Raw genomic sequence first — 55,727 nt, 5'->3', positions numbered from 1 at the left:
CCGTCACCGTCATGTGCACATGCTCGGACCTTGAGTGGGCTTCAGGTCAAGGCCGTGGGCAAGAGGCGGTTGGTAGCCGGCCAGGGGAGATGCGAGGCTCGCCGCGTGACTTCTCCCCTTGCGCGTCGCGTCTACGAAACGTGCCACCTGACCGGGTCGTTCCGCCTGCGCTCCGGTCAGACCAGCGACGAGTACTTGGGTCTGCTGCACCGATAGGTGACAGTTTCAGTCACGCAGCCTGACTGGCCGGTGGGGTCATGATGGTCTCGTACTCGATAGGGGTCAACCGGGTCAGGGATCGTTGGCGTCGACGGCGGTGGTAGGTCCGCTCGATCCAGGTCACGATCGCGGTCCTGAGCTGTTGCCGGGTCGTCCAGGTTCGGCGGTCGAGGACGTTGTTTTGTAGCAGGCCGAAGAACGATTCCATGGCGGCGTTGTCGCCGGCGGCGCCGACTCTGCCCATCGACCCGGTCACGTGGTGCTGGTTGAGGGCGTGGACGAATGTCCGGCTTCGGAATTGCGACCCGCGGTCGGTGTGCAGCACGCAGCCGGCCACGTCACCACGGCGGGCTACGGCGTTGTGCAGGGCGTTGACGGCCAGCCTCGACTTCATCCGTGAGTCGATGGAGTAGCCGACGATCCGGTTGGACCACACGTCCTTGATCGCGCACAGGTAGAGCTTGCCTTCGGCGGTGCGGTGTTCAGTGATGTCGGCCAACCACAACCGATTCGGGCCGTCGGCGGTGAAGTCGCGGCGCACCAGATCGTCGTGCACTGGCGGACCGACCTTGCCGCCCTTGCCCCGACGCTTGCGCTTGCTGAACGCGCTGAACCAGCCCATGCCAGAGCAGATTCTCCAGGCGGTGCGCTCGACCATCGGCTGGCCGGCAGCGCGGGCCTCATCGGCCAGGAACCGGTAGCCGAACTCCGGGTCATCGCGATGGGCGTCGAACAACGCGTCCGCCCGATACGCCGCAGCCAGTTCAGCGTCGGCGACCGGCTGGGCGAGCCACCGGTAGTAGGGCTGACGAGCGATGTTCAATACCCGGCACGTCACCGCCACGGGGATCCCGTCGGCGGCCAGCTCGCTCACGAGCGGGTAGAGCTTTTTCCCGGCAGGTTCGCCTGCGACAAGTACGCCGCGGCCCGGCGCAGGACCTCGTTCTCCTGCTCCAGCAGCTTGATCCGCTTACGGGCCTCCCGCAACTCGGCTGACTCGCTGCCACTGACACCCGGTCTGGTCCCGGCGTCTACGTCGGCCTGGCGCAGCCACTTGAACAACGTCATCGGATGAACTCCGAAGTCCTTCGCGATCTGCTCGATCGTCACGCCCGGATCACGGTCACGGGCCACCCGCACGACGTCATCGCGGAACTCTCGGGGGTAGGGCTTGGGCACAGCGACATCCTTCCAGCCCGCCACCAGGGCAAGCCATCTCAGATGTCACCTATCGGTGCAGCAGACCCCTTCGACAAGTACCTGTTCGAGGCGCAGCCCGGTCTGCTGCGCGAGGTGGCCGAGGCGATGGTCGCCCTGCTGCCCGAGTGTGACGCGCTTGCGGGGATGGAGATGGGTGGCATACGTCGCGACCTGGAATCCTCCCTGCTGGCCTGACAGCCGCACGATCGGTGATGATCAGATGATGTCCGTTCCCGCCCGCCAGATCCGCGCCCGCTACTCGGCCGACACCATCACCGTGTACCAGGCGTATCCCCCACAGATAGCGCTGCCGGCGGTGGCGGCCGGCCGTTTCGTGGCCCCCTTCAAGCGGGACCGGATGACGTGGATCAAGCCCTCGTTCCTGTGGATGATGTATCGCTGCGGCTGGGCCACCAAGCCAGGGCAAGAGCGCGTGCTGTCCATCGACATCACGCGGGAGGGATTCGAGTGGGCCCTGGCACGAGCCAGCCTGAGTCACTACGACAAAGACCTGCACGGGGACAGGGCAACCTGGTCGCGGCAACTGAAGACCAGCCCCGTACGAGTGCAGTGGGATCCGGAACGGTCACTGCAACTGACGGCGTTGCCGTACCGGTCATTGCAGGTTGGGTTGTCCCGCGAGGCCGTCGACCGGTACGTCGACGACTGGGTTGTTGCCATCACCGACATCACCCCCAGGGTGCACCAGATCCGGAACCTCCTGCGCGGCGGCGACGAACAGGCGGCGACAGCTCAACTGCCTGTCGAGCAGGTCTACCCGCTGCCGGATCAGATCGCTGCCGGTCTCGACGCCAGCCCTGACACCACCCGAAAAGTGCCCGAGCAGCACGCACAGTGATGGCGTTTACCTACCCGCCGAGGTCTAGGCCGGCGTGTGGACGGTGAGGTGGGCGGACAGGGCGTCGAGGAAGTCAGGAGCGTCGAATATCGCGCCGGCGGAGGCGACGCCGGTGGTCCGGGTGCGACCGGTGAGAATGCGGTCGACCGCCTCCACGGCGAGTGGTGCACTGACTGCGTAGATGTCCTGACCGGTGGCGCTCAGGCGGCGTTGCGTGCCGCCGGAGCGGACGAGGACGTCAACGATGAAGGTCTGCGCGGAGCGTCCGCGGTCGTCGACGGCGCTCGGGGCCGTGGGATCCCCAGACAGCAGGTCCGAGGCTGCTTCGGTGGTCATATAGGTGCGCACCTGCGGGATGGCCAGATGGCTGGGGATGGTGACGACGTCGGCCATAGTGAACTCGCTGATGACGCTTCGGGTGCCGAGCGGCACCGGGAAGGGCCAGTCCACTGTCGGCGGCGTCTCGTCGTGGTACTGCAGCTGAGCGTTGGCGTAGCGGACGCAGCGGCCGCCGCGTCGCTGTGACGAGACCGCGCCGGAGTCCAGCGTGCCGCCGGTGGGGTGCCAGCTGCTCAGGCCATAGGCGATGTGCGCTTCGTCCGCCGACGTCCAGTCGCCCATCGCGGTGGTGACCAGCAGGTCGCCGAGGCCGCCGAAGAAGGCCATCGCCGGCAGTACCGCGATGCGCGCGGCGTGGGCGCGCTGCGCGAAGTCCGTGAACGTGTCGACGTTCGCTTCGATCTCGGCTGCCACGTCGACGTAGGGGATGCCGGCGCGCAGTGCCGCCTCGATGACGGGGCCCGCAGTGGTGGCGAACGGCCCGGCTGTGTTGATCACCGCGTCTACGCCGTCCAGCGCTCGATCGAGCAGAGTCGGGCTGTCGACCGTCGCGTACCGCTGTGGTGAGCCCGGGAAGGCTTGCGCAAGGGCTTGCAGTTTGTCCTGGTCCCGGCCGAGCAGTAGCGGGGTGTAGCCGCGTTCGCGCAGCTCGGCGGCTACGAAACGGCCAGTGTGTCCGTACGCGCCGTAGACCGCGATGTTTCGACCCGTTGCCATAGCGTGCCCCTGTGTTCGAAGTGGTCTGCTGCTGAAGATCGTTCCTCGGCTGATTGAAGCCGGCCAGTGTCTGGAACGACATGACCCGTACAATTCCGGACGTGACTTCCTCCCCGCGTTCTGTCGCGCTTGCCGCCACCGAGGGGATGCTGCAATTCGAGCTGGCGCTGGCCTACGAGATCTTCGGTACGCGGCCGGACGCAGTGCCCGGACCCTGGTACGACGTCCGGGTGTGCGGCACACACAGCGTCCGGCTCGGCCGGTTCCTGCTGGAGCCGGACTGCGGGCTGGACCGTCTGGCAGACGCCGACACCGTGATCGTCCCGGGCCTGGCGGACATCAACCAGGACCCGCCGGCCGAGCTGGTCGAGGCGGTACGCGCGGCCCACAAGGTCGGCGCGCGGGTGGTCTCCCTGTGCACTGGCGTGTTCGTGCTCGCCGCCGCCGGTCTGCTTGATGGGCTGCGCGCGACCACCCACTGGGCGCACACCGACACTCTCGCCGCGCGGTATCCCCTGGTGACGGTCGACCCGGATGTGCTCTACGTCGACAATGGCAGTGTGCTCACCTCGGCGGGCAAGGCCGCGGCGATGGACCTGTGCCTGCATCTGGTCCGACGCGACTACGGCGCAGCGGTCGCCAATATCGCAGCCCGCCGCCTGGTCGTGCCGCCGCATCGAGCAGGCGGCCAGGCCCAGTTCGTCACGACCCCCGTGCCGGCCCAGGACGAGCACGCCCTGGCCGACCTGCTCCCCTGGGTGATGCGGCGACTGGATCAGCCACTCACTGTGGAGGATCTGGCCCGCCAGTCGAACATGAGCTCGCGCCATCTGACCCGGCACTTCCGGTCGGTCACCGGCACCACCCCGCTGCAGTGGCTGCTGACGCAACGGATCCGCCGAGCACAGGAACTGCTGGAGAGCACAAACGACAGCGTCGATGCCATCGCCTCAGCGGCCGGCATGGGCACCGCGACCACCTTGCGCCGCCACTTTCACCGCACCGTCGGCGTGCCACCGGACACCTACCGCCAGACATTCCGGGCGTAAGGCAGTAGTTTCGACGGCCCGGAACTCACCGACGGCCACGGCTGATGACCGGCCCGGGCGACCGGCGATAAATAGCACCGGTCGCTCTTGATGCCCCTGAGGTCAGTAGTGCGCAAGGACCTGCGCAACGGGGTGACCGAGTACTGCGGACACCTCGGCGAGTTCCTGTGCATCAAGCTCGTACTTGGCGCGCGTCGGGTTCATGGCGCTCACTTCGAAGCGGGCGAAGCCGACTGGCCAGTCATAGTGAAGAGTGTTCAGCGGAACCGTCGCCTCGCAGCAGGGAACCGTCACGTCCAGCTCATCGAAGCTCTCGCCGTTCTCCTCGATCAGGTCGAAGAGCCACTCCAGGTCGATGTCGCTGGCACAGCGCGGACATGTGACACGGTTGGTGTTCTCGCCCGCGTCGATGAGTGTGACGTGGTCGTAGAACTCATATTCGACATGCTCGACGTCATCGCCCGGCCCCGAGAAAAGTCCTGTGACGTAGGCCGTAGCTGCGGCGGCAGCCTCGGGAGTCGGCTGCCAGTGCAGGTCGGTCGGAATCAGGCGGATGTATCCGTCGCTCACGGCGCTCATGATGCCTGATGGCGCCTCCGGCGAGGTAGGCAGTGATCCCGGACAGGTTCGTGCGATGGGCGGAATGTTTGCGCGTACCGGACGGGATGCGAGGCTGAGCTCGTGCTTCCCGACTCGTACGCCCGCCATTCCCTGAGCCGGCGCGACGCCCGCCGGTGACGCCCGTATGAGCCTGATGTCGGCGTTCGCGCCGATCTGGATCCTCACCGCTGTCGGCTACGCGGCCTGCCGTTGGGGCCTGCTGGGCGAGGCGGCGGCCTCGGTGCTCGGCCGGTTCGTGTTCCACCTCGCGATGCCGGCAGCCCTGTTCCTGGCCCTGTCCCGAATGCCGCTTTCCGGGTTCGCCAGCCGATCGCTGCTCGCCTTCGGGTTGAGCACTGCCGCGGTCGTCGGGTTCGGGTGGGTCGGCGCGAGTTGGCTGTTCGGTCGCAGGACCGGCGAACAGCCGATCTGGGGCATGGCCGCCGGGTACGTGAACTCGGCGAACCTCGGCATCCCGATCGCAACGCAGGTTCTCGGCACCGTGTCGTTCCTGGCGGAGGTGGTGCTGCTGCAGGTGCTTGTGGTGACGCCCGTGATCCTGGTCGCCCTGGACCGGCACACCGATCCGGCCGGGCGGGTTCGGGTCCGCCGTATCGCCTCCCTGCCGGTACGCAACCCGGTGATCCTGGCGTCGCTGCTCGGTGTCGCGTGCTCGGCTGCCGGCCTGCATCTGCCGTCGGCGGCCGCCGCGCCGCTCACCCTGCTGTCGGGCGCCGCGGCTCCGGCCGCCCTGGTCGCGCTCGGCGCGTCGCTGCACCCCACGGCGCCGTCGCGGGCCGAACCGGCAGAGCTGGCCGAGCCGCCCGAGTTGGCCGAACTGGCCGTGATCACCGCGCTGAAGCTCGTCGCACAGCCGGTCATCGCGTACGCGGCCGGGCTTGCCCTGCACCTGTCCGCGCCGCAGTTGCTCGCCGTGGTGGTGTGCGCGGGCCTGCCGACAGCGCAGAACACGTTCATCTACGCCCAGGAGTACGGCGTCGGCGAGGCGGTGGCCAACCGGGCGGTGGTGGTGACCACGACGCTGTCGCTGGTCACCCTGGCCGCCGCAGCGGCGTTGCTCGGGTAGTGACCCGCCCACCAGTCATCGTGGGTCATGCCGACCGTGGTGCTGGCGAGCTGAGACGTAATCAGGATCGATGGACGGCGTCACGGGCTTCTCGCGTCGATGCCGGATAATGCGAATGTGCGACGGGCGTGGGTGAGACCTCTGCTTGTGGCTGTGCTGGTTCTTACGTCCACAATCTCCGGACTTGCGTTACTGCACTGGCTTCGATGGATGCCGGCGACCGAACTCGATCGCATCGACAAGATCTCCAGCGGTTTGGGTCCGCCGATTGCCTTTGCCAGCCTGATCGTGGCGATCGGATCGTGGTGGGCGCAGCGCGCCCACTCACCGTCGTGGACGGTCAGCGAGCAGGAAAAGGCCGTCCACGACCATCTCGCCCGTCGGATGTCTCGGCGCCTGACCGAGGAGGCGAACCGCCGCGAGTTGGAGCCGCCCTACCTGCAACCGATCCGGTGGGCTGGCAAAACCAGATCGGGCAGCGTCCACGATCTCGCCGAGTTCTTCTCGGGCCTCTCCGTGCGTCAGTTGGTCATCCTTGGCGCGGCGGGCAGCGGTAAGAGCTCCATGGCGCTGCGGCTGGCGATCGACCTGCTGGAGGGCGACGCCGACCTGATACCGATGATCTTCCCGGTCTCGTCCTGGGACCGTACGCAGAGCTTGGACGCCTGGCTGGCCGCGGCACTGCTCCGCGATCATCCCGAGCTGGGCGACGCCCGACGCTTCGGCAAGGGGGCCGTCGCATGCGTGGTCGTACACGACTGCTCTCACCTGGTCTGCCACCAACCCTTCGGGAAAGTAGGTCAGCGGCAGGAGTCGTTCAGGCCAGCCTACGCCCCATGGGTAGCACGGCGGGACAAGCTGCTGGTCGGCTCGGGCGGAGGCGAGCAGGCAGGCTCACCGCCGGAGGCCACTTGAGGCGACGGCCGGAAAGGCCCGTCGCACGTCAGCCAGGAACTCGGCCCGCCGGGCGGCGTAGGCGCTGACTGCCGCCCAGAGCGCCTCCAGCGCGGCCTGCAGCGGATCCGACTCGCCAGCGGCCGCAAGCGCCGGCAGTGCCATCGCGACCGGGTCCACCGGGGCGTCGAGAGCTGTGAGGAACGGGTCAGCTGTGCTCCGACCCGCCGGGCGCGCCGATTGCAGAACGAGCCTGACGGACGACGTGCCCTGAATGCGTGTCCGCAGTGCCGCCGGGTCAGCGAATTCGGCGGGTAGCGGCATGCCCCGATCCAGCGCCGTCCACGCCGGCCTCAGCCAGTCGAGGTCCGCGATGCCGGCGACGGTGAAAGCCTGCCGCGCCGCCCAGATCGCGATCCGCCGCTGCGTGACGGCGTCGACGCCAGCCACCCCGTCGACAAGGTCCCGGTCCAGCAGGACGATGCCGAAGATGTTGCCGTGAACCTGCCGGAGCCGTTCACTCGGCGGACGCCCGCCCCAGCGCCGCAGCTCATGCCGCATGCGGTACTCCTGGTCGCGGCGTTCCCGCTCCAACCGCTTGTGCTTCTCAGCCTCGACCTGCTCCCACAGGGTCGGCGGGGACGGCAGCGAGCACGCCCAGGCGTGCCAGTAGGCGGCGGCGCCGCTGGTCTGGCGGAGGATCGCGTCGGCGCGCGTCACGCCGTCACTCGGGCCGCCGCCCGTTGTGCCCTCCGGCCACAAGCACAGCAGGTAGCGGTCCGGCCGTCGATCCAGGTAGGCGTGGCCGTCCTCGTCACGCTCGTCCGGGTCGAGCCCGCCGAACGGGTCGCGCCCCTGGTCCATGCCCATGGCGCAGTACCGCACGCGGTAGACCGGCTGCCAGGTGGCGTCCTGCCCGTCGGAGGTCAACGGCAGCCGGGCAAGAGAGCCTTCACCCCACGGGACCAGGTCGGCCACCGCAGCCTTCGGCAGAAACGACGCCTCCACGACGTCCTCCCACTCCTGCGCTGCCGCCGGCGGCTCGACGTCGTGCAACTCGACAGTGAACCGGACCCGCCCGGAGTGCGTACCGGTCATCAGGAACAGCGCGCCCGGTTGGCCGGCCCCGCAGAGGCCGTTCGCCTGCCCGGCGAACGCCTCGTGCATGTCCGGCAGTTCACGACTCGTCACGTAGATCTGCCCGTAGGCGACCGGGGCCTTGCCGTCGAAGAGAACGCGCATCGACTCATCGTGTCATCGACGAGCGGTCGCCCGCTGCCTCCACAATGCGGCTGATCACCGACTGGTTCGCCCGGACGTATCCGCAGGTCCCGGTGGTCCGGTGGCCGTCCATACGCAGGAGGTACGCTCGTTCGCTGCTGATCCCGAAAGACATGAGAGATGCAGACGTGAACGAGATTGCTGATCGGGTGGCGGCGGCGCAGTTCGACGCCCTCGAAGTCCTCTGCGCGGCCACCCCGAAGGGCTGGTACGCCGAGCGGGGAACAGCGCGCGCCGCCCTCACGTACGCCGATGTCGCGACGCTGAACATGGTCTCCGACACGACTCTGGCGCCGGATCTCCTGTCGCTCGACGAACTGGCGACGGAGGTCAGCGGCCGGGTCCCGCTCTGGTCGATCGTCATTCGAGGTGTGGCGGGTGACGAAATAGCCGATCTGGCGGCCCGGCACGGCCTGGTGGAGCGCAGTGACCTGCCGATGCTTGCCTGCGCCGCGGCCGATGTCGTGTTCACTGCCGACGAGGCGCAGCGGAAGCTGGTACGCCGTGTCGGTGCGGCCGAGAGCGACCTCTACGCGGCGACGCTCGCCGAGGGATTCGAGGCCCCCGTGGACGCCTTCGGCACGCTGATGGGCGGTGGTGTGCTCGACGACGACGCCATAGCGGGCTATCTGGCGGAGGAGCCGGGTCACCCCGCTGGCACCGGTCTCGGAGTGCGGACCGCCGGTGTGGTCGGCGTGTTCAACATCGCCGTCGCTCCGACCGCCCGGGGTCGTGGCCTGGGCCGGGCCATCACCGAGGTAGTGGTGCGCGACGGCTTCGCAGCCGGCGCGGACGCCGCTTACCTGCAATCCAGCGAGATGGGCCGGCCCCTGTACGAGTCGATGGGCTTCCGTCTCGTGGAGACCTGGACGGTGTTCCAGTAACAGCGACCGAACCAACGGGGAGAACCGATGGACTTCAGCGCTGACGTGCGTTCGGCCTTCCGGCGCGGTGAGACCGACGCCGTGGTGCGGATGAGCGAGGCCGAGATCGAGCGGGCGCAGGCGGCCGGCGACCCGGCGGGCGAGGTGGAGGCGCGGTACAGCCTGGCCCGGGTCGCCATCCGTGGCGGCGACCTGCCGGGCGGGGAGGCTCGTGCCCGCGAGGCTCTTGAGGTCGCGCTGCGCTCGGGCGAGCGGAGCCTGGAGGAGCGGCCGAGGCACGTCCTGGTTGGCGTGGCGCGGATGTCCGGTGACCTGGCCCGTGCCCGGGACCTGTATCGGGAGAGCATCGCCCTCAACGAGGCGCTCGACCAGCCGATGACTGTCAACTCCGAGTATCACAACCTGGCGTTCTGCGAGCTGGGCATGGGCAACCTCGACGTGGCGAGGCAACTGTTCGCCGAGGGCCGGGAGCGGGTGTTCCGGAACGACTGGGCCGACTTCGTGCCGTACGTCTGCGTGGCGGATGCCGTGCTCGCCTCGGTCGAAGGTGACCATTCGCGTGCGGCGCGGATGGTAGGTGTCACGGACGCCGCGTTCGCATCACTCGGCCAGGTGCCGGATCCGGACGACGCGGCCGACCTCGCCAAGACCCGTGCCGCCGCGATCGAGGCGCTGGGCCCAGCGGCCTTCGGCGAGGAGTACGCACGGGGTCAGGCCATCGACCCGCGTGCCGCCTTCACCGAAGACCGACGCTGACGCGGGCGCCCTCGAAGCGGCCTGACGGCGAGGCTGCGACGATCACTGCATGACAACCGCCGAGGCGTACGCCAGATTCGCCACCCGGGAGGTACGCGGGGTCTCGCCCGCGTACGAGCGGCTGTCCCTGGCGGTGTCCCGCGACCACGAGCTGCTGACGCTGCTCGACGGGCTGCCCCCGGCCAAGCGGCAACCGAACCTGCTGTTCGGTGTCGTCCGGTGGCTCGGCGGCCCGGTCGAGGACCCGGCGGCGTTTCACGACTACGCGGTGGCGAACTGGCCGGTCATCGAGGCGCAGATGCGCGTCCGGGCCACCCAGACGAACGAGGCCGGCCGGTGCGCTGTGCTGCTCCCGGTGCTCGCCGCGCTGCCGCAGCCGCTCGCCCTGTTGGAGGTCGGCGCGTCCGCAGGGCTCTGCCTCTATCCCGACCGGTACGCCTACCGCTACCGCGAGCATCGGGTCGGCTCCGGCGAGCCCGTCCTGGACTGCGCGGCCAGCGGATTGGTGCCGCCGGCGCGCGTACCCCAGGTGGTGTGGCGGGCTGGCCTGGACCTCAACCCCCTCGACGTGACCGACCCCGACGACGTGTCCTGGTTGGACGCGCTGATCTGGCCGGAGCACGCGCACCGGCGGGCCCGGCTTCGGGCTGCGGCGGCGGTCGCCGCTGCCGATCCGCCGCTGCTGGTCCGTGGCGATCTGGTGGACGACCTGCCGGCGCTGGCCGCGCGGGCGCCGGCCGGCGCGACGCTGGTGGTCTTCCACAACTCGGTGCTCTACCAGGTGCCCGTGCCGCGCCGGAAGGCGTTCGTCCGGCTGGTCCGTGACCTGCCCGGTCACTGGGTCGCCAACGAGGCGCCGGAGGTGCTGCCGTACGACGGGCTGCCGACACCGTCGGGGGAGGGGCTGCACAACGTCCTCGCGTTGGACGGCACGCCGCTGGCCTGGACGCGGGGCCACGGCCAGGCGATGACGTGGTTCGGCTGACACTGCAGACAGACCGGTCAGGGTGACACAGCCGGCACCAGCACCACGCTCCTCGACGCTGCCTAGACTGCTGCGGTGAGCGGAGAGCGACGACCCCTGGCCGACCGGCCGCTCACCGAGCCGCACCCGTCGCGGCTGCCGCCCGGGCATCCCGACCGGGCACGGATCCTCGCCGCGCACGCCGCCGCACTGGCCGCCGGGGAGGCCGGCTACCTCGACCCGGCGAGCGGGCTGTTCGTGCTCAGCGCCGCATTCCTGGCCCGCCGTGGCACCTGCTGTGGACGTGGCTGCCGACACTGCCCGTACGTGGACGATCCACAGTGCGGATAACGGTAAAACGAGGACTTCCGCCGAACCCGGACACCCCGTACGGTGGCCGACGGACACCTGGCGGGCGCCTACCGCCGTCGGTCGGCGAGAGGGTGGAGCGTGCGCGGGCGGATCGTGGTCGCCGGGCTGGCCGGACTGCTGGTGAGCGGCTGTGCCGCCGACGCCGAGCCGTCGGCTGTGCCGCCGCCGGTGCCGATCGCTGTGGACGTGGCGGCGGCCTCCTCGGGCGGCGCCTGCCGGCTGCTGGACTTCGCGCTCATCGAGCAACTGATCAAGGTGCGCTTCGACGTGGCGGCGGCCAGCGAACGAGGTGACACGCACACCTGCGTGATCCGGGCAGGGAACGCGCCGCTGCCGGAGCTGATGCTGAGCGTGTCCGAGACGTCGGTCGACAAGACCACGTTCGGCGCGGACGTGGTGCCCACCAAGGCGACGAAGGTCACCGGGCTGGGTCAGCAGGCGTACCGGCGTACCGTCGCCGCGGCGAGCGGCCACGGCCCGGCAGTCGAGGTCGGTTGGCTGGCCACCGACAGCCGGTTGGCGACTCTGACCTGGACCAGTGCCCGCGGCACCGAGCGCGCGGTGGCCGAGAAACTCGCCGGGGAGTTGATCGCGCTGGCCAAGAAGGTGGACACCCGGGCACTGTGACGCCCAGGCCGGACGGCCAGCGAGCAGCGGCAGGTCAGCCGAGCAGCAGGTCAGCCGGCGGCGACGAAGACCCGCGAGGCGACCTCGCGCGGCAGCCGGACGCGGTCGCCGGACCTGTCGATCGACACTCCGTCACGCTCCTGCGCCACTGTCACTGTGGCGCCCGGGTCGACGCCGGCGGCGTGCAGCTGGCGCAGCACGTCGGCGTCGGTCTGCACGCTCTCGCAGATCCGGCGCACCACCACCGGCCCGGTGAGGCCGGGGAATGCCAGGTTGCGCTCACCTTCGCCGGCCTCGGTGGCCTGCGTCTCGGGCGAGCCCAACGCCTCCAGACCGGGGATCGGGTTGCCGTACGGGGAGCGGGTGGGCCGGTTGAGCAGGTCGTACACCCGCTTCTCGACGGCGTCGCTCATCACGTGCTCCCAGCGGCAGGCCTCCTCGTGGGCCTCCTCGTAGGGCATCCCGATGACGTTCACCAGCAGCAACTCGGCGAGGCGGTGCTTGCGCATCACGGAGACGGCGGTGCCCCGGCCGAGCGCCGTGAGGGTCAGCTGCCGGTCGCCCTCGACGGTGAGCAGGCCGTCGCGCTCCATCCGGGCAACGGTCTGGCTCACGGTGGGGCCGCTCTGCCGTAGCCGCTCGGCGATGCGCGCACGCAGCGGCGGCACCCCCTCCTCCTCCAACTCGAGGATGGTGCGCAGGTACATTTCGGTCGTGTCGACCAGGTCGTGAGACTTCATAGCGGCAGCGGCCCTCCGGTGCACGATGGTACCTCGCTGTTCGGCCGAGTGGCCGTCGCCGAACCGCGCGGGTCCTGACCCGGATGGTGTTTGATGGTCGCCATGTCCGGAATTGAGGAGCCGCTGATCGAAGTCGGTCGGCTCGCCGCCGAGCTCGACGACACCGATCCGCCCACCCTGCTCGACGTCCGCTGGCGGCTCACCGGCCCGCCCGGCCACGACGACTACCTGGCCGGCCATCTGCCCGGCGCGGTCTTCGTCGACCTGGACACCGCGCTCTGCGGGCCGCCCGGCGTCGGAGGCCGGCATCCACTTCCCGACCCGGCCGCGTTGCAGGCGGCGCTGCGGGCCGCCGGCGTCCGCGCCGGTCATCCCGTCGTGGTGTACGACGGTGGCGACGGCCTGGCCGCGGCCCGCGCCTGGTGGACGTTGCGCTGGGCGGGGCACCGCACGGTTCGCGTGTTGCACGGTGGCTACCCGGCCTGGGTCGCCGCCGGCCGGCCCGTCTCCACCTCGACACCCGACCCGAGTCCCGGCGACGTCAAGGTGCGCCCGGGTGACCTGCCGGTGCTCGACGCCGGGCAGGCCGGCGCGTTGGCCGCCGCCGACGACGCTGTGCTCCTCGACGTACGGGCTGCGCCCCGTTACCGGGGCGAGGTCGAACCGATCGACCCGGTAGCGGGCCACGTGCCCGGCGCGGCGAACCTGCCGGCCGGCGAGTACGTCGGCTCGGACGGACGCTTCCTGGCCGCCGAGGTGTTGCGGGAGCGCTTCGCCGCAGCTGGCGTGACCGGCGCGCGGGCCGTCGGGGCCTACTGCGGCTCGGGGGTGACCGCGGCGCAGGCGATCCTGGCGCTGCATCTGGCGGGCCGCACGGATGCGGCACTCTACGTCGGATCGTGGAGCAACTGGGTGGCCGATCCCGCCCGGCCGGTCGCCTCCGGGTCGACATCCGGCCACTGAGCAGCACGTGCGGTGGGGGGCCGCCCGTCCTCGTGCGACCATGGGCTCATGTCCGACGACACGGTGGTGGTGTGGGACGAGTCGCTGCTCGCCTACGACATGGGTGACCATCCGCTCGACCCGGTACGGGTGGAGCTGACGTTCGCGCTCGCCCGCGAGCTGGGCATCCTCGACCGGCCAGGCGTGCGCGTTGTGAAACCGGAGCCCGTCGACGAGGCCCTGCTCGCCCGCGTGCACCACCCGGCCTACCTGGCGGCGGTGCGGGCAGCGCCGCGTGACCCGCTGTTCGCCGGGTACGGGATGGGCACCTCCGACAATCCGGTCTTCGACGGGATGCACGAGTCCAGCGCGCTGATCACCGGTGCCACTGTGACCGCAGCCGAGGCGGTGTGGCGCGGCGACGCGCGGCGGGCGGTGAGCGTGGCAGGTGGCCTGCACCACGCGATGCCCGCCCGGGCCTCCGGCTTCTGTGTCTACAACGACCCGGCCGTGGCCATCACCCGCCTGCTGGAACTGGGTGCCGAGCGCATCGCGTACGTGGATGTGGACGTGCACCACGGCGACGGCGTGCAGCAGATCTTCTGGGACGACCCTCGGGTGCTCACTGTCAGCGTGCACGAGACCCCGCTCGCGCTCTTTCCCGGCACCGGTTTTCCGGACGAGACCGGTGGACCGGGCGCGCAGGGCACCGCCGTCAACATGCCGCTGCCGCCGGGTGTCGACGACTCCGGTTGGCAGCGGGCGTTCCACGCGATCGTGCCGTCGGTGCTGCGTGCGTTCCGGCCGCAGGTGCTGGTCAGCCAGTGCGGTGCCGATGGGCACCGGCTCGACCCGCTCGCCGACCTGAGCCTGACGGTCGACGGTCAGCGTGCCACCTACCTGGCGTTGCGGTCGCTCGCCGACGAGCTGTGCGACGGCCGCTGGGTCGCCACCGGCGGCGGCGGGTACGCGCTTGTCGAAGTGGTGCCCCGGGCGTGGACCCACCTGCTGGCAGTGGCCACCGGCGACCCGATCGACCCGGCGACGCTCACCCCGCCGGCCTGGCGGGAGCTTGCCGCCGCTCGCCGTCCGGGCCGGGAGATTCCGCTGCGGATGACCGACGACGTCGACCCGTCGTACGAGCCGTGGCAGCCGACAGGTGAGCCCAACGCTGTGGACCGGGCGATCGCGGCGACCCGCAGGACGGTGTTCCCGCTGCTGGGGCTTGATCCGCACGATCCGCGGGACTGAGCCGGGCCGGGGGAGGACGGCACCTGTGACTACCGTGGACCAGCCGGTGGACGTGCTGCTCAGCGACGGCAGCGCCGTCCAGTTGCGACCGATCAGTCCGGACGACGCGCCGGGCATCGTGGCGATGCACAGCCGGTTCTCCGAGCGCACCCGCTACCTGCGGTACTTCTCGCCGTACCCGCGCATTCCGGAACGGGATCTGATCCGGTTCGTCACTGTCGACCACCGCGACCGGGAGGCGTTCGTGGTGCTGGCCGGCGAGCAGATCGTCGCCGTCGGCCGTTACGAGCGGCTCGGTCCGCAGAGTCCGGAGGCGGAGGTGGCCTTCGTTGTGGAGGACGCCTACCAGGGCCGGGGCATCGGGTCGGTGCTGATGGAGCACCTGGCCGACGCCGCCCGGCGCAACGGCATCATGAGTTTCGTCGCCGAGGTGCTGCCGACAAACGGGACGATGCTGCGGGTCTTCTCCGACTTCGGCTACCAGGTCCAGCGCGAGTACGCCGACGGCGTGGTGCACCTGAGCTTTCCCATCGCGCCCACCGAGGCCACGCTGGAGGTGCAGTTCGGCAGGGAACACCGTACCGAGGCCCGCTCGATCGCCCGGCTGCTCGCCCCGCGGGGCATCGCCGTCTACGGTGCCAGCGCCACAGGTCAGGGCGTCGGCGCGGCAGTGCTGGGGCACCTGCGCGACGGTGGTTTCACAGGTGCCGTGGTGCCCGTGCATCCGAGCGCGTCGACGGTGGCGGGGCTTCCCGCGTACCCGTCGGCTGTCGACGCCGGGGTCCCTGTGGACCTGGCGGTGGTGGCGGTCCCGCCTGCGGCGGTGACCGCTGTGGTCGCCGACGCGGCCGCCGCCGGGGTGCACGGCCTGGTGGTCATCTCGGCAGGCTTCGCCGAGGCCGGCGCCCAGGGCGCGGCCACCCAGCGGGCGCTGGTCCGCGCGGCGCACGCCGCCGGTATGCGCGTGGTCGGCCCGAACTGTCTCGGCGTGGCCAACACCGATCCGACGGTACGCCTCAACGCCACCCTCGCCCCGGCGCTGCCGCCGGCCGGTCGGGTCGGCATCTTCAGCCAGTCCGGTGCGTTCGGGGTGGCGCTGCTCGCCGAGGCCGACCGGCGCGGCCTGGGGCTGTCCAGCTTCGTCTCGGCCGGCAACCGCGCCGACGTCTCCGGCAACGACCTGCTCCAGTACTGGCAGGACGACCCCGGCACCGACGTGATCATGTTGTATCTGGAGACGTTCGGTAACCCGCGTAAGTTCGCCAGGCTGGCCCGGCGGATCGGCCGTTCCAAGCCGGTCGTCGCGCTCGCGTCACCGGCCCGACCGCCAGGGGTGGGCGACTCGGCCGGGCCGGACGAGGTGGCGGTGGCAGCCCTGTTCGCCCAGTCCGGCGTGATCCGGGTGGACACCGTGCCGGAACTGCTCGACGTGGGGGTGCTGCTTGCCAACCAGCCGCTGCCCGCCGGCGGCCGGGTCGGCGTGGTCGGCAACTCCTCGGCGCTGACCGGCCTGGCCGCGACAGCCTGCGTCGGGCAGGGCCTCACGGTCGTCGACGGCTATCCCCGTGACGTCGGGCCGAGCGCCGGTGCGGCCGAATTCGCCGCCGCCCTCGCGGAGACGGCAAGCGACGACCGGGTGGACGCCCTGGTGGTGGTCTTCGCCCCGCCGCTGCCCGGTCAACTCACCGATGTGGACGCCGACGTCATCGCCGCGCTGCCGGCCGCGCTGGCGTTGGGCAAGCCGACGGTGGCGACGTTCCTGGTGGGCCGGCCGCCGGCCGGGATGCCCGCGTACGGCGGCGTGGAGGAGGCAGTGCGCGCTCTCGCCCGCGTGCACCGGTACGCCGAGTGGCTACGCCGCCCGCCCGGGGTGGCACCCGAGTTGCCAGGGGTCGACAGTGCCGCCGCCCAGGCTGCGCTCCGCGATCCGCCCGACCCGAACGCGCTGCTGGCCGCGTACGGCATCGAACCTGTGGCGTCGGTGTCCGTCGACTCGCTCGACGCGGCGGTGGACGCGGCGGCGGGGTTGGGTTTCCCGGTGGCGCTGAAGGCTGCTGCCCCCGGGCTGCGGCACCGGGTCGACCTCGGCGCGGTCCGGCTCGACCTGCCCGACGAGGCGACGGTCCGCCGGGCGTACGCCGAACTGGCCGCCCGCTTCGGCGCGGAGGTCCTGGTGCAGCCGATGGTCCCGCCGGGTGTGGCCTGCGTGGTGGAGTTGGTGGAGGATCCGGCGTTCGGGCCGGTGGTCGGTTTCGGTCTCGGTGGGGTGGCCACCGAGTTGCTCGGCGACCGGGCCTGGCGGGCGGTGCCGTTGACCGACCGCGACGCCGCCGAGCTCGTCGACGAACCCCGGGCCGCGCCGCTGCTGCGGGGGTACCGGGGTGCGGCGCCTGTCGACAGGGCTGCCCTGGCCGACCTGCTGCTGCGGGTGGGTCAGCTCGCCGACGAGCAGCCCCGGGTGCGATCGCTGACCCTCAACCCGGTGCTCGCCCGCCCGGATGGCATCACGGTCCTGCACGCCCAGGTCCAGGTGGGCGGTCCGGCGGCCCGCCCGGACACCGGCCCGCGCCGCCTGTGAGCAGAGGCCCGAGCGGGCGGCGGTTTCAGGCGCGGCTGGAGATCTGCTGGACGGCCCAGGCGTTGCCGTCGGGGTCGGTGAAGTGGACGAATCCGACGTTGTCCAACGGGTGCGGCACGGGCCGGGGGTTGCGCCCGACCACCTGGATCTCGCTGACCTCCACGCCGCGTTCGACAAGTTGCGCGCGGGCCTTCTCGATGTCGGGCACCACCAGTTGCAGCCCCTTGAGCGAGCCCGGTGGCATCTGCGGGACCGCGCCCTTGCCGATCACCACCGAGCAGCCGGACCCGGGCGGTGTCAGCTGGATGATGCGGACGTCGTCGCCGATCACCGTGTCGTGGTCCACAGCGAAGCCGAGCTGGTCGGCGTAGAACGCCTTCGCCCGGTCCAGATCGGAGACCGGCACGATCACCACTTCCAGCGTCCAGTTCATTGGTGCTCCCCTCGTGTCGTGGTTGTTGTCGAACGCAGCAGTTCGGCGAGCCGCGTGAAGCTCTGCCCGATGCCCCGAGTCATCGGGTAGCGCAGCACGGTGTCCCGCCCCTCTGCGGTGGCGTAGAGCAACGTGGTGGTGACTGTGGTCCGCCCGGCCAGCTCGGTGAACTCGTGGCAGACCAGAGTCTCGCCCGGATAGGACTGGTCGTCGAAGAGTTCGGTGAAGACCAGCCGGTGCGGCGGATCGATCTGCCGGTAGACGCCTGCCTGGGCCATCCGGGTGCCGTCCGGGCCCTGCGACTCGAACCGCCACCGCCCGCCGACGCGCAGGTCGACGTCGCACCCCACGAGCCTCCAGCCCTGCGCCCCGTACCAGCGGACCAGCAGCTCGGGTTGGGTGAATGCGGCGAACACCAGCCGGGCCGGCGCCTCGAACAGGCGACTCATCACGATCTGCCGGTCGCCCGGTGCGCGTACGACGATCGAGTCGTCGGTGCCCGTCACTCGCCCGCCCCGCTCGGCGCCGCGTCCCGCTTGTCGACGGCCTGGAGTTCGTCGAGCAGGCCGTCGAGTCGCTTGTAGCTCTCCGCCCAGTAGTCGCGGTAGCCGGCGAGCCAGGCCGTGGCCTCCCGCAGTGGGCGTGCCTCCAGACGGCACGGCCGGCGCTGGGCGTCCCGCCCCCGGCTGACGAGGCCAGCCCGTTCCAGCACCTTGAGGTGCTTGGAGATGGCGGGCTGGCTCATCTCGAAGGGCGCTGCCAGCTCCGTGACCGTCGCCTCGCCGACCGCGAGCCGGGCGAGTATTGCTCGCCGGGTCGGGTCGGCAAGTGCCGCGAACGTCGCGTCCAACAGCTCCGGGCTCACCATAACCTCCTGGTTGTATAACCAGATGGTTTATCGCGGATCGCCGCCGCCGTCAAGCACCTCGACGGCCGCGTCACCCACCTCGACAGCACGGAAGGCCCCGGCGAACCGCCAGGGCCTTCCGTGTGGACCGTGCGCCTCAGCAGGCGTACGCCTCCAGGCGCTGCGCCCGCTCCGGAGCGCGCAGCTTCAGCAGCGTCACCTTCTCGATCTGCCGAATGCGCTCCCGGGACAGGCCGAACTCGCGACCGACCTCGTCAAGGGTGCGCTGGCGACCGTCGTCCAGACCGAAACGGAGCCGGATCACCGCCTGCTCCCGCTGGGACAGCGTCGACAGCACGATGCTCACCTCGTTGCGCAACTCGCCCTGGGCGGCGGTGTCACCGGGCTCGTTGCGCGGGTCCACCGAGGCCACGAAGTCGCCGAGTGCGCTCTCGCCGTCGTCGCCGACCGCCTGGTCCAGGCTGACCGGCTCCCGGTCGTACGAGATCAGCTCGATGACCTGGACCTCGGGGATCTCCAGCGCGCGGGCTACTTCGGCGACAGTCGGTTCGCGGCCGAGCGTCACGGCGAGTTCGCGGCGGGCCCGCACCATCCGGTTGACCTGCTCGACCATGTGCACCGGGATGCGGATGGTGCGGGCCTGGTCGGCCATGGCGCGGGTGATCGCCTGGCGGATCCACCAGGTGGCGTACGTGGAGAACTTGTAGCCCTTTGTGTAGTCGAACTTCTCCACCGCGCGGATCAGACCGAGGTTGCCCTCCTGGATCAGATCCAGAAAGGCCATCCCACGGCCGGTGTAGCGCTTGGCGATGCTGACCACCAGCCGCAGGTTCGCCTCCAGCAGGTGGTCCTTGGCGGCCCGTCCCTCGGCGACGATCAGCTCCAGGTCGGCCCGCAACTCCGGCGAGACCGGGGTGCAGGTTGCGAGCTTCTCGTCGGCGAACAGGCCGGCTTCGACGCGCCGCGCCAGCTCGACCTCCTGTGCCGCGGTCAGCAACTTCGTGCGGCCGATTCCGTTCAGGTATGCCCGGACCAGGTCCGTGGAGATGCCGCGCTCGTCGGTGGCGTCCAGGTCGGCGAGGATCTCGGTGGGCGCATCGGTGTCGGTGCTGGCTGCCGGGCGCATCCGGTTTTCCGTCATCTGCAGGGCCATCTCTGTCTCTCCCCGTGTCCACATCTGGGCCGTGTCTCCGGCTCAGTGGTGCCGGTGTGAGACACAGCTTGGCGGGAGGGGCGTGAAACGGGAGTGAGGCGATCGGTCACCTGACAGGATCCGACCGGATCATTGTCGTGAATGAAGCCGATTGCCGGGTCAGAGGTCCAGGAGGACGGTGCGCGGGCCGATGTTGACGCTCTCGACGAGCATGTGCGCGCGGAAGCGACCCGTCTCCACCTTCGCGCCGCGCTCGCGCAGGGCCTCGACGACCGCCGTCACCAGCGGCTCGGCGACCTCGGCGGGAGCGGCGGCGGTCCAGGTTGGACGACGACCCTTGCGAGCGTCGCCGTAGAGGGTGAACTGACTGACCACCAGGATCGCCGCGCCGGTGTCGGAGGCGGACCGTTCGTCGTCCAGGATCCGCAGCTCGTGCACCTTGCGGGCCATCGTGCGGGCGGTCTCGGCCGTGTCGGTGTGGGTCACCCCGAGAAGCACCAGCAGGCCGTTGTCGATCGCGCCGACCACCTCGCCGTCCACCGTCACGCTGGCCCGGCCGACGGTCTGCACCACAGCGCGCATCAGCGGGCCACCTGCGTGCCGACTGCCGGTGCCCGCATCACGCCGTCACCGGCTCGATGAAGCCGCGCTCCACGAGATGCGCGACGATCGGGCCGGCAGCCTCGGCCATCTCGTCGGGCTCCACATCGTGCGCAGCCGCGAGCAGGGCGAGCTGGTCGCGCAGCGGCAGCCGGCCGTCGGCGCCACCGACGAGCGCCAGCACCAACGGGTCGATCTCCTCGGTCCAGCGCAGGCCGTGCGGCATCGCGAGGACCTGCCGGTCCACCGCCCAGCCCTCGTCACCCATCGTGGCCTCCTGACGCAGTTGCAGGCCGTCGGCGGCCCGGTAACGCTCGGCGAGCAGCCCCTCGGTGTCGCGTACCCGGAGGAAGTCCTGGCGGTCGAACCAGGCGCCCACCTGGTCGCCCAGCGGCGGCTCGACCCGCTGCCGCAGGTCCTCCACCCGGATGATCGGGTCGTCGTGCCCGCCACGGCGCAGGGACACGATGCCGAAGCCGATCCCCTCGACCTTGTGCGCGTCGAACCAGTCCAGCCAGGCCGCCGTCCGCTGTGGATCGGTGCTCTCGCCGACGTCGGTGAGCCACAGGTCGACGTACGCCATGGGGTCGGCGACCTCGCGCTGGATCACCCAGGCGTCCAGGCCGGTCCCGGCGAACCAGTCGGCGACCCGCTCGTCCCACTCCTCACCGGCGACGTGCACCCAGTTCGCCAGGTACTGCATGGTGCCGCCCTCGGTGAGCAGGTCGGGGGCGGCGGCGGCGAGTTCCGCGCCGATCGCGTCACCCACGCGCCCGGAGTCGCGGTAGACGTGCGTGGTGGTGCCCGGGCCGACAACGAACGGCGGGTTGCTCACCACAAGGTCGAAGCGCCGGCCCGCCACCGGAGCGACAAGGTCGCCGCGCAGCAGTTCCCAGTTCTGGCCGTTGAGGGCGGCGTTGGTGGCGGCGAAGCGCAGCGCCCGCTCGGAGAGGTCGGTGGCGGTCACCGAACGGGCGTGGGTGGACAGGTGCAGGGCCTGCACGCCGGAGCCGGTGCCCAGGTCGAGCGCGGTGTCGACAGGGCGGCGCACCGTGGCGCCGATCAGGGTCTGTGTGGCCCCGCCGATGCCGAGCACGTGCTCGGCATGCAGTGGCTGTCCCGGTCGGGCGCTGCCCGGCACGTCGGCGAGCACCCACCAGTCCTCGCCGTACGGCTCCAGGTCGACACCGGCGCGCAGGCCGTCACCGTGCCGCTCGACAAGCCCACCGGCGAGCGCCTCGGCCACTGTCAACGGCGCCAGCGCCGCGGCCACCGTCGGCTCCGACTCGGTCTGGTCGCAGATGAACACCCGGATCAGGGTGGCGAGCGGATCGCGGTCCTCGGTGGCGCGCAGGGCGGCCCGGTAGTCGTTGCGCGCGACCGAGCCGGTGGCCTGCGCGCCGAGCCGGCCGGCGATGCCGTCGCTGGTGAACCCGGCGCGGGTCAGCGCGCTGCGCAGCGCGTCGACACCGGCAGGGGAGAGCAGCATGTCGTGTTGGTCCACACCCGCCATCCTGCCCCCTGGCTCCGACCCGGCCTGACAGCACCCGTGCTGCAGGCGGAACTAACGGAGAACGATCCGAGTGTCGCACCTGCTGCGCGCATATCGCCGTGCCGTAACGGCCCGGGCGTAAGCGTGAATCAGCCGTCTGAGCTGCAGATCGGCAGCGTGTCGAGCCGCCGGGTGTAGTGGTCCGCCAAAGCGTCGAATCGTGCCCGAGCCTCTTCTGCCACCGTCGTGGTCCACGCCGTACGCAGCCGGGCCACGGTCTGTGCCACCGTGTCGAAGGTCTGCTCCGGGTCCGCTCCAGCCCGCTCTGCCAGACGCCGGAAGTTATCGCCGGTGATGGCGCTTGGGACCGTCTCCGAGTCCAGGCTGAGTGCCAACGGTGCCCAGCGATAGGTGGAGTAAACAGACAGGGAGTGGAAGTCGTAAACAGGGGCGAGGTGAGGAGTCCGTCCGTCCGCATACCTGATGGCCCAATTCTTGAGATGGCCGTCCGTATTGCCGACCACCAGGAGAGCGACGAGGCGAGCTATGAAATCGTGGTACCCGTCGTCCCCGGTCAGCTGCCGGATCGCTGCGGCGAGGCTGTCGTACGAGGCACCCGACTCGCTGTACTTGAACATGGGCTCGACATCCGCGACCTGGGCGAAGTCCTCCACATGGATGCGTTCCCCGGGGGCGCGGTCGAACCGTTGGATCACGTAGACGAAATCGGCCGGGCGGACCAGGCCATCGGGTAAGCCCTTGACCTCATCCGCTCGTAGGAGATGCACCGCGGGCACCGGGAACCCGGCTGCCGCCAGCCAGCTCATCGTCAGATACTCGTTGGTGGGCAGCTCAAGCAAACCCTGGTCGGGCAGCTTCACGATCCACCAACCGCCCTGCCCGCTCACTGGCACGGCAAGTCGGTCCGTCGAGATCGAGTACTTGAGCTGGACACCGGCCAGCGAGTGTCGTAGTGGGTGGTCGATCTGCTCCGCTGCCGCCGGCAGGAAATCGTCCTTCGGCTCACGGTCGGCGTGGACGGTCACGGCCCCCGGCAGGTTGCTGCCCACTCTGAGTAGCAGGGTGAAGTCGCCTATTCTGCCGCCTCCAAGTTCACGGATGATCTGACGACGCAGTGCCCCCTCGGGCAACAGGTTGGCGAACCAGGGCGGCAGGCCGACCCGCGCGCGCCGGACCGATCGGGGATCATCTTCGAAGATCTGGCCGAGAACTCGGTGGTCGGGGGAGGAGAGGTCGTCGTCGTAGATGAACTCGGACCCACCTTGAAGGAACTGGAGCTCGCCGACCCGGTGACCGTGTAGCCGCACCTCGGCTGTCGTTGCGACCATGTCAGGCGGCCGTTCGCAGTATGTCCGCGAGCGATCGCCCGTCCCGCGCCCCCCACTCGGCCATCCGATTGACGTGACCAGTGATGGTCTGGAGGCACACCTGGGCCCGTAGCTCCAGGAAGCCGGACCAGTCGTCGCGCAGTGCGAGAACCCTAGCGTCTTCGGTGATCAAATGGCTGGCCATGACGGTCGATGAGGCGTCCACGAGGGCCGAGCGGGTGAGGCGCTCCCCGGGGGGGAGCACAAAACGGTTAGCGATCGTGGCCAGGGTGATATCGCCGCTCTCCGGCAGTAGCGGCCGCAACGGACTGCCCTGCTCTAGAAGCCGGGTGATGTCGATGATCTCCCCGCTGCCGAGATCGCGGGGCTCGGCAGCGAGCAATCCCAGGGTGTTGAGTTTGGTCATCGCATGGTTGAAATGCACCTTGTCCAGCTCTGCCGAGAAGTCAGGGAAGGAGTGCACCTGCCGCAACACGTTGGCCGCAGCGGCCAGCGCATCCGGCGCGTCCACCGACTCCACCTGATTGCGGATGTCGGCGACGCTGACCCCACGGGCGCGCGTGCCAGCGACAGCGCTGCGCCAAACCCAGCGCCGCAGCAAGGTCGCTGGTCGTCCCACCGGCGTTCCGTGTAGGCGGATGAACCGCACCAGGATCGGTAGTACATGCGAGTAGGGCAAGAGCTTGATGTGGGGAATGCTGCATTCGCCGCGAAGGAACTCGACTGCCTCTCGCAGTCGTGCGGCCACCTCCCTCAGCGTCTCAGCCGGGTCGTCCTCGGGGCCGAACTCCTGGCGGAAGTCCTCTCGGAAAATGTCGCCGCCCCGATACGCGAGGACGCAGCGCAGGGCGAGCCGATCGTCGAGCGTCCCGAATCCGAGCGTGGCCGGGATCTGACCGAGGCTGTGCAGGGTGCTCAGCTCATCGTTGACGGCACCCGCGTGCAACGCCTGAAAGACTTCGGACTTGGTGAGCCGTTTCCCGGTGGTGTTCATTCGGGTGAAGATCTCGAGCAGAGCGTTCTCATCGGCCGAGTGAACGATGTACGTCGGTATCTGGTACTCACGTATCGCCTTTGCGGCCTGGTCGGCGAGGGCGAGTTGCTCCTCCGAGAGCCAGTCGGAGTTGTCGCGCATCCATCGTAGTAGGACTGCGGTGTCCAACAGAGAGCTGACCGGCACCCAGGAACGCGGCGGTCGTTGACGGTTGCCGATTGTGTGAAACTCGCCGGTGTCCAGGTCCAGATGAACCCGGAAGCGCGGGTCGACAGAGCGGTCCGCCCGGGTCAATGCGCCGACGAGAGACACGATGCGCTGCTGGCCATCGACTACCCAGAGAGCTGCGGCTGTCTCGGGAGCTACGACTTCCAGCGGGCCGACCTGGAGCCGCTGCGCCGGTGCCGGACGTCGCCACAGCAGAAGATTTCCAATTGGAAACCCCCGTAGCAGGCTGTCGAAGAGCCGGACGATGTCAGCCGCTTCCCACTTGAAGGATCGTTGGAATGGTGGGATCCGTACCAGTCCGGCGGTGACGTCTCGGACTAGGTCCTCCGGTGTGCGGTACTCGACGCGTGGCCTCTCCAGGCTCGGCACGGCCACCTCCTTCTGGGGACCCACCGAGAGTATCGGCAACATGTCCCCGGTCCCAGCTACGCGGCCGGCGAGACGCGCCGAGGTTAGCGCGGCGGTCCATCCGCACCCGGCCGACCCGGCAAGATGTCCGCATGACGCTCGTGCTTCCCATCGACCCCGAAGCCAACCGGCTGCTGGAGCGCAGCCCGCTGGCCCTGCTCATCGGTATGACCCTGGACCAGCAGGTGCCGATGGAGAAGGCGTTCTCCTCGCCGTACGTGCTGAGCCAGCGGCTCGGTCACGATCTGGACGCGGCGGAGCTGGCCGGGTACGACGGGGACGCGCTGGTGGCGCTCTTCGCCCAGCCGCCCGCGCTGCACCGGTTCCCGAAGGCGATGGCGGCCCGGGTGCAGGAGGTCTGCCGGGTCCTGGTGGAGCGCTACGACGGGGACGCGGCGCTGCTCTGGTCGGACGTCACCGACGGGCCGGAGCTGCTGCGCCGGGTCGGCGAGCTGCCCGGCTTCGGCAAGCAGAAGGCGCAGATCTTCGTGGCCCTGCTCGGCAAGCGGTTCGGGGTGACGCCGCAGGACTGGCGGAAGGCGGCCGGTGGCTACGGCGACCCTGGCGCGTACCGGTCGGTGGCCGACGTCACCGACGCCGACTCGCTGCGCCGGGTGCGGGAGTACAAGCAGCAGATGAAGGCGGCCGCGAAGGCGAAGGCCGCCGACGGCTGAGCGGTGCGCTCAGGCGGCGGTCGGGTGGGCCAGCGAGGCCAGCGCGCGCCGGACGTCGGCGAGCGAGACGGTGGCCGAGTCGTCCAGGTCGGCCAGGCCGGCCTCGATCCACTGCCGCATCAGCGTGGTGACGCCGATGCCCCGGGCGTCGGCGGCGGCGCGGACCCGCTCGTAGGTGTCCAGCGGCAGCCGGACCGATCGGCTCACCATCGGCACGTCGGTGTCGGGGGTGGGCAGGTCCACCGCCGGACTATGGTCGATCAACTCGGCGATCCGGTCGTCGCCGCTGTGGAACTGCTTGGTCGCGTCGTTACGGTGCATCGTCACGGCCCCCCTCATCGGCGATCTCTCCGCACGGCCTCGTCGTAGCGCTTGGACTCGACGTCGCTCAGCTCGCGGGCGGAGAGGATGTCCCAGTCGTTGTCGCTGCCATCGGCTTCGGCGAGCAGCACCGCCAGTCGGCGACCCCGTCGGGCGGCGGCGTAGACCACCATCACGTCGTCGCCCAGGTGGCGGATGACCCGTCGGGCGCTGTGCAGCGCCTCCCAGACTTCCCCGGGTGTGACGTCGTAGACCCTCAGGTTGGCCAACGCCTCGTCGGTGAAGCTGAACCTGCTGCCCACGGGGCGCAGCGTACCACGCGCGTAACACGACGCGGTATGCGGCAAATTTCGCTGATCACGGCTTCGCGGTGACAGGATGAGGCGTAACCCCCTCGAGGAGGTCCAAGGTGAAGCGTCAGGCGTACCAGCCGATTCTGATCACCGACGCCTCGCGCAGCCAGAACGATCAGCTCACGAGCCGTCAGCGCCGCTATGTCCTGATGATGGGCATCCGGGTGGCCTGCATCGTCGCTGGCGCGATCCTGGTCGGCGTGAAGGCCCCGCTGCTGTGGCTCTGGCTGCCCCTGTGCGCCCTTGGCATGGTGGTCATCCCGTGGCTGGCGGTGCTGCTGGCCAACGACAGGCCGCCCAAGGAGGAGCACCGGCTGGCCAACCGCTTCCGCCCCCGCCGGACGGACGACTCCCCGCCGATGAGCCTCACCACCGAGGAGCACCCGCACAAGATCATCGACGCCGAACCCTGACCCGCGCCGCGCGGGCCAGGGCCCGACAGATCACGGCCGTGGTCGCGCCCCCACTGTCGAGACGGCGAGCGCGCCCAGTTCGGTGGCGCGATCCAGGGCAGCGGTCGGCGTGGCACCTGCCAGCCACGCGGTGAGCAGCCCGGCCGCGAAGGCGTCCCCGGCCCCCGTGACGTCCACCACCGTCACCCGCCGGGCCGTCGCCACGCTGACGGTGGCCCACCGGTCGACCCAGACCGCCCCCGCCGCGCCGCCCTTGACCACCACCCGCCGGGCCGTCGCCGACAACGCCCGCCCCTGCGCCGCCGGGTCCAACCCGCCGGCCAGCACCGTGGCCTCGTCCGCGTTGACAAGCAGCAGGTCGACCTCGCGTACCCAACTCAGGAAGGCCGCCGCGCCCACCCGCCGCAGCGGCGCCGCGGAGGCCGCGTCGACGCTCGTGGTGAGCCCACGCTCGCGGGCGGCGGCCAACGCCCGCAGCCCCGCGCCGCGCGACGCGTCGTCCAACAGGGTGTACGCGGACAGGTGCAGATGCCCGGCGTCGGGCGTCTGGGCGAGGGCGCGGTCGACGTGCTCGGCGCTGAGCCGCAGGTTCGCGCCCCGCTGGCTGACCATGGTCCGCTCGCCGTCGGTGGCCAGCACGATCACAGTGCCGGTCGGGGCGTCCTCGACCCGCTCGAGCGCGCAGTCGACGCCGGCCCGCTCCAACTCGGCCAGCCGGTCACGCCCCGCGTCGTCGTCACCGACCGCCGCGACGAGCGTGACCGGCACCTTCTGCGCGGCGACCCAGGCGGCGGTGTTGGCCGCCTGCCCGCCACCACCGAGGCTGATCTCGGCCCTGGTGTCCGAACCGGCCGCCAGTGGACCGGACAGCACCGCGAGCACGTCGGTGATCACGTCCCCGACGACGACCATCCGGGCCGGTCGGGTCATGCCGGCGTAGCGGTGCGGGCGGCCGAGGCCACCGCGATCCGGGCGGCAAGATCGGCGTTGCGCAGGATGATCCGGACGTTCACCGTCAGGCTCGCCCCCTCGGTGGCCGAGTGGAAGTGCGCCAGCAGGTACGGCGTGACGGCCTTGCCGGTCACCCCGTCGCGCTCCAGCAGGGCCAGGCCGTCGGCGAGGGTCCGGTCGTGCAGTTCCGGGTCCAACTGCTCGTCGACCGGCAGCGGATTGGCGACGATCAGGCCGCCGGTGTGGACGGCCTGCGCGTCACGGGCGGCCAGAGCCGCGGCGATCTGCTCCGGCGAGTCCAGCGACCAGTCCAGGTCGAAGCCGCCGTCGGTGAGGTAGAACCCGGGGAACCGGTGGGTGCGGTAACCGACGACCGCGACGCCGAGGGTCTCCAACCGCTCCAGCGTGGCGCCCACGTCGAGGATCGACTTGACGCCGGCGCAGACCACGGTGATCGGGGTCCGGGCCAGCGTGATGAGGTCGGCGGACTCGTCGAAGGTGTGCGCCGCCTCCCGGTGCACGCCGCCCAGCCCACCGGTGGCGAACACCTCGATGCCGGCCGCCGCAGCGACCGCGCTGGTCGCGGCCACCGTGGTCGCTCCGTCCGCGCCCGTCGCCGCACCCACCGCCAGGTCACGGACCGAGAGCTTGGCCACACCATCGACGGTCGCGAGCCTTGTGAGCTGCGCGTCATCGAGGCCGACCACAAGCTCGCCACGGATCATGCCGATCGTCGCCGGCACCGCCCCGGCGTCCCGGACCGCAAGCTCGATCTCCCGCGCCACCCGGAGGTTTTCCGGGCGGGGCAGGCCGTGCGAGACGATTGTGCTCTCCAGGGCGACAACGGGCCGCCCGTCGTGCAGGGCTTCGGCCACTTCGGTGCCGTAGCTGATGCGAAAGTCAGTCACATCGGGCACGGTACGGGTCGGTTCCGGACAGACCTCAAGTGGACCCATCCGTTTTGACCTGCCAAACTTGACGGCCGGAGGTGCCAACGTGAGCACAGAGGTTCTCGAGCGTCCGGAACTGAAGGACGCCGACACCGGTCCCGAGATGTTCCACTACGTCCGCAAGGAGAAGATCGCCGAGAGTGCCGTCATGGGCACCTTCGTCGTCGCTCTCTGCGGGGAGACCTTCCCGGTCACCAAGGCGGCAAAGCCGGGCTCGCCGGTCTGCCCCAAGTGCAAGGAGATCTACGACTCGTACCGGGAGTGAACTGAGGCAGGTCTTCGGGCCGGCGACGTAGCCTGCGGCGGTGACCACCTCCACCGGCCTGCTCCTTGCCGACCTGACCGGAGTGGCCGTCTTCGCCGCCTCCGGGGCCTCTGCGGCGGTGGCCAAGCGACTCGACCTGTTCGGTGTCGCGTTCGTCGGGTTCGTGGCCGCCCTCGGCGGCGGAATCTTCCGCGACCTGGTCATCGACGAGGTCCCGCCACTGGCCTTCGCCGACTGGCGGTACGCGGCCACCGCCGCGATCACCGCCCTCGCCGTCTTCTGGCTGCATCCCCAACTCGCCCGACTGCGCACCACAGTGCTGGTGCTGGACGCTGCGGGCCTCGGCCTTTTCACAGTCACCGGCACGCTCAAGGCGCTCGACGCCGGCGTGCCGGCGGTCGGCGCCTGCCTGATCGGCATGCTCACCGCAATCGGCGGTGGGCTCTGCCGGGACCTGCTCACCGCCGAGATCCCTGTGGTGCTGCGCCGGGAGATCTACGCGCTGGCCGCCCTCGCCGGATCGGTGACAGTGGTGCTGCTGTACGTCACCGGGCAGACTGGCCCCGCGCCGCTCACCGCCGCCGTCGTGCTGGTCTTCGGGCTGCGCCTCATCGCGCTGCGCCGACGCTGGTCCGCCCCTGTGGCGACACTGCGACCGCCACGCACCGGCGGGGCTGATCCGCGTACCGACCGGGAGTGGTGACACCGCAGGCCGGAGTGACGGATGTGACCAGCGTGGCGTCGCCTGGGCTGTGCGGCCCGCGCTGGTTATGCTGAGTCGGCCTTCGCGGCAGCTTCTGCGCGGAGGCGTTTTCATGGGCGGCGGTACTCGTGGCCCTCGCCCCGGATCCGCCGTCGTGCGGTCGGAGAGGAGCTTCGCGTGGCAGCCCGGACGCCGGTGCTCGAGACGTTCCCGGCACTGCGCGCATGGCAGCGCAAAGCCCTCGTGGAGTACCTGCGCCGCCGCACCGAGGACTTCACAGCGGTCGCCACCCCCGGTGCCGGAAAGACCACATTCGCCCTGCGGATCGCCGCCGAACTCCTCGCCGACGGCACCGTCGAGGCCGTCACAGTTGTCGCGCCCACCGAGCATCTGAAGAACCAGTGGGCGGACGCCGCCGCCCGGGTCGGCATCCAACTCGACGCCGCGTTCCGCAACGCCGACCTGCACTCCGCTGCCGACTTCCACGGCGCGGTGGTCACCTACGCCCAGGTGGGAATGGCCCCGCAGGTGCACAGGCGGCGCACAATGACCCGACGCACCCTCGTCATCCTCGACGAGATCCACCACGCCGGCGACTCCCGGTCCTGGGGCGACGGGGTGAAGAACGCCTTCGAACCTGCCGTACGCCGGCTGATGCTCACCGGGACCCCGTTCCGCTCCGACGACAACCCGATCCCGTTCGTCAGCTACGAGCGGGGCGGGGACGGGCTGCTGCGCTCCCGCGCCGACTCGGTGTACGGCTACTCCGACGCCCTGCGCGACGGCGTCGTACGGCCGGTGCTCTTCCTCGCGTACTCCGGGGAGACCCGTTGGCGCACCAACGCGGGGGAGGAACTGGCGGCCCGGCTCGGTGAGCCCATGACGCAGGACCTGGTGGCGCAGGCATGGCGTACCGCGCTGGACCCGGCCGGGGACTGGATGCCGCAGGTGCTGCGCGCCGCCGACGCCCGGCTCACAGTGCTCCGCAACGCGGGCATGCCCGACGCCGGTGGCCTGATCATCGCCACCGACCAGCAGACCGCCCGTTCGTACGCGAAGCTCATCGAGCAGGTGACCGGCGAGAAGGCCGCCGTGGTGCTCTCCGACGACCAGGGCGCGTCCGCGCGGATCGCGACGTTCGCGGCGTCCGAGCAACGGTGGCTGGTCGCGGTGCGGATGGTGTCCGAGGGCGTCGACATCCCCCGACTCGCGGTCGGCGTGTACGCCACAAGCGCCAGCACCCCGCTCTACTTCGCGCAGGCCATCGGCCGGTTCGTCCGGGCCCGCCGGCCCGGCGAGACCGCCTCGGTCTTCCTGCCCAGCGTGCCGCACCTGCTCGGGCTGGCAAGCGAGATGGAGACCGAGCGGGACCACGTGCTCGGCAAGCCCAAGGAAGCCGACGGCCTCGACGACGACCTGCTGGAACGCGCGCAGCGTGACGACCAGGCAAGCGGTGAGCTGGAGAAGCGGTTCGCCGCCCTCTCGGCCACCGCCGAACTGGACCAGGTGATCTTCGACGGCGCGTCCTTCGGCACCGCGGCGCAGGCGGGAACCCCCGAGGAGGAGGAATACCTCGGCCTGCCCGGTCTGCTCACCGCCGACCAGGTCTCGCTGCTGCTCACCAAGCGGCAGACCGAGCAACTGGCCGCCCAGCGCCGTCGTACCGCCGAGCGGGCCGCTCAGCCGGCCGCTGCGCCCACGGCAGCGCCCCCGGCACCCATGAGCGCCGCCCAGCGTCGCGTGGCCCTGAGGCGGCAACTGAACGCTCTGGTGGCCGCTCGGCACCACCGCACCGGCCAGCCCCACGGCAAGATCCATGCGGAGTTGCGGCGGCTCTGCGGGGGACCGCCGAGCGCACAGGCAACGATCGAGCAGCTAGAGGAACGCATAGCCACAGTCCAGACCCTCTGACGCTCACCTTTCCCGCCCGTAACGGATGGTGTGGCTGGGGCGCCCCGGGCGCAAGTTCACGCTGGATCGTGGATGCAGTGGTGTCGGCGCGGCGTGAGGCCACTACATCCTGGCTCGAGCACGGTCTTCGGCGCGGGGCGCGGGGCGCGGGGCGCGGGGCGCGGGGCGCGAGTGGGGTTGGGTAGCGAAAAGCCGGCCGGAGGCACCCTCGGGGTGCCTCCGGCCGGCTATGTCGTTTGCGGTTAGTTCGCCATCAAATCGGCGCCACGCCAGGTGAAATCGGGCTCCGTCGCGAACCGCTCGGTGATCTTCACGAGATCCTCCGCGTACTTGTTCGCGTGGTGCCCGCAGAACACCAGTTCGCTCCCACCCGCCAGGGTGATCCGGAGTTTCCCGGCAGCGTTGCAGCGGTCGCACCGTTCATCGGCGGCTGGGGGCGCCACCGTCTCGGGCGGCGGCGTGAGGGTCGAGTTCATCGCCTTCCTCCTCTGGTCGTCACCGATGAACAATCTCTTCGGTCGTTGCTCACCTATCGTGCAACACCCATGCCGGGCCTTGCCTTCCCTGTGTGCCCGCGGGGGACCGAGGTCACACCTGGCAGGGACAGTGTGCCGTGCACCAAGGGTGCCACGTCAACGATCACATTCGTGCATCCGGACGATCTCCATCTGGTGTTGCACGCCAGGTGATCAAAGCGACACGTTCGGTTGACGAAACCGGCTCAGTCCAGATAATCCCGGAGGACCTGCGATCGGGACGGGTGGCGCAGCTTCGACATCGTCTTGGACTCGATCTGCCGGATCCGCTCCCGGGTCACCCCGTAGACCTGACCGATCTCGTCGAGAGTCCGTGGCTGACCGTCGGTCAGGCCGAACCGCAGCCGTACCACGCCCGCCTCACGCTCGGAGAGCGTCTGCAGCACCTGCTGGAGCTGATCCTGCAGGAGCGAGAACGACACCGCGTCGACAGCGACGACGGCCTCGGAGTCCTCGATGAAGTCACCGAGCTGGCTGTCGCCCTCGTCGCCGATGGTCTGGTCCAGCGAGATGGGCTCCCGAGCGTACTGCTGGATCTCCAGCACCTTCTCGGGTGTGATGTCCATCTCCTTGGCCAGCTCCTCCGGAGTGGGCTCACGGCCCAGGTCCTGGAGCAGCTCGCGCTGTATGCGGCCGAGCTTGTTGATGACCTCGACCATGTGCACCGGGATGCGGATGGTGCGGGCCTGGTCGGCCATGGCGCGGGTGATCGCCTGGCGGATCCACCAGGTGGCGTACGTGGAGAACTTGTAGCCCTTTGTGTAGTCGAACTTCTCCACCGCGCGGATCAGACCGAGGTTGCCCTCCTGGATCAGATCCAGGAAAGCCATTCCACGTCCCGTGTACCGCTTGGCCAGCGACACCACAAGACGGAGGTTGGCCTCGAGCAGGTGGTTCTTGGCCCGCTCGCCGTCGCGGGAGATCCAGCCCAGGTCGCGGACCATCTCCCGGGGGAGCTTGTTGTCCTCGCTCTCGTCGGCCGCGCGCAGCTGCTCGGCGGCGTAGAGCCCCGCCTCGATGCGCTTGGCCAGCTCGACCTCCTGCTCGGCGTTGAGCAGCGGGACCTTGCCGATCTGCTTCAGGTACGCACGGACCGAGTCGGCGGAGGCGGTCAGCTCGGCGTCACGCCGGGCCTGCTTGAGGGCCTCGGACTCCTCGTCGTCCCACTCGAAGTCGTTGTCGGTGGCCGACGCCGCGGCGTCGGTCTCGGCGGCCTGGGCCAGCTCGGCCGGCTCCTCCACCACGACGTCCTCGATGGCGGCCGCGAGTTCCTCGGGGTCGATCTCGCCCTCGCCGCCCTCGCCCTTGGCCTTGGCGCCGGCCTTGACCGGCTTGGCGCCGGCGGCCGCGGCCACCGTCGCCTTGGTGGCCCGGGTCGACTTGGTGGCCTTCGCCGGCGTGGCCGCGGCGGCGGCCACCTCGGCGGTGCTGCCGGTGGCCTTGCGGGCGGCCACCTTCCGCGGGGCGGGCGCGGTCGGCGCCGCCTCGTCGGAGGCGGGCGCCTGCTTCGGGGCCGGCGCGGCAGCCTTCTTGGTGGTCTTGGCGGTGGTGGCGCGGGACGCCGGCGTGGTCGAGCGGGCCGCGGCGACCCGGCGACGGGTGCTCGCCGAGCCGTCCACCACCACGGTCACTCCCGCCTCGGAGAGCGCCCGAAGGATCTTCTTGGCCTGGGCCGGAGTCACCTCGGCGGACTCGACGGTGCGCGCGAGCTGAGCCGACGTGAGCTGACCACCGGCGCTCTGCGCGTGCGCGATCAGCGTGTCGGTGAGCGAGCGTACGTCGGCGCCGGGCTGGCGGGGTTCTGTCACGAATGACCTTCCGGAGGCGAAGAGCGGGCACGGCCGGGTCGTCCGACACAGTGTGGGTCAACCGGGCCGGACGATGTGGTTGAGGGACCCCCGTGTCCCGGGCCGGCCGGTGGTCGGTGGTCCGTGGCGCGTGGGCAGGGGTGAATTGTAACGCCGTCTGCGGCGATCATCCTGCGCCGCACTGCGTAACGGCGGCGGGACCGCCGATTCGGCGCAGATGTGGACTTTGTAAGGATGATACTCGCGCACGGCCCGGAACACCCCGGTCGTACGGGAAGGGGGGCCTTGGGATGCACCGATCGGCACCGCCAGCGCGGGAACTGCTGGCCATCGCGCTCGATGTGGCACGGGACGCCGCGGCCACCGCGCACCGGATGCGGGCCGAGGGCGTTTCGGTCGCGGCGACCAAGAGCACGGTCACCGACGTGGTCACCGCGGCGGACCGGGCGGTCGAGCGGCAGGTGCTCGACGCGCTGCGGCGGTTGCGGCCGGGCGACGCCGTCCTGGGTGAGGAGTACGGCACGCAGGACACCGGGCCGGGCGAGCCGGGCGGCGTGCGGTGGATCATCGATCCGATCGACGGAACCGTCAACTATCTTTACGGGTTGCCGTACAGCGCGGTGTCGCTGGCCGCCGAGGTCGACGGTGTGGTGGTCGCCGGCGTGGTGCGCAACGTGAGCACCGGCGAGGAGTGGACCGCCACGGCCGGGGGCGGCGCCTGGCGCGACGGTGTCCGGCTTCGCTGTTCCGGCGAGACGGATCTGGGGCAGGCGCTGCTCGGCACCGGCTTCGGCTACGACGCCGGTCGGCGGGAGCACCAGGCATCGGTGGTGGCCGGGCTGATCCGGCACGTGCGCGACATCCGCCGCATGGGCGCCGCCGCGCTGGACCTCTGCCTGGTGGCGGAGGGGCGGCTTGACGCGTACTTCGAGAAGGGTCTGTCGCCCTGGGACCTGGCCGCCGGCGGGCTGGTGGCCGCGGAGGCCGGCGTGCGGGTCGCCGGGCTGGCGAGCAGCCCGGCCGGCCCCGACCTGGTGATCGCGGCCCCGCCCGCGCTCTTCACGCCGCTGCACGACCGGCTGGCCGACCTGGACGCCGCAGGCGGCCCCTGACCGGCCCGCCCACCGTGACGGAGCCGGCCGACGGCCCGTCACCGGGTCACGCGACCCGCCGATCGCCCGGCCACGCGACCGGTCGGTCGGGTCATTTGTCGGCGGCGGGGGCCGGGCAGGATCCCGGAGGCGCCACCGGAGCGCCCAGGTCACCGAGGGACTGGTTCACCTCGGTGGTGGTGGCGAGCTGCTGGAAGCCGTTGCCGAGCACGACGTCGACGACGTCGTCGGTGCGCTTCTCGTCGTACTTGGACTCGGCGTTGTCGAGGAAGTACGCGCGCAGCAGGTGCGCCGAGCCGACGCCCTTGGGGCCGTACTGGAGCACTGCCACGTCGTCGATGCCCTTCGGCGCGTTGCCGACCTTCTGGACCTGGAACTTGCGATTGCGGAAGTCGTCGGCCACGGTGCCGGCCCGGCCCGGCTCGTCGGTCGCGTTCAACACATTGATCTTGACGTCCTTGGGCTCGTGCAGCGTGACGTCGGCCAGCGGCCAGCCGTCCGGGCAGCCCTTGGCCGCGCCCACACCACTCTGGCTGTCGCGGACGACCGCGACGACCACGAAGGTCAGGGCCAGGACCGCCAGCAGACCGACGACGACGAGTGCTCGCACTCGCGCAAAGCTCATCTGGGGGCTCCCCGGACCTCAGGTGGGTGACGGCGGCCGTCATCGATCGCACTGACCGCTGGCCGTCGAATACGCCGCTGAGGTTAACGGTTGTCCGGCCGTCGCGTGGAAACAGCCCGACATACCGGCGCGGCGACCGCGAACCGGGTACTACTACCCCTATCTTCGTGTCGCCTGAATCACATTGGGAACAACTTGGCGTGCGGGGGCGTACATCTCAGCCACAAGGGCGGTATACATGCCTCGCCTAAGGGGGGGTAAGGTTCCGCGCTCGCAGGGGTGTTGCCCCGGCAACTCGATCCGTGCGGTCTGCGGGTCGGGAGCCCGACACAAGTGGTGGCTGGCCAGCGGAACCGAAACAGCGTCGTCCGGCGTTACAACCGGAAGCGACAACATCGATATGGGAGAGTGAAACCGATGGCCACCGACTACGACGCCCCGCGTCGCGACGAGGTCGACCTCGGCGAGGACAGCCTGGAAGAGCTCAAGGCCCGGCGCGTCGACTCACAGTCGGGCGCAGTGGACGTCGACGAGGCCGAGGTCGCCGAGAGTTTTGAGCTGCCCGGTGCCGATCTGGCCGACGAGGAGCTCACTGTCAAGGTGCTACCGATGCAGCAGGACGAGTTCAGGTGCGCCCGCTGCTTCCTGGTCCACCACCGCAGCCAGCTGGCGGTCGAGCGGAACGGCGAGCTGATCTGCCGCGAGTGCGTCTGACACGCAGGACACCGGCGGCGGCCTCCTGAACGGGGCCGCCGCTACCGGTGTAGGCATGCGACTCCCGTGGGTACCTGCTTGACTCGTAGCGGATGCCACAGCAGCGGGAGGCCCGAGCGATGAGCGATCAAGCCGACACCACCGGCGGCGCGGACGAACTCGGCGCCACCGTCGCGGCACTGACCGCCGACGACATCGAGCCGGCCCGGCGACGTCAACTTCTCACCCGGATGGTCGGGCAGGCCCGCAGCCGGGGCATCGCCGACCTGTTCAAGCCCCGTGCGGCCATCCGGTGGATGGTCGACGCGGTTACCGAGATCGCCCCGCACATCCAAGTGCGGGACCTGGCCACCCTGCGCCGGCACTTCCCCGGCCTGGACGACGCCGCCCTGGCCGACCGCCTGATCCGCAACGCGGCCCGGACGACCGCCGGGGTCGGCGCGGCCGGTGGGGGAGTCGCCGCCGTCGAGTGGACTGTCGCGCCGACCCTGCTCTCCGCGCCGGTGCTGCTCGCCGCCGAGACGGTCGCCGTGGTGGCGGTGGAGCTGAAGCTGGTCGGCGAGTTGCACGAGGTCTACGGCGTGCCGCTGGCCGAGAGCGGCAGCCAGCGGACTGTCGCCCTGGTGCACTCGTGGTCCACCCAGCGCGGGGTCAACCCGATGGTGCCCGGTGTCGGGGTGGGCGCGGTGCTCGGCACGGCCGCCCGCAAGGAGCTGCGGGACACGCTGCTGCGACGCTTCGGGCGTAACCTCACCACGCTCGGGCCGTTCCTCACCGGTGCTGCGGTGGCCAGTTTCCTCAACCGGCGGGCAACCCGACAGATGGCCGAGCAGCTCCAGGCTGACCTGCGCCGACGCGGCATCGCCCGGCCAGCGCCACCATCGGCCCTGCCCGGCCCGCCGACGGGCACCTGAAGCCGGCTGTACGCCTCGGGGCGACGCGCGCGTCGGCCGGCGGGGTCAGCCCTGCTCGCCGGCCCGACGGTCGGCGGGCACCCGGGCGTCCCGGGCCGCCAACAGCGCCTCGGCAAGCTCCACCGGGCGTCTGCTGCTGACCACCCAGAACGGCGTCGGGTCGGCCGGGTCGTTGAGCACCACCTGCACGGCGCCGCTGATCCACGGCCGCTGCACCACGAAGGCGAGCGGGTCCGCGCCCACACCGAGCACCTCACGGCGGCCTTCGGCGTCAAGCGGAATGACGTCGGCGACGAAGCGCACCGGCAGCCGGGCGTCGTCCACCCGCAGCTCGGAGTCGGTGACCGCGACGCGGATCCGGCCCAGCCACCACAGCCCGGCCGCCGTGACCGGCAGCAGCACCGCGAACGGCATCCAGGCGCGTACGCCGGAGCCACCCATCCAGATCTCGACGGCAAGCAGGGCCGCGGCAAGCAACCCGGCCAGCCACAGCCACCAGGGCAGATCCAGCCGTTCGGCGTACGCCGGACGGGCCGCGGCCGATGGCCGACCGGCACTCGGGGAGGGCGACATGCTCACTCCTGCGAGGGTACGGCGCACGGCGGCCCGGGTAACCGGCAGGATGGCAGGGTCACCCCGACAATCGGACGGAAGAGGGTCTCGTGACCGACGTCGTACCCGTGCCCGTGCGGCTGCTCGATGCGGAGCTGCCGCTGCCCGCGTACGCCCATCCCGGCGACGCCGGTGCCGACCTGGTGGCCGCCGCGGACGTGGAGTTGCCGCCCGGCGGCCGCGCCCTGGTGCCCACCGGCGTGGCCATCGCCCTGCCGCCGGGGTACGTGGGCCTGGTCCACCCCCGGTCCGGCCTGGCGGCCAGGCTCGGCGTGACGGTGCTCAACGCGCCCGGTACGGTCGACGCCGGCTACCGGGGTGAGATCCTGGTCAACCTGATCAACCATGATCGGGAGACGCCGGCGAAGATCTCCCGCGGTGACCGGATCGCGCAGCTCGTGGTCCAGCAGGTCGCCCGGGCGCGGTTCGAGCCGGTGGCCGAGCTGCCCGGATCCCAGCGGGGGACCGGTGGGCACGGCTCGACCGGCGGACACGCCGGGCTCGTACCGGCGCCGACCGGGCAGGATCGGGTCGCGCAGCGGGACGAGCTGGGCCGCGGGCGGACGGAAGAGGTGGCAGGGTGAGTGCGAACAGCGGAGGGTGGGCGCAGTGATCTTCTCCCGAAAGCGGGCCGGTGCCGGGAGGCACACCCGTGACGAGCGGAGCACCGAGGTCCTCGACGAGGGCACCGGTGGGTCGACGCCGGCGCTTGTGCGCGGGCCGTACGACATCTCCGAGGTCGACGACGAGGTGCAGCGGCTCGACCTGGGCAGCCTGCACATCCCGGCGGTCGCCGAGGTCGAGGTGCGGGTGCAGGCCGACCCGCAGGGTGTGGTCCAGCAGGTGGTGCTGGTCCACGGCGACAACGCGCTGCAACTGGGCGTCTTCGCCGCTCCCCGCTCGGAGGGGATCTGGGACGAGGTGCGCGAGGAGATCCGGCAGTCGCTGCTGCGCGACGGTGCCACCGCCGAGGAGGTCGACGGCGAGTACGGCCCGGAGCTGCACGCCCGGGTGACGACCCCGGACGGCCCCACCCACCTGCGGTTCGTCGGCGTCGACGGGCCGCGCTGGATGGTCCGGGGCGTCTTCCAGGGGCCGGTCGCCATCGACCCGGCCAGCGCCGGGCCGCTCGCCGAGTGCCTGGACGGCCTGGTGGTCGACCGGGGGCAGGAGGCGAAGCCGGTCCGTGAGCCGCTGCCGCTGCGACTGCCCCGGGAGGTCGCCGACCAGGCCGAGGAGGCGTCCGCCGCGTCCGAGTCGCGCCAGGTCTGACCGCCGCGCACCGATCCGCCGGAACCGGCCCCGTCGGCGTACGCTGGCGGCACGGTTCCGGCGTCGCCGGGGCGGTGCCCACTGCGGGCCGGTGAGCGTGGAGAGGGTGACGCGGAGGTCATGATGACCGACGAGAGCCGGGTGTCGCTGCGGCGCATCCTGCAACGGTTCACCGCGAGCGAGGCCGAGATCGACGCGCAGGAGCTGCGTCAGGAGAGCGCCGAGTGTGGCGGTGTCCTGGCCCAGCAGTGCTCCCGTGGCCAGGTGGTGTCGGTGGCCGGGCGGCTGCGCACGGTGGTCTACACGCCGCGCACCAACCTGCCCACCCTGGAGGCCGACCTGTACGACGGCAGCGACGTCGTCACACTGGTCTGGCTGGGCCGGCGGCACATCGCCGGGATCGAGCCGGGGCGACACCTGACGGCGCGTGGCCGGGTGGCGATGCGCGACGACCGCAAGGTCATCTACAACCCCTACTACGAGCTGGACTCGCCGAAGTGACGGCGCTGCGGACGGAAGGCCGGCAATGACGACGGGACAGCACCGGGCGGCGCAGCCGGAGACGGGGCCTGAGGACGACGCGCCGCTGCCAACCGTGGCGGAGCAGATGGCCGACCAGCTCGGCGGCTGGCGGGGGCTCGTCGAGTCCAGCATCCCGGTGGTGGTCTTCGTCGTCGCCAACATCATCGGTGACCTGCGGCCCGCCGTGATCGCGTCGGTGTCCGTAGCGGTGCTGATCGCCGGGCTGCGACTGGCCCAGCGCAGGCCGATCCGACACGCCGTCAACGGCCTGTTCGGCGTCGGCATCGGCGCCGCCATCGCCTGGCGGACCGGCAACGAGCGGGACTTCTACCTCCCCGGCATCCTCTACGGCATCGGCTACGGCGTCGCCCTGCTGATCTCGGCGGCCATCCGGCAGCCGCTTGTCGGCTGGATCTGGTCGGTGCTGGTGGCCAAGGGCCGCTCCGAGTGGCGCGACGATCCGAAACTGGTGCGCACCTTCACCCAGCTGACAGTGCTCTGGGGCGTGGTCTGGCTGGCCAAGGTGGGTGTGCAGGCCGGGCTCTACCTGGCCCACCAGGACACGGCGCTGGGCGTGGCCCGGTTGGCGCTGGGCTACCCGCCGTACGTGCTGCTGCTGCTCATCACGGTCTGGACGGTGCGCCGGGTCACCCGGGTGCCGCAGCCGTCCCCGCTGCCCGGCGCCTGAGCGCGCCGGGCCGTCCGTCCGGGGCGGCTCAGCGCGAACCGCGGGTCCGTTCGACGCTGTCCGGGCCGAGAATCACCGCGCGGACGTCGTCCTCCACCTCGGCAGTGCAGACGAAGATCAGCTCGTCACCGGCCTCGATGGGGTCGTCCGGGCTGGGCACCAGGACCCGCTTGCCCCGCAGGATCGCCACCAGCGCGGTGTCGCGGGGCAGCGGCACGGCGTGGATCGGCTGGCCGACGTACGGAGCGGTGGGCGGCAGGGTGATCTCGACGAGGTTCGCCTCGCCCTGACGGAACGTCATCAGCCGCACCAGGTCGCCGACGGTGACAGCCTCCTCGACAAGCGCGGCCATGACCCGGGGCTTGCTCACCGCGACGTCCACACCCCACTGCTCGGTGAAGAGCCACTCGTTCTCGGCCCGGTTGACCCGGGCGACCACGCGGGGCACCGCGAACTCGGTCTTGGCCAGCAGCGACACCACAAGGTTGGCCTTGTCGTCGCCGGTGGCGGCGACCACCACGTCACAGCCGGCGAGGTTGGCCTCCTCCAGGCTGGCCAGCTCACAGGCGTCGGCCAGCACCCACTCGGCGTCCGCCACCCGCTCCGGGCGCAGCATCCGGGGCTGCCGTTCGATGAGCATCACCTGGTGGCCGTTGTCGATCAGTTCCTGGGCGATCGAGCGGCCCACGTTGCCGGCGCCCGCGATGGCGATCCGCATGGCTCACTGCCCCCCTTCCGGTGGCGCCGCCGCCACCGACGTGACCGGCCCCACAATGTCGTCGCTGACCAGCATGAACGCTTGGTCGCCCTCCTGTATGACGGTGGAGGCGGTGGGCAGCGTGCCGATGCCGAAGCGGATCAGGTAGGCCACCCGCGCTCCGGACGCCTCCTCCAGCTTGCGTACCGGACGGCCGATCCAGTCCTTGTGCACGGGCACCTCGACGATCGACACGGTGCTCGTAGGGTCGCGGAAGATCTCCACGTTGCCCTCCGGCACCAGGTGCCGCAGCATCCGGTCGGCGGTCCAGCGCACTGTCGCCACTGTGGGGATGCCCAGCCGCTCGTAGACCTGCGCCCGGCGCTGGTCGTAGATGCGTGCCGCGACCCGGGACACCCCGAACGTCTCCCTGGCCAGTCGCGCCGAGATGATGTTGGAGTTGTCGCCGCTGGAGACGGCAGCGAAGGCGTCCGCCCGCTCGATGCCGGCCTGCCGCAGGACGTCGCCGTCGAAGCCCGCCCCGGTCACAGTGATGCCGCCGAAGTCGGGGCCGAGCCGACGGAAGGCGTCGGCGTCCTGGTCGATCACCGCCACCGAGTGCCCCCGGGATTCCAGGCTGTGGGCGAGGGTCGAACCGACCCGGCCACATCCCATGATCACGACGTGCACGCTGTCCCTCCCAAGGTGCGTACCGCTGCCGCTGGCCCTTCCGTACGCATGGACGGTGGCCTTCGACTGCGAGCCTGCCACGTACCGGTCGGCAGCGGGGACCGACCGTACCCCGTCGCGCCGGACCGCCGTGATCGCCCACCCCCGCGTGATTGCCTTGGTGGTCGTACTCTTGGCGTTCGTGGCCAGTCCCACCTCGCTGCTGAAGCGGCTGCTCCTCGGTCGACCGTTCCGGTCCGACCGCCTGCAGCACACCCTCCTGCCGAAGCGCATCGCGCTACCCGTGTTCGCCTCCGACGCGCTGTCCAGCGTCGCGTACGCGCCCGACGAGATCCTCCTGACCCTCTCCATCGCGGGCGCCTCCGCGTACGTCTTCTCGCCGTGGATCGCGCTCGCGGTGGTCGTTGTCATGCTGACGGTGGTGGCCAGCTACCGGCAGAACGTGTACGCCTACCCGTCCGGTGGTGGCGACTACGAGGTGGCCACTGTCAACCTGGGCCCGAAGTTCGGCGTCGGCGTGGCGAGCGCCCTGCTGGTCGACTACGTGCTCACTGTGGCGGTGTCGGTCTCGTCCGGCGTGGCGAACCTCGGCTCGGTGGTGCCGTTCGTGGCCACCCACAAGGTGATGATCGCGGTGGTGGCGGTGGTGCTGCTGAGCGCCGTGAACCTGCGCGGTCTGCGCGAGTCGGGCACCGCGTTCGCGATTCCCACCTACGGCTTCGTGATCGTGATGCTCGGGATGCTGCTCACCGGGCTGGTCCGGGTGTTCGTGCTCGGCGACGACCTGCGCGCGCCGAGCGCCGACCTGGTGATCCAGGCCGAGCACAGCGTGACCGGGTTCGCGCTGATCTTTCTGCTGCTGCGGACGTTCAGCTCGGGCGCCGCAGCGCTGACCGGCGTCGAGGCGATCTCCAACGGGGTGCCGGCGTTCAAGGCGCCGAAGAGTCGTAACGCCGCCACCACTCTGCTGCTGCTCGGCACCATCTCGGTGAGCATGCTGGTCGGGATCATCTGGCTGGCCCGGCTGACCCACCTCCAGTTCGTGGAGGATCCGGCCCTGCAGATCGTCTCCGGCCCCGAGGGCTACGTGCAGAAGACCGTCACCACCCAGCTCGGCGAGACGGTCTTCGGTTCCGGGTCGATCCTGCTCTACGTGGTGGCCGGGGTGACCGCCCTGATCCTGTTCCTGGCCGCGAACACCGCGTTCAACGGCTTCCCGGTGCTCGGCTCGATCCTCGCCCAGGACCGCTACCTGCCGCGGCAGTTCCACACGCGGGGCGACCGGTTGGCGTTCTCCAACGGCATCGTCTTCCTCGCCCTGTTCGCGATCGTGCTGATCGTCGGTTTCCAGGCCGAGGTGACCCGGCTCATCCAGCTCTACATCGTCGGCGTCTTCGTCTCGTTCACCGTCTCCCAGGCCGGCATGATCCGGCACTGGAACCGGCACCTGCGCACCGAGCGGGACCCGGAGGCGCGTCGCCGGATCTACCGTTCGCGGGCGATCAACACGTTCGGTATGGGCCTGACCGGCACGGTGCTGGTGATCGTGCTGGTGACCAAGTTCCTGCTCGGCGCCTGGATCGCGATCGCCGCGATGGCGGTGATCTACCTGTTGATGCTGGCCATCCGTCGGCACTACGACCGGGTCGCCGTCGAGCTGACCCCGCCGGACGAGGGTCGGGCCGTCCTGCCCGCCCGCAACCACGCGATCGTGCTGGTCAGCAAGCTGCACCAGCCGACACTGCGGGCGATCGCCTACGCCCGCGCCACCCGGCCGGACACACTGACCGCAGTGACCGTCAACGTGGACGAGAAGGACACCCGCGATCTTCAGGCCGACTGGGAACGGCGGGAGATGGCGATCCCGCTCACGGTTGTCGACTCCCCGTACCGGGAGATCACCCGGCCGATCCTCGACTTCGTGGCCTCCACCCGCCGCAAGTCACCCCGCGACGTGGTCACCGTCTTCATCCCCGAGTACGTCGTGGGGCGCTGGTGGGAGAACCTTCTGCACAACCAGAGCGCGCTGCGCCTCAAGGGCCGGCTGCTCTTCGAACCGGGGGTGATGGTGGTGAGCGTGCCGTGGCAGCTCGCGTCGACGGCGAGCAAGAACCTGGACCGGCTGGACGCCACGCTGTCCCGTACCCCGGCGCGTGGGCCGCGGGGCACCGTGCCGCCGGACGTCATGTCCGCGTCATCTGTCGAGGGCGGCCCGGCGGACAGTGGAACGGTCGGTAACAGCCGTGACTGAGTCGACAGCGGCGACCGTGGAGCCCGAGAGCGGCCTGGCCGAGGCGGAGCGGGTCGAGCTGACCGTCGACGCGGTCGCCCCCGGCGGGCACTGTGTGGCCCGGGTGGACGGGCAGGTGGTCTTCGTCCGGCACGCGCTGCCCGGTGAGCGGGTGATCGCCGAGGTCACCGAGGTGCACAAGGGGTTCGTCCGGGCCGACGCGGTGACAGTGCTGGACGCCTCGCCGGACCGGGTCGAGCCGCCCTGCCCGTACGCGAAGCCGGGCGCCTGCGGTGGCTGCGACCTGCAGCACGTGGCGCCTGCGGCGCAACTGGCGTGGAAGACAGCTGTGGTGCGCGAGCAGTTGACACGCCTCGGCGGCCTCACCGACGCCGAACTCGACGGGCTCGGCGTACGGGTCGAGGCGCTGCCCGGCGGGCTGCTGGGTTGGCGCTCGCGGGTCCGCTACGCGGTGGACGCCGCCGACCGGGCCGGACTGCTCAAGCACCGCTCGCACGAGGTGGTGCCGATCGACAGTTGCCTGATCGCGCACCCGGCGATCCAGGAGCTGCCGGTGCTCGCCCCGACCGGCGCGTCCTGGCCGGCCGCCGACGCTGTGGAGACCGTTGCCAGCACCGGCGGGGACGTGACAGTCGTAGAGGTCCGCGACGGGATCTCCATGCAGGTGAGCGGGCCGGCAGTGGTCCGTGAGGTGGCGGCCGACCGGGCGTGGACGCTGCCCGCGTCCGCCTTCTGGCAGGTGCACCCGGCGGCGGCCGACACGCTGTCCACGGCCGTACTGGAGCTGCTCGACCCGCGTCCGGGCGAGGTGGCCTGGGACCTGTACGGCGGGGCCGGACTGTTCGCCGCCGGACTGGCCGCGAAGGTCGGTGCCAGCGGCCGGGTGACAGTGGTGGAGGCGGCGCCGCAGGGCGTCTCCGCCGCCCGACGTAACCTGGCCGACCTGCCCCGCGTCGAGGTCGTGTCGGCCCGGGTGGAGACCGCGCTGGCCCGCCGGCGGATCACCGGCCCGGTCGACCTGGTGGTGCTCGACCCGCCGCGCGCCGGGGCCGGCGCCCCGGTGGTCCGCGCCCTGGCTGCCGCCGGCCCGCGCGCGATCGCGTACGTGGCCTGCGACCCGGCGGCGTTCGCCAGGGACGTGCGTACCTTCGCCGGGTTGGGCTGGCGGTTGACGGCGCTGCGCGGATTCGACCTGTTCCCGATGACCCAGCACGTCGAGCTGGTCGGGCTGCTGGTCCCCGGGCCGTAGGTCATCACCCCCGACGTTCGGGGTGGGTCGACTCCGCTGCCTACCGGGGTACGCCCGAGTAGTCGGCCTGGCCGGCGATCTGCCCGCCGTCGGCGACCAGGTCGCTGCCGGTGACGAACTGCGCGTCGTCGCTGGCGAGGAAGAGCACCGTACGGGCGACGTCGTCGGGTTCCCCGACACGCCCGAGCGCGACACTGCTGGTCTCGAAGGTGGCTCCCTTCGTCATCGGGGTGTTGATCTGACCCGGGTGAACCGCGTTCACCCGGATCCCGTACGCGCCCAGTTCCAGGGCGGCGTTCTTCGTGAGACCGCGTACGGCCCACTTGGACGCGACGTACCCGGCCATCTGGATGATTCCGATAAAGGCGGCCACGGAGCCCATGTTGACGATCGAGCCGCCGCCGGCCCGCTTCATCGCCGGGGTCACGGCCTGGATGCCGTTGAAGACGCCGATGAGATTCACGTCCAGCACGCGCTGTAGCTGCGCCACGTCCCACTGCTCCAGGGGAGCGGGATCGACGATGCCTGCGTTGTTGACGAGGATGTCGACGCTGCCGAACCGCTCCTCCGTCCGTTGAACGAGGTCGGTCCACTGCTGCGGGGAGCGGACGTCGAGCTTCTCGACCACTGCCGTCGGCCCGAGTTCGGCGGCGAGGGCCTCGGCTTCCGCGACGTTCACGTCGGCGATGACCACGTTGGCGCCCTCGCCGACGAGCCGGCGTACGGCAGCCGCGCCCATTCCCATCGCGCCGCCGGTGACCACTGCCGTCTTACCTGCTACTCGTCCCATGATGAGTTCCTTTCGCTGGGACCGGACCGCTCGATGCGGCCAGCGGCCGTGGGGCCAACGGTAGCCAGCAGAGGATGACTCGTCACCCTTTAGTGGCAGGTGACACATCACCCGGGTTAGATGGCTGCTTCCACTGAAAACCGGACTCCCCGCACTAACCTGGAGTCAAGAAAGCGGAGCAGGCTGGTGATACATCAACAATCGGGGAAGGCGCACCGGGTGACGAGTCACCTCACTGAGGGCAGCCCTCATTCCTCGAAGGGATCGTCCTTGAGGTTGTCCAGCACCGCCTCGGACATCACGGCCAGGGTGTCGAGCTGCCGAGGGCTCAGCACGTCGAGGAAGACCTCCCGCACGTACCGCAGGTGCAGGGGAGTCGCCCGGTCGATCACCGTGCGTCCTTCCCCGGTGAGCGCGATGTAGGTCCCCCGAGCATCATCGTCGGAGCTGCGGCGCTCCAGCAGGCCCCGGCGGATCATGCGGGACACCTGGTGGGTGAGGCGCGTCTTCTCCCACCGCAGGACCTCCCGCAGCTCGAAGACCCGCATCGGTCCTTCCCCGTGAAGCCGCAGGCCGCTCAGAACGGCGAAATCCGCGAGGGAGATCCCCGCGTCGCGGAGCAACTGGCGGTTCATGTGCCGCCGGACGTCCTCCTGCATGACCAGGAAGCCGAACCAGGCGCGCTGCTCACGATCGTTCAGCCGTTCAGGCTCAGTCACCCCTCAACGCTACGGCAGGACGGTAGGCCGTCCTCGCTCCGGCGCGGGCGAGGTGTGGGCGAGGGCACGGCACCGCCGCTAGCCTGACGCCGTGAAGATCGTCGGATTGATGTCGGGGACGTCGTACGACGGCGTGGACGTGGTGGCGGCGGAGTTCACCACCGAGGGCGACACCCTCTGGCTGCGGCCGCTGGGACATCGCGGCCTGGACTACGACGAAGCCCTGCGCGCCCAGATCGCCGCGCTGCTGCCGCCCGGGGCCACCACCATCGAGGCCGTGTGCCAGCTCGACAACCGCCTCGGCGAGGTGTTCGCCGACGCGGCGGCGGTCGGCCTCGAACTTGCCGGTGGCGCGGCCGACGCGGTGGTCTCGCCCGGCCAGACGGTGTTCCACTGGATCGCCGACGGGGTGGCCAGGGGCACCCTGCAACTGGGCGCGGTGGCCCGGGTGGCGGCCCGGGTCGGCGTACCGGTGCTCAGTGACCTGCGCTCGGCGGACATCGCCGCCGGTGGCCAGGGCGCGCCGCTGGTGCCGGCCTTCGACGCGCTGTTGCTCGACGGCGCCGCCGAGCCGCGCGCGGCAGTGAACCTGGGCGGCATCGCCAACCTCACAGTGGTCGCGCCGGAAGCCCCGGTCCTGGGGTACGACGTCGGCCCGGCGAACGCCCTGCTGGACGCGGCGGCCCGGCGCTTCCTGGACCAGCCGTGCGACATCGACGGCGCGCGGGCGGCGGCGGGCCGGACGCACGAGCGGCTGCTGGCCGACCTGCTGGCCGAGCCCTACTACGCGGCGCCCCCGCCCAAGTCCACGGGCAAGGAGCTGTTCCACGCCGGCTACCTGGACCGCCACCTGGCCGCGCTCGGCGAACCCGTGCCCGTGGACGACCTGCTGGCCACGCTCACCGAGCTGACCGCGCGGGTGGTGGCCGCAGAGTGCGACAGGCACCGTGTGGTCGAGGTCATCGCCGGGGGAGGCGGTGTGCGCAACCCCGCCCTGCTGGGCCGGCTCGCCGCCCTGGGTGCCGGCCGGTGGACGCTGCGCGGTATCGACGAGTGGGGCGTACCCGCGCAGGCCAAGGAGGCGTACGCGTTCGCGCTGCTCGGCTGGCTGTCCTGGCACGGCCTGCCCGGGGCGATCCCGTCCGTTACCGGCGCCACCCGGGGCGCGGTCCTGGGCTCCTGGACACCTGCCGGCCCGGCGTACGGCGGTGCACCGACCGACAGGCCGCGCCGGCTGCGGATCCGCCCCTGACCAGGGGCTCAGCCAGAGGGTGCGGGTGTGCCGGGCTCCGGCCGGGCTGCGAAGTACCGCCCGGCCGATAGACTCTGCGGTCATGAGTGTTGAAGAGGACACGGCCAACCACGGCCGGCTGCTGGGGACGGTCCGCGGTCCGCAGGACGTCAAGCGGATGTCGGGCGAGGAACTGGATGTGCTCGCCGCCGAGATCCGGGACTTTCTGATCGCCAAGGTCTCCCGCACCGGCGGCCACGTCGGCCCCAACCTCGGTGTGGTCGAGCTGACGCTGGCCATGCACCGCGTCTTCGACTCCCCCCGTGACCGGCTGCTGTTCGACACCGGCCACCAGGCGTACGTACACAAGATCCTCACCGGGCGGCAGGCCGGCTTCGACAAGCTCCGCCAGCGCGGTGGCCTCTCCGGCTACCCAAGCCAGGCCGAGAGCGAGCACGACCTGATCGAGAACTCGCACGCCTCCACCGCGCTCTCCTACGCCGACGGCCTGGCCAAGGCGTACGCCCTGCGGGGCGAGGCGCGCAGCGTCGTGGCAGTGGTCGGCGACGGCGCGCTCACCGGCGGCATGTGCTGGGAGGCGCTGAACAACATCGCCACCGCCGGCAACTCTCTGGTCATCGTCGTCAACGACAACGGCCGGTCCTACTCGCCCACGATCGGCGGTCTGGCCGACCACCTCTCCTCGCTGCGGCTCAACCCGGGCTACGAGAAGGTCCTCGACACGGTCAAGGACGCCCTCGGCTCCACCCCGCTCGTCGGCAAGCCGATGTACGAGGTGCTGCACGCGGTCAAGAAGGGCATCAAGGACGCCGTCGCCCCGCAGGCCATGTTCGAGGACCTCGGCATCAAGTACGTCGGCCCGGTGGACGGGCACGACGTGGCGGCGGTCGAGTCGGCGCTGCGCGCGGCGAAGAACTTCGGCGGCCCGGTGATCGTGCACGCGGTCACCCGCAAGGGCTACGGCTACCGCCCCGCCGAGGAGGACGAGGCCGACTGCCTGCACGGCCCCGGCGGCGCCTTCGACGTGGAGACCGGCGCGCTGCTGGCCGCCCCGGCGGTGAAGTGGACGCATGTCTTCGCCGACGAGCTGCTTGCCGTCGCCGACGAGCGGCCGGACGTCGTGGGCATCACCGCCGCGATGGCCGAGCCGACAGGCATCGCCAAGCTGGCCCGCAAATACCCCGAGCGGGTGTACGACGTGGGCATCGCCGAGCAGCACGCCGCCACCTCGGCGGCCGGGCTGGCGCTGGGTGGCCTGCACCCGGTGGTCGCCGTCTACGCCACCTTCCTCAACCGTGCCTTCGACCAGGTCCTGCTGGACGTGGCGATGCACAAGCTGCCGGTGACCTTCGTGCTGGACCGCGCCGGCATCACCGGCCCGGACGGCCCCAGCCACTACGGCATCTGGGACATGTCGGTCTTCGGTGTGGTGCCTGGGCTGCGGATCGCCGCTCCCCGGGACGCCACCACGCTGCGTGAGGAGCTGCGCGAGGCGCTGGCCGTCGACGACGGCCCGACAGTCGTGCGCTTCCCCACCGGCACTGTGGCCGCAGACCTGCCGGCCCTGCGCCGGGTCGGCCCTGTCGACGTGCTGGCCGAGTCGGCGCGTACCGACGTGCTGCTGGTCGCCGTGGGCTCCTTCGGCCAGCTGGGCATGGAGGTCGCCGCCCGGGTCGCCGAGCACGGCTACGGCGTCACAGTGGTCGACCCCCGCTGGGTTCGTCCGGTGCCGGCCGAGCTGGTGCAGCTGGCCGCCGGCCACCGGCTCGTCGTCAGCGTCGAGGACGGCGTCCGGGTCGGTGGCGTCGGCGACGCCCTCGGCCAGGCGATGCGCGACGCCGACGTCCGGGTGCCGCTCAAGGACCTGGGCGTACCGGCCGACTGGCACCCGCACGGCACCCGCGCGCAGATCCTCGCCGACCTCGGCCTGACCGCGCAGGACGTCGCCCGGAACGTCACCGGCTGGATCTCCGGCCTGGACGCCACCCCGGACCGCCTGACCCCCACCAGCACCCCAGCGCAGAACTAGAACCCGTAAAACTGCGGCGGGCGCCCCCTCCGGGGACGCCCGCCGCAGCGCGTCAGCCCCACCCCCACCCCACGCCCGCGAATCTTGCACTTTCGGTCGCTCTTATGCGCGCTTTGTCCCCTATGGCCGGGCAGAAAGCGCAAGATCGCGCGGGGGAGGGGGTGAGGCGGGGCGGGAGGGTGGGGAGGGGTGGGGTGCGGGGCTTAGCGGGGGCGGCGGGGGCTTACTGAGCGGTAGTGGGTCTTGTCGGTGTTCGCCAGGCTGTAGGTCTGGGTGCGGGTCGGCTCGGGGATGACCACCAGGCCGGGGCGCTCCACCAGTTGGGGAGTTCCCGGCGGCACGGAGAGGGAGCTGTCCCGGGTGGCCCGCCAACTGAGCACCACGAGCGGCTGGCCGGGCATCGGCAGGTGGTACGTCTGCAACGGGGTGGCCCGGTCGGCGGGCGAGACCACCGGCGCGCTCCCGTCCGCCGGCCGGTAGACGACAGAGGTCATCGTGCCGGCGTCGGTGTCCCAACTGAGCTGCTGCAACTCGGCCGGCTCGCCGCCGCCGAGGGCCACCTCGCCGAGCGAGCGGACCGTGAGCTTCGCCATCGGCCAGGACGTCGGCACCGCACGAGGGGCGTCCCGGTCGCCGATCCGGCGCGGAATGCTGCCGAAGGGACCCCGCTCGCCGGCCAGCACGCAGGTGTCCAGGCCGGTCAGAGCCCGCCGGCCTGCGCCGGACTCGTCGCGTACCAGGGGATAGCGCGGATCGGTCGTGCCGGTGCCCAGGTCGAGCAGCCGGTCGGCGGCCCGCCCGCGCGGCAGCGACTCGGTGGCCCGCAGCGTCGCGGTCACCCCCACGGCGGTGCACGCCGGTACGTCGGCCGGGGCGCTGAGCCCGTCGGTGAGGGGCAGCGCACGGTCCTGCGGCCCGAGGAGTTGCTGCACCCGGGCGGAGACCAGGTAGCGCCGGCCGTCCGCAGTGTGCACCGGCAGCACGTCGGAGTAGACCAGGTAGCCCGGGTCGGTGTATTCGGTGGCGCGGGTCACCGCGTACCGGCCGCCGTCGCCGGCGAGTTGCAGCAGCCAGGACGCGCTCTCGCCGGGCACGTCGGCAGCCACCAGCGCGATCGGCGTGCCGTCGACCCGGCCGGAGAACAGGATGCCGGACGAGGGCAGGTGCGCCCGGTCGTCGATCGGTGAACGCCAGTCGCGGACCGCGTCGGTGATCGCCGACGTCGCCGCGGCGTCAGCGGCCAGGTCGCCCCGTGGCGGCCACACCTTCAGGGTGCCGTCGAGGCTGTCGTAGCCCACCCGCAGGTCGCGCGGTGCCCGGTCGGCCACCGGACCGCAGGCGGTGGCGGCCAACAGTGCTGTCAGCAGGACGGCGAGCGTCGTGCCGTGCTGGCGGCCTGGAGTCACCTGATCCCCGCCCCCGATCGCCTCGCCGTCGTCCACGACAAAGCGCCATAGTACGAGATGTCCGGTGCAGTGCTTTCGCTGGCCGGCGACTGATCCACCACAGTGGACGGATCCCTGGGCCTTTTAGTGCCGTTTCGTCGCTCCGGTAGACTCCGCCGACTGTGACGCCTGCCGAGTCCCGCGCCCTGTCCGCGCCGCACCCGGAGGCGGCAGTGGGTCCCGACGAGTCTGTGAGCCAGCACACCCGCCGCGCCTCCCCGACAACCACGGCCAGCAAGACCGCCACGGCGAGCAAGACCACCACGGCCAGCAAGACTCCCGTGGCCAGCACGACCCCTGTGGCCAGTGCTCCCGCTCCGGCCGCCGCCCCGTCCCGCACCGACACCGTCGAGCCCTCGCCGGCCGAAGCGCCGCCGGCCGACGTACCCGATGAGGCGGCTGCTGCGGATGACGCCGTGGCGGCGCCGGCCGGACCGCGCCAACGGTGGTGGACCCGCTGGACGCGCCGCCGTCAGCACCTGGCGGTGGGTGGGCTGTTCCTGCTCGCCGCGCTCTGGGTGACAAGCCGGATCTGGCTGGACCCGGCCGGACGGGTGGCCTCGCTCTACACCGGCGACCCGGCCCAGGTGCAGTTCTTCCTCGCCCACTCGGTGCGCGTGGTGCTGCACGGCGAGTACCCGTTCTTCACCGAGCAGTTCAACTACCCCGACGGCGTCAACCTGATGGCCAACACGGCGGTGCTGGCGCTGGGCATCCCGATGGTGCCGGTGACAGTGCTGTTCGGGCCCGCGGTGTCCTTCGTGGTGCTCGTGACGCTCGGCCTCGCCGGCACGGCCACTGCCTGGTATCTCGTGCTGTCCCGCCACGTCGTACGGACCCCGCTCGCGGCGGCGGCCGGCGGCTGGTTCTGCGGCTTCTCACCGGCGATGCTCTCGCACGCCAGTTGGCATCCGAACATCATCAGTCAGTTCCTGCTGCCGTTCATCGTGTGGCGGGTGCTGGTGCTCACCCGGTCCCGCCGGCCGGTGCGCGACGGGCTGTTGCTCGCGGTGCTCGTCACCGCGCAGGCGTTCATCAACGAGGAGATCCTGCTCTTCACGGCGATGGCCTGCGGGGTCTTCCTGCTCGCGGTGCTCGCCCAGGAGCCGGCCCGCTGGCGGGCGGCGTGGCGGCCCCTGGGCATCGGCGTCGCGGCGTGCACGCTGCTGGCCGGAGGGCTGCTGGCGTACCCCCTGTACGTGCAGTTCGCCGGGCCGATGGCGTACCACGGTCTCAGCGACGCGGTCCAGGACTACGGCAACGACATCGCCGCGTTCTTCGCCCCCGGTTCCCCCACGCTCGGCGGCAACCAGCGGGCAAACGCCAACCTGGCGCCGAACTACTCCGAGGAGAACGCCTTCTTCGGCTGGAGCCTGTCGCTGCTCGCCATCGCCATCGTGGTGTGGCTGCGCCGGGAGATGATCGTCCGGGCGCTCGCCGTGACCGGCGGTCTGTTCGCCGTGCTCTCCCTCGGTGAGCGGATCTCCTGGTGGGACCGGGAGCTGATCACCGGGCCGTGGCAGCTGCTGGTGCACCTGCCCCTGCTGGACGCTGTGGTGCCGACCCGGTTCGGCCTGATCACCACAGTGGTGGTCGGCCTGCTGCTCGCGCTGGCCGTCGAGCGGGCCTGGGCGCTGCGCTCGGTCGAGCGGCGTACGGTGCGCACGCTCACCGCCGCCGGCCTGGCGTTCGCGCTGCTGCCGATCGCACCGATGCCGCTGCGGATGGTCTCCCGACCGCCGGTGCCGGACTTCATCACCGCTGACCGCTGGCGGACGTACGTCGGCCCGGACCAGACGCTCGTGCCCATCCCGGTGCCCAGCATGGGCAACACGCACGGCATGCGCTGGGCGGCGGCCACCAACCTCGACTTCAAGATCCCGGGCGGCTACTTCCTGGCCCCCCGCAACGGCAACACCGGTGACCCGGGCCGGTTCGGCGGCCGGCCCAGCGGGGTGGGTCAACTGCTGGAGGAGGTGGCGACCACCGGTCGGGCTCCTAAGCTCGACGACAGGCAGCGTCGACGCTTCCAGGACGAGCTGCGGCACTGGCAGGCGGCGATCCTGGTGCTCCCGTTGCGCCAGCAGAACGTCGAGCCGCTGCGGCGTACCGTCGAGGAGCTTGTCGGCCCGGGCCGGCAGGAGCTGGACGTCTGGGTGTGGGATGTCCGGGCGCTGACGGACCGCTCGGTCTGATGGCCGCCGGAGCGCCGTCGTCGGTGACGACGGCGACGGCCGGATCGGCGTCCACACGCCGGCCCCGACCGGCGTGGCTGCCGGACGCGCTAGTGGTCGCCGGGTACGTCGGCCTGGCGCTGCTGCTGACCACCGGCCAGTGGGGCCACCCCGGGCGGCTGTTCCACCAGGCCGGCGACCAGGTCCTCTTCGAATGGATGCTGGCCCACGCGGCGCGTGTGGTCAGCGAGGGCGGGAACCCGCTCTACAGCACGGCGTTGAACGCACCGGACGGCGTCAACCTGATGGCGAACACGTCGGTGCTCGGCCTGGGTGTTCCGCTGGCGCCGGTCACGCTGCTGTTCGGCTCGCAGGTGGCGTTCTGCGTGGCTGTCGTCTGTTGCCTCGCCGGGACGGCCACGGCCTGGTACGCGCTGCTGCGCCGCCGCCTGGTCACCGCCCGGTCGGCGGCTGCGGTCGGTGGGCTGGTCTGCGGCTTCGCCCCCGGCATGATCGCCCAGGCGGGGGCACACCTGCACATGGCCGCCCAGTTCCTGGTGCCGGCGATCCTCGCCCTGGTGTTCCGCCCCGCCCCTCGACCCGGCGAGGCGTGGCAGCGCGCCGTGTGGCGACCCGGCGTCGGCCTGGGGCTGCTTGTCGTCTGGCAGGTGTTCATCGGGGAGGAGACGCTTGTCTTCCTGGCCCTCGCCGCCGGGGTGTTCGCGGTGGGCTACGCGCTCGCGGACCGGGCGGCGGCCCGGCGGCACGCCCCGACCCTGCTCGGCAGGCTCGGCGTGGCGGCCGTCGTGGCGGCGGTGCCGCTGGCGTACCCACTGTGGTTCCAGTTCCACGGCCCGCAGCACTACGACGGGATGGCCTTCGCCGCGCACGGCTTCCAGCTCGACGCGGCGTCGTTCACCGCCTCGGCCCGGCAGACAGTGTTCGGTGACAACTGGCTGCCGGGGCTGCTGTCGCCCAACCCGACCGAGGAGAACTCGTTCTTCGGCCCCGGGCTGCTGGTGCTCGCCGTGGTCATCGTGATCTGGCTGTGGCGACGGCCGTTGGTCCGCGCCCTTGCCGGGTGCGGTGTCGTCTTCGCCGTGCTCTCGCTCGGCACCGAGCTGCGGATCGACAGCACCGCCACCGGCATCCCCGGGCCGTACCGCCTGGTCGCCGGGCTGCCGCTGCTCGACCTCGCGGTGCCGGCCCGGTTCGCGCTGGTCTGCGTACCGGTGCTCGGCGTGCTTGTGGCGCTGTCGCTGGACCGGGTCCGAGCGGCGCACTGCCGGACGGACCCCGCGCCGGGCCTGCCGGTACGCCTGCTGTGGGGCGGCGCGGTGGTGGCCGCGTTGCTCCCGCTGGTGCCGACGCCGATCCGGGCGATCCCGGTGGCGCCCGTGCCGGCGTTCGTCGCCGACGGCAGGTGGCGGCCGCTGGTGCCTGCGGGCCGGACCGTGGTGGCGGTGCCCCCGGTCACCGGCGCCGCGCTGAGCCCGGTGATGCTGTGGTCCGCCCGCACCGGGCTGGCGTTCGACGCGCCGGGCGGCTACTTCATCGGCCCGAGTGGTCCGGACGACCCGGCGGCGCGCTGGGGTGCGCCGGACCGGCCCACCTCCGTGCTGCTGCGGCGGGTCGCGCAGACCGGCGCGGTGCCGGCGCTCACCGACGCCGACCGCCGCCAGGCCGTCGAGGACCTGCGGCACTGGCGGGCCGCGCTCGTCGTGCTCGGCCGGCTCCCGCACGACGAGCCGGTGCGCCGGACCGTCGAGGCGCTGCTCGGCCCCGGCCGTCAGGTCGACGGCGGGTGGGTCTGGGACGTCCGGGACCGGGTCGGCTGACCGTCGGGCAGCGCGTCAGCCCACGAGCGCGCGGACGTCCCACACCCAGACGTCGTCGACCCGCTGCGGTGGCCCGATCAGGGCGGTGACCAGCTCACGCAGCACCGCCTCACGCGGATGCGCTCCGAGCACCACCACCGACGCCCGCCAGAACCGCAGGTCCTCGACGGCCTGGCGGCGGTTCTCGTCGGTGATCGCCGGCACCGCACCAGCGTCCATCGTGGAGTAGATGAGAGTGCTGGTAGGCCGGTTCGGAGCGCCGAAGACACCTTCGCCCAGCTCGTTCGGGCCGATGAAGTAGCCGCCCGGGATGGGGAACTCGTGCCCGGTCAGCGCACTCCACCGCAGCGTCGACAGGCCGTGCA

59 protein-coding genes (2 of these 59 cut by a window edge) are annotated in these 55,727 nt (G+C 71.1%); 31 read left to right on the top strand and 28 right to left on the bottom strand.

From position 1 onward, the window contains the following. Both F4558_RS19185 and F4558_RS19180 read right to left on the bottom strand, forming a co-directional pair. Positions 1-13, bottom strand: partial view of a nitroreductase/quinone reductase family protein gene (locus tag F4558_RS19185; RefSeq protein ID WP_053657496.1) — the 5' end (the start) only. Its footprint begins 344 nt before the window's first position; the window shows 13 of its 357 coding nt (coding positions 1-13); the start codon lies at positions 11-13; the stop codon falls past the left edge of the window. Between the two features lie 216 nt (positions 14-229). Further along, positions 230-1,398, bottom strand: a protein-coding gene (locus tag F4558_RS19180) for an IS3 family transposase (RefSeq protein ID WP_167945377.1) whose coding sequence is annotated in 2 segments (ribosomal slippage) — positions 230-1,111 and positions 1,114-1,398 — 1,167 coding nt in all. Because the reading frame shifts where the segments join, the coding sequence is not laid out codon by codon here. Positions 1,399-1,440: 42 nt separating this feature from the next. On the opposite strand from F4558_RS19180, the gene F4558_RS19175 reads away from it, so the two are divergent. Continuing rightward, positions 1,441-1,614: a hypothetical protein gene (locus tag F4558_RS19175; RefSeq protein WP_245241346.1), complete on the top strand. Its 174-nt coding sequence runs from the start codon at positions 1,441-1,443 to the stop codon at positions 1,612-1,614. A gap of 28 nt (positions 1,615-1,642) precedes the next feature. Next, positions 1,643-2,278, top strand: a complete 636-nt coding sequence (locus F4558_RS19170; protein ID WP_053657530.1) for a DUF4291 domain-containing protein — start codon at positions 1,643-1,645, stop codon at positions 2,276-2,278. A gap of 24 nt (positions 2,279-2,302) precedes the next feature. Here F4558_RS19170 and F4558_RS19165 read toward each other — a convergent pair whose 3' ends face one another. Next, positions 2,303-3,334 (bottom strand): saccharopine dehydrogenase family protein, encoded by a 1,032-nt coding sequence (locus F4558_RS19165; protein ID WP_167945376.1) that lies wholly within the window; start codon positions 3,332-3,334, stop codon positions 2,303-2,305. Positions 3,335-3,480: 146 nt separating this feature from the next. Here F4558_RS19165 and F4558_RS19160 point away from each other — a divergent pair, with 146 nt between their 5' ends. Further along, positions 3,481-4,383 carry a helix-turn-helix domain-containing protein gene (locus F4558_RS19160; protein ID WP_197281585.1) on the top strand — a complete coding sequence of 301 codons (903 nt, stop codon included), beginning with the start codon at positions 3,481-3,483 and terminating at the stop codon, positions 4,381-4,383. Positions 4,384-4,485: 102 nt separating this feature from the next. On the opposite strand, the gene F4558_RS19155 is transcribed toward F4558_RS19160, so the two are convergent. Further along, positions 4,486-4,953: a hypothetical protein gene (locus tag F4558_RS19155; protein ID WP_082377563.1), complete on the bottom strand. Its 468-nt coding sequence runs from the start codon at positions 4,951-4,953 to the stop codon at positions 4,486-4,488. 175 nt (positions 4,954-5,128) lie between these two features. Here F4558_RS19155 and F4558_RS19150 point away from each other — a divergent pair, with 175 nt between their 5' ends. Both F4558_RS19150 and F4558_RS19145 read left to right on the top strand, forming a co-directional pair. Next, on the top strand, positions 5,129-6,070 hold the full coding sequence (locus tag F4558_RS19150) for an AEC family transporter (protein ID WP_053657489.1): 942 nt from the start codon (positions 5,129-5,131) through the stop codon (positions 6,068-6,070). 210 nt (positions 6,071-6,280) lie between these two features. Next, on the top strand, positions 6,281-6,985 hold the full coding sequence (locus tag F4558_RS19145) for a hypothetical protein (protein WP_053657487.1): 705 nt from the start codon (positions 6,281-6,283) through the stop codon (positions 6,983-6,985). On the opposite strand, the gene F4558_RS19140 is transcribed toward F4558_RS19145, so the two are convergent. Further along, complete coding sequence (locus tag F4558_RS19140) at positions 6,965-8,206, bottom strand: hypothetical protein (RefSeq protein ID WP_053657485.1); 1,242 nt, start codon at positions 8,204-8,206, stop codon at positions 6,965-6,967. The genes F4558_RS19145 and F4558_RS19140 overlap by 21 nt on opposite strands. 167 nt (positions 8,207-8,373) lie before the next feature. On the opposite strand from F4558_RS19140, the gene F4558_RS32225 reads away from it, so the two are divergent. From F4558_RS32225 to F4558_RS19115, 5 genes are all read left to right on the top strand, one after another. Continuing rightward, entirely contained in the window at positions 8,374-9,129 is a 756-nt protein-coding gene (locus F4558_RS32225; RefSeq protein ID WP_167945374.1) for a GNAT family N-acetyltransferase, read from the top strand. Positions 9,130-9,156: 27 nt separating this feature from the next. Then, positions 9,157-9,885 (top strand): hypothetical protein, encoded by a 729-nt coding sequence (locus F4558_RS19130; protein WP_053657481.1) that lies wholly within the window; start codon positions 9,157-9,159, stop codon positions 9,883-9,885. 49 nt (positions 9,886-9,934) lie between these two features. Then, complete coding sequence (locus tag F4558_RS19125; RefSeq protein WP_167945372.1) at positions 9,935-10,870, top strand: DUF2332 domain-containing protein; 936 nt, start codon at positions 9,935-9,937, stop codon at positions 10,868-10,870. Between the two features lie 75 nt (positions 10,871-10,945). Next, positions 10,946-11,200 (top strand): DUF5522 domain-containing protein, encoded by a 255-nt coding sequence (locus tag F4558_RS19120; RefSeq protein WP_167945370.1) that lies wholly within the window; start codon positions 10,946-10,948, stop codon positions 11,198-11,200. A 99-nt stretch (positions 11,201-11,299) separates the two neighbouring features. Further along, positions 11,300-11,848, top strand: coding sequence for a hypothetical protein (locus F4558_RS19115; RefSeq protein ID WP_167945368.1), 549 nt, complete (start codon positions 11,300-11,302; stop codon positions 11,846-11,848). A gap of 50 nt (positions 11,849-11,898) precedes the next feature. Here the strand turns inward: F4558_RS19115 and F4558_RS19110 are convergent, their stop codons facing one another. Then, complete coding sequence (locus F4558_RS19110) at positions 11,899-12,588, bottom strand: iron-dependent transcriptional repressor DtxR (protein WP_167945366.1); 690 nt, start codon at positions 12,586-12,588, stop codon at positions 11,899-11,901. Positions 12,589-12,690: 102 nt separating this feature from the next. On the opposite strand from F4558_RS19110, the gene F4558_RS19105 reads away from it, so the two are divergent. Genes F4558_RS19105 through F4558_RS19095 form a run of 3 tightly spaced genes read left to right on the top strand, consistent with a single transcriptional unit; the run spans position 12,691 to position 17,359 of the window. Next, positions 12,691-13,551, top strand: coding sequence for a sulfurtransferase (locus tag F4558_RS19105; protein ID WP_167945364.1), 861 nt, complete (start codon positions 12,691-12,693; stop codon positions 13,549-13,551). A gap of 48 nt (positions 13,552-13,599) precedes the next feature. Continuing rightward, positions 13,600-14,781 carry an acetoin utilization protein AcuC gene (locus F4558_RS19100; RefSeq protein ID WP_167945362.1) on the top strand — a complete coding sequence of 394 codons (1,182 nt, stop codon included), beginning with the start codon at positions 13,600-13,602 and terminating at the stop codon, positions 14,779-14,781. Between the two features lie 25 nt (positions 14,782-14,806). Next, positions 14,807-17,359: a bifunctional acetate--CoA ligase family protein/GNAT family N-acetyltransferase gene (locus F4558_RS19095; protein WP_167945360.1), complete on the top strand. Its 2,553-nt coding sequence runs from the start codon at positions 14,807-14,809 to the stop codon at positions 17,357-17,359. A gap of 25 nt (positions 17,360-17,384) precedes the next feature. Here F4558_RS19095 and F4558_RS19090 read toward each other — a convergent pair whose 3' ends face one another. The 8 genes from F4558_RS19090 to F4558_RS19055 form a co-directional block, all read right to left on the bottom strand. Then, entirely contained in the window at positions 17,385-17,792 is a 408-nt protein-coding gene (locus F4558_RS19090; protein WP_053657467.1) for a VOC family protein, read from the bottom strand. Continuing rightward, positions 17,789-18,241 carry an SRPBCC domain-containing protein gene (locus F4558_RS19085; protein WP_167947563.1) on the bottom strand — a complete coding sequence of 151 codons (453 nt, stop codon included), beginning with the start codon at positions 18,239-18,241 and terminating at the stop codon, positions 17,789-17,791. The genes F4558_RS19090 and F4558_RS19085 overlap by 4 nt, the downstream gene beginning before the upstream one ends. Positions 18,242-18,294: 53 nt before the next feature. Next, positions 18,295-18,660: an ArsR/SmtB family transcription factor gene (locus tag F4558_RS19080; RefSeq protein ID WP_053657463.1), complete on the bottom strand. Its 366-nt coding sequence runs from the start codon at positions 18,658-18,660 to the stop codon at positions 18,295-18,297. A gap of 136 nt (positions 18,661-18,796) precedes the next feature. Beyond that, positions 18,797-19,801, bottom strand: coding sequence for an RNA polymerase sigma factor SigB (gene sigB / locus F4558_RS19075; protein WP_167947561.1), 1,005 nt, complete (start codon positions 19,799-19,801; stop codon positions 18,797-18,799). Positions 19,802-19,972: 171 nt separating this feature from the next. Continuing rightward, the gene (gene dtd / locus F4558_RS19070; protein ID WP_053657459.1) at positions 19,973-20,395 is read right to left on the bottom strand and encodes a D-aminoacyl-tRNA deacylase; all 423 of its coding nucleotides are present in this window, start codon (positions 20,393-20,395) and stop codon (positions 19,973-19,975) included. 37 nt (positions 20,396-20,432) lie between these two features. Continuing rightward, a complete protein-coding gene (locus F4558_RS19065) occupies positions 20,433-21,917 on the bottom strand; it encodes a DUF7782 domain-containing protein (RefSeq protein WP_197281582.1) in 1,485 nt (494 codons plus the stop codon). 137 nt (positions 21,918-22,054) lie between these two features. Further along, entirely contained in the window at positions 22,055-23,254 is a 1,200-nt protein-coding gene (locus F4558_RS19060) for a type II toxin-antitoxin system HipA family toxin (protein ID WP_053657457.1), read from the bottom strand. A 1-nt stretch (position 23,255) separates the two neighbouring features. Continuing rightward, positions 23,256-24,845, bottom strand: a complete 1,590-nt coding sequence (locus tag F4558_RS19055) for a GmrSD restriction endonuclease domain-containing protein (protein ID WP_167945359.1) — start codon at positions 24,843-24,845, stop codon at positions 23,256-23,258. A gap of 131 nt (positions 24,846-24,976) precedes the next feature. Here F4558_RS19055 and F4558_RS19050 point away from each other — a divergent pair, with 131 nt between their 5' ends. Further along, on the top strand, positions 24,977-25,558 hold the full coding sequence (locus F4558_RS19050; protein ID WP_053657451.1) for an HhH-GPD-type base excision DNA repair protein: 582 nt from the start codon (positions 24,977-24,979) through the stop codon (positions 25,556-25,558). A gap of 9 nt (positions 25,559-25,567) precedes the next feature. Here F4558_RS19050 and F4558_RS19045 read toward each other — a convergent pair whose 3' ends face one another. Beyond that, positions 25,568-25,879 (bottom strand): YlcI/YnfO family protein, encoded by a 312-nt coding sequence (locus tag F4558_RS19045; RefSeq protein ID WP_053657524.1) that lies wholly within the window; start codon positions 25,877-25,879, stop codon positions 25,568-25,570. Positions 25,880-25,893: 14 nt separating this feature from the next. Next, entirely contained in the window at positions 25,894-26,181 is a 288-nt protein-coding gene (locus tag F4558_RS19040; RefSeq protein WP_197281581.1) for a hypothetical protein, read from the bottom strand. A 107-nt stretch (positions 26,182-26,288) separates the two neighbouring features. On the opposite strand from F4558_RS19040, the gene F4558_RS19035 reads away from it, so the two are divergent. After that, the gene (locus F4558_RS19035) at positions 26,289-26,645 is read left to right on the top strand and encodes a DUF3099 domain-containing protein (protein ID WP_053657449.1); all 357 of its coding nucleotides are present in this window, start codon (positions 26,289-26,291) and stop codon (positions 26,643-26,645) included. Positions 26,646-26,675: 30 nt separating this feature from the next. Here the strand turns inward: F4558_RS19035 and F4558_RS19030 are convergent, their stop codons facing one another. Then, positions 26,676-27,575: a carbohydrate kinase family protein gene (locus F4558_RS19030; protein ID WP_053657447.1), complete on the bottom strand. Its 900-nt coding sequence runs from the start codon at positions 27,573-27,575 to the stop codon at positions 26,676-26,678. Further along, on the bottom strand, positions 27,572-28,504 hold the full coding sequence (locus F4558_RS19025; protein WP_167945358.1) for a pseudouridine-5'-phosphate glycosidase: 933 nt from the start codon (positions 28,502-28,504) through the stop codon (positions 27,572-27,574). Before F4558_RS19025 ends, F4558_RS19030 begins: the two co-directional genes overlap by 4 nt. 88 nt (positions 28,505-28,592) lie before the next feature. On the opposite strand from F4558_RS19025, the gene F4558_RS19020 reads away from it, so the two are divergent. The 3 genes from F4558_RS19020 (at position 28,593) to F4558_RS19010 (ending at position 31,425) form a co-directional block, all read left to right on the top strand. After that, complete coding sequence (locus F4558_RS19020; protein WP_007456912.1) at positions 28,593-28,811, top strand: DUF3039 domain-containing protein; 219 nt, start codon at positions 28,593-28,595, stop codon at positions 28,809-28,811. Positions 28,812-28,851: 40 nt separating this feature from the next. Beyond that, complete coding sequence (locus tag F4558_RS19015; RefSeq protein ID WP_053657445.1) at positions 28,852-29,514, top strand: trimeric intracellular cation channel family protein; 663 nt, start codon at positions 28,852-28,854, stop codon at positions 29,512-29,514. 177 nt (positions 29,515-29,691) lie between these two features. Beyond that, positions 29,692-31,425, top strand: a complete 1,734-nt coding sequence (locus F4558_RS19010) for a DEAD/DEAH box helicase (RefSeq protein WP_053657443.1) — start codon at positions 29,692-29,694, stop codon at positions 31,423-31,425. Between the two features lie 242 nt (positions 31,426-31,667). Here the strand turns inward: F4558_RS19010 and F4558_RS19005 are convergent, their stop codons facing one another. Then, complete coding sequence (locus F4558_RS19005) at positions 31,668-31,901, bottom strand: DUF7455 domain-containing protein (protein WP_053657441.1); 234 nt, start codon at positions 31,899-31,901, stop codon at positions 31,668-31,670. Positions 31,902-32,146: 245 nt separating this feature from the next. After that, positions 32,147-33,769: an RNA polymerase sigma factor gene (locus F4558_RS19000; protein ID WP_167945356.1), complete on the bottom strand. Its 1,623-nt coding sequence runs from the start codon at positions 33,767-33,769 to the stop codon at positions 32,147-32,149. A gap of 290 nt (positions 33,770-34,059) precedes the next feature. Between F4558_RS19000 and F4558_RS18995 the strand changes: the two genes are divergently transcribed. Next, a complete protein-coding gene (locus F4558_RS18995; RefSeq protein WP_167945354.1) occupies positions 34,060-34,881 on the top strand; it encodes an inositol monophosphatase family protein in 822 nt (273 codons plus the stop codon). Between the two features lie 91 nt (positions 34,882-34,972). On the opposite strand, the gene F4558_RS18990 is transcribed toward F4558_RS18995, so the two are convergent. Continuing rightward, the gene (locus tag F4558_RS18990) at positions 34,973-35,491 is read right to left on the bottom strand and encodes a LytR C-terminal domain-containing protein (protein WP_197281584.1); all 519 of its coding nucleotides are present in this window, start codon (positions 35,489-35,491) and stop codon (positions 34,973-34,975) included. 432 nt (positions 35,492-35,923) lie between these two features. Between F4558_RS18990 and F4558_RS18985 the strand changes: the two genes are divergently transcribed. Continuing rightward, positions 35,924-36,220 (top strand): DUF4193 domain-containing protein, encoded by a 297-nt coding sequence (locus tag F4558_RS18985; RefSeq protein WP_007075406.1) that lies wholly within the window; start codon positions 35,924-35,926, stop codon positions 36,218-36,220. A 119-nt stretch (positions 36,221-36,339) separates the two neighbouring features. Beyond that, positions 36,340-37,134 carry a hypothetical protein gene (locus F4558_RS18980; protein ID WP_167945352.1) on the top strand — a complete coding sequence of 265 codons (795 nt, stop codon included), beginning with the start codon at positions 36,340-36,342 and terminating at the stop codon, positions 37,132-37,134. Positions 37,135-37,179: 45 nt separating this feature from the next. On the opposite strand, the gene F4558_RS18975 is transcribed toward F4558_RS18980, so the two are convergent. Continuing rightward, a complete protein-coding gene (locus F4558_RS18975) occupies positions 37,180-37,707 on the bottom strand; it encodes a DUF3093 domain-containing protein (RefSeq protein ID WP_053657433.1) in 528 nt (175 codons plus the stop codon). Between the two features lie 89 nt (positions 37,708-37,796). Here F4558_RS18975 and dut point away from each other — a divergent pair, with 89 nt between their 5' ends. The 4 genes from dut to F4558_RS18955 all read left to right on the top strand — a co-directional run bounded on the left by dut (position 37,797) and on the right by F4558_RS18955 (position 40,228). Continuing rightward, positions 37,797-38,330 carry a dUTP diphosphatase gene (gene dut / locus F4558_RS18970; RefSeq protein ID WP_053657431.1) on the top strand — a complete coding sequence of 178 codons (534 nt, stop codon included), beginning with the start codon at positions 37,797-37,799 and terminating at the stop codon, positions 38,328-38,330. A 25-nt stretch (positions 38,331-38,355) separates the two neighbouring features. After that, entirely contained in the window at positions 38,356-39,018 is a 663-nt protein-coding gene (locus F4558_RS18965; RefSeq protein WP_167945350.1) for a DUF3710 domain-containing protein, read from the top strand. A 120-nt stretch (positions 39,019-39,138) separates the two neighbouring features. Further along, complete coding sequence (locus tag F4558_RS18960; protein WP_053657429.1) at positions 39,139-39,519, top strand: OB-fold nucleic acid binding domain-containing protein; 381 nt, start codon at positions 39,139-39,141, stop codon at positions 39,517-39,519. 25 nt (positions 39,520-39,544) lie between these two features. Then, entirely contained in the window at positions 39,545-40,228 is a 684-nt protein-coding gene (locus F4558_RS18955; protein WP_053657427.1) for a DUF3159 domain-containing protein, read from the top strand. A gap of 28 nt (positions 40,229-40,256) precedes the next feature. Here F4558_RS18955 and F4558_RS18950 read toward each other — a convergent pair whose 3' ends face one another. Both F4558_RS18950 and F4558_RS18945 read right to left on the bottom strand, forming a co-directional pair. Continuing rightward, complete coding sequence (locus tag F4558_RS18950; RefSeq protein WP_053657426.1) at positions 40,257-40,946, bottom strand: potassium channel family protein; 690 nt, start codon at positions 40,944-40,946, stop codon at positions 40,257-40,259. A gap of 3 nt (positions 40,947-40,949) precedes the next feature. Beyond that, positions 40,950-41,615, bottom strand: a complete 666-nt coding sequence (locus tag F4558_RS18945; RefSeq protein WP_053657516.1) for a potassium channel family protein — start codon at positions 41,613-41,615, stop codon at positions 40,950-40,952. A 181-nt stretch (positions 41,616-41,796) separates the two neighbouring features. Here F4558_RS18945 and F4558_RS18940 point away from each other — a divergent pair, with 181 nt between their 5' ends. Next, entirely contained in the window at positions 41,797-43,866 is a 2,070-nt protein-coding gene (locus F4558_RS18940; protein ID WP_053657424.1) for an APC family permease, read from the top strand. 16 nt (positions 43,867-43,882) lie between these two features. Beyond that, positions 43,883-45,115 carry a class I SAM-dependent RNA methyltransferase gene (locus F4558_RS18935; RefSeq protein WP_053657422.1) on the top strand — a complete coding sequence of 411 codons (1,233 nt, stop codon included), beginning with the start codon at positions 43,883-43,885 and terminating at the stop codon, positions 45,113-45,115. Between the two features lie 40 nt (positions 45,116-45,155). Here the strand turns inward: F4558_RS18935 and F4558_RS18930 are convergent, their stop codons facing one another. Both F4558_RS18930 and F4558_RS31705 read right to left on the bottom strand, forming a co-directional pair. Next, a complete protein-coding gene (locus F4558_RS18930; RefSeq protein ID WP_053657420.1) occupies positions 45,156-45,905 on the bottom strand; it encodes a glucose 1-dehydrogenase in 750 nt (249 codons plus the stop codon). A gap of 248 nt (positions 45,906-46,153) precedes the next feature. Then, the gene (locus F4558_RS31705; RefSeq protein WP_053657419.1) at positions 46,154-46,624 is read right to left on the bottom strand and encodes a MarR family winged helix-turn-helix transcriptional regulator; all 471 of its coding nucleotides are present in this window, start codon (positions 46,622-46,624) and stop codon (positions 46,154-46,156) included. Between the two features lie 91 nt (positions 46,625-46,715). On the opposite strand from F4558_RS31705, the gene F4558_RS18920 reads away from it, so the two are divergent. Further along, positions 46,716-47,876 carry an anhydro-N-acetylmuramic acid kinase gene (locus F4558_RS18920; protein ID WP_167945348.1) on the top strand — a complete coding sequence of 387 codons (1,161 nt, stop codon included), beginning with the start codon at positions 46,716-46,718 and terminating at the stop codon, positions 47,874-47,876. An 82-nt stretch (positions 47,877-47,958) separates the two neighbouring features. Continuing rightward, positions 47,959-49,905: a 1-deoxy-D-xylulose-5-phosphate synthase gene (dxs, locus tag F4558_RS18915; protein WP_167945346.1), complete on the top strand. Its 1,947-nt coding sequence runs from the start codon at positions 47,959-47,961 to the stop codon at positions 49,903-49,905. A 203-nt stretch (positions 49,906-50,108) separates the two neighbouring features. Here dxs and F4558_RS18910 read toward each other — a convergent pair whose 3' ends face one another. Next, positions 50,109-51,311: a hypothetical protein gene (locus F4558_RS18910; RefSeq protein WP_053657514.1), complete on the bottom strand. Its 1,203-nt coding sequence runs from the start codon at positions 51,309-51,311 to the stop codon at positions 50,109-50,111. A 338-nt stretch (positions 51,312-51,649) separates the two neighbouring features. On the opposite strand from F4558_RS18910, the gene F4558_RS18905 reads away from it, so the two are divergent. Together F4558_RS18905 and F4558_RS18900 are read left to right on the top strand one after the other, a co-directional pair. Further along, entirely contained in the window at positions 51,650-53,545 is a 1,896-nt protein-coding gene (locus F4558_RS18905; RefSeq protein ID WP_167947559.1) for a DUF6311 domain-containing protein, read from the top strand. Next, on the top strand, positions 53,545-55,362 hold the full coding sequence (locus F4558_RS18900) for a DUF6311 domain-containing protein (RefSeq protein WP_053657410.1): 1,818 nt from the start codon (positions 53,545-53,547) through the stop codon (positions 55,360-55,362). Before F4558_RS18905 ends, F4558_RS18900 begins: the two co-directional genes overlap by 1 nt. A gap of 15 nt (positions 55,363-55,377) precedes the next feature. On the opposite strand, the gene F4558_RS18895 is transcribed toward F4558_RS18900, so the two are convergent. Beyond that, positions 55,378-55,727, bottom strand: partial view of a DUF6311 domain-containing protein gene (locus tag F4558_RS18895; protein ID WP_053657408.1) — the 3' portion only. The gene runs 1,540 nt beyond the window's last position; the window shows 350 of its 1,890 coding nt (coding positions 1,541-1,890); its start codon lies beyond the right edge, outside the window; its stop codon occupies positions 55,378-55,380.

This window comes from Micromonospora profundi, assembly GCF_011927785.1.
GTDB classification, from domain to species: Bacteria; Actinomycetota; Actinomycetes; order Mycobacteriales; family Micromonosporaceae; genus Micromonospora; species Micromonospora profundi.
This window is presented reverse-complemented; position numbering and strand designations above follow the sequence as displayed.

Bases quoted from the DNA above. Each gene is read 5' to 3' on its own strand.
- F4558_RS19175 (WP_245241346.1), top strand. From the start codon at position 1,441: ATGTCACCTATCGGTGCAGCAGACCCCTTCGACAAGTACCTGTTCGAG.
- F4558_RS19170 (WP_053657530.1), top strand. From the start codon at position 1,643: ATGTCCGTTCCCGCCCGCCAGATCCGCGCCCGCTACTCGGCCGACACC.
- F4558_RS19165 (WP_167945376.1), bottom strand. From the start codon at position 3,334: ATGGCAACGGGTCGAAACATCGCGGTCTACGGCGCGTACGGACACACT.
- F4558_RS19160 (WP_197281585.1), top strand. From the start codon at position 3,481: ATGCTGCAATTCGAGCTGGCGCTGGCCTACGAGATCTTCGGTACGCGG.
- F4558_RS19150 (WP_053657489.1), top strand. From the start codon at position 5,129: ATGAGCCTGATGTCGGCGTTCGCGCCGATCTGGATCCTCACCGCTGTC.
- F4558_RS19145 (WP_053657487.1), top strand. From the start codon at position 6,281: ATGCCGGCGACCGAACTCGATCGCATCGACAAGATCTCCAGCGGTTTG.
- F4558_RS19140 (WP_053657485.1), bottom strand. From the start codon at position 8,206: ATGCGCGTTCTCTTCGACGGCAAGGCCCCGGTCGCCTACGGGCAGATC.
- F4558_RS19130 (WP_053657481.1), top strand. From the start codon at position 9,157: ATGGACTTCAGCGCTGACGTGCGTTCGGCCTTCCGGCGCGGTGAGACC.
- F4558_RS19125 (WP_167945372.1), top strand. From the start codon at position 9,935: ATGACAACCGCCGAGGCGTACGCCAGATTCGCCACCCGGGAGGTACGC.
- F4558_RS19110 (WP_167945366.1), bottom strand. From the start codon at position 12,588: ATGAAGTCTCACGACCTGGTCGACACGACCGAAATGTACCTGCGCACC.
- F4558_RS19105 (WP_167945364.1), top strand. From the start codon at position 12,691: ATGTCCGGAATTGAGGAGCCGCTGATCGAAGTCGGTCGGCTCGCCGCC.
- F4558_RS19100 (WP_167945362.1), top strand. From the start codon at position 13,600: ATGTCCGACGACACGGTGGTGGTGTGGGACGAGTCGCTGCTCGCCTAC.
- F4558_RS19090 (WP_053657467.1), bottom strand. From the start codon at position 17,792: ATGAACTGGACGCTGGAAGTGGTGATCGTGCCGGTCTCCGATCTGGAC.
- F4558_RS19085 (WP_167947563.1), bottom strand. From the start codon at position 18,241: ATGAGTCGCCTGTTCGAGGCGCCGGCCCGGCTGGTGTTCGCCGCATTC.
- F4558_RS19080 (WP_053657463.1), bottom strand. From the start codon at position 18,660: ATGGTGAGCCCGGAGCTGTTGGACGCGACGTTCGCGGCACTTGCCGAC.
- sigB (WP_167947561.1), bottom strand. From the start codon at position 19,801: ATGACGGAAAACCGGATGCGCCCGGCAGCCAGCACCGACACCGATGCG.
- dtd (WP_053657459.1), bottom strand. From the start codon at position 20,395: ATGCGCGCTGTGGTGCAGACCGTCGGCCGGGCCAGCGTGACGGTGGAC.
- F4558_RS19060 (WP_053657457.1), bottom strand. From the start codon at position 23,254: ATGGTCGCAACGACAGCCGAGGTGCGGCTACACGGTCACCGGGTCGGC.
- F4558_RS19050 (WP_053657451.1), top strand. From the start codon at position 24,977: ATGACGCTCGTGCTTCCCATCGACCCCGAAGCCAACCGGCTGCTGGAG.
- F4558_RS19045 (WP_053657524.1), bottom strand. From the start codon at position 25,879: ATGCACCGTAACGACGCGACCAAGCAGTTCCACAGCGGCGACGACCGG.
- F4558_RS19030 (WP_053657447.1), bottom strand. From the start codon at position 27,575: ATGACCCGACCGGCCCGGATGGTCGTCGTCGGGGACGTGATCACCGAC.
- F4558_RS19005 (WP_053657441.1), bottom strand. From the start codon at position 31,901: ATGAACTCGACCCTCACGCCGCCGCCCGAGACGGTGGCGCCCCCAGCC.
- F4558_RS18995 (WP_167945354.1), top strand. From the start codon at position 34,060: ATGCACCGATCGGCACCGCCAGCGCGGGAACTGCTGGCCATCGCGCTC.
- F4558_RS18985 (WP_007075406.1), top strand. From the start codon at position 35,924: ATGGCCACCGACTACGACGCCCCGCGTCGCGACGAGGTCGACCTCGGC.
- F4558_RS18980 (WP_167945352.1), top strand. From the start codon at position 36,340: ATGAGCGATCAAGCCGACACCACCGGCGGCGCGGACGAACTCGGCGCC.
- F4558_RS18975 (WP_053657433.1), bottom strand. From the start codon at position 37,707: ATGTCGCCCTCCCCGAGTGCCGGTCGGCCATCGGCCGCGGCCCGTCCG.
- F4558_RS18960 (WP_053657429.1), top strand. From the start codon at position 39,139: ATGATGACCGACGAGAGCCGGGTGTCGCTGCGGCGCATCCTGCAACGG.
- F4558_RS18955 (WP_053657427.1), top strand. From the start codon at position 39,545: ATGACGACGGGACAGCACCGGGCGGCGCAGCCGGAGACGGGGCCTGAG.
- F4558_RS18950 (WP_053657426.1), bottom strand. From the start codon at position 40,946: ATGCGGATCGCCATCGCGGGCGCCGGCAACGTGGGCCGCTCGATCGCC.
- F4558_RS18930 (WP_053657420.1), bottom strand. From the start codon at position 45,905: ATGGGACGAGTAGCAGGTAAGACGGCAGTGGTCACCGGCGGCGCGATG.
- dxs (WP_167945346.1), top strand. From the start codon at position 47,959: ATGAGTGTTGAAGAGGACACGGCCAACCACGGCCGGCTGCTGGGGACG.
- F4558_RS18900 (WP_053657410.1), top strand. From the start codon at position 53,545: ATGGCCGCCGGAGCGCCGTCGTCGGTGACGACGGCGACGGCCGGATCG.